Here is a 56855-nt window from a genome sequence, read left to right as displayed (position 1 = left end):
GGCATGGTGATGGCCAAGGGCGTGGAGGACACCGCCTTCTACCGGTACACGCGCCTCTCCTCCCTCAACGAGGTGGGCGGCGATCCGTCCGATGCGGTCTGGACCCTGGAGGACTTCCACGCCGCCCAGGCCGCGCGACTGGCCCAGCAGCCCCGCTCCATGACCACCCTGTCCACCCACGACACCAAGCGCAGCGAGGACGTGCGGGCCCGGATCGACGTCCTCTCGGAGATGGCCGAGGACTGGACCGCCACCCTGGACCGGCTGCGCGAGCTGGCCCCCCTGGGCGACGGTCCGTTCGAGAAGCTGCTGTGGGAGACCGTGATCGGCGCCTGGCCCACGGACGGCACCGCCCTGGAGACCGAACGGCTGGCCGACTACGCCCTCAAGGCCGCCCGCGAGGCCTCCACCCGCACCACCTGGACCGAGCCGGACGAGGAGTTCGAAGGACGCATCACCGCTCTGGCCGAACAGGCCACCGGGACCGGGGAGCTGCGCGATCTGGTGCAGGCCACGGCCGACCGGATCGCCGTGGCCGGTGTGGTCAACCAGGTCTCCATGAAGCTGATCCAGCTGACCATGCCCGGTGTCCCGGACGTCTACCAGGGCACCGAGGTCCCGTTCCCCACCCTGGTGGATCCGGACAACCGGCGCCCCGTGGACTTCCGCGAACGCCAGATGCTGCTCGAGCGTCTGGACGCCGGCGCCGAACCGGTGTTCCCCACCCGGACAGCGGCCGATGCCGAGGATGACTCCGCCGGGACCGTGGACCCCACCGAGCTGACCGAGTACGCCGCCGGCCTGAAGATGCTCGTCACCTCCCGCGCCCTGCGCAGCCGCCGGGACCACCCTGAGCGCTACACCCGCTACCAGGAGCTGGACGTCTTCGGAGAAGCCGCCGACCACCTGGTCGCCTTCTCCCGGGGCGGGAGCATCACCCTGGCCACCCGGCACCCGCTGGGACTGGACGCCCGTGGCGGATGGGGAGAGACCGTCGTCGTGCTGCCCCGCCAGCCCATGGTGGACCTGATCACCGGGCGCCGCTTCGGCGGGGCCTTCACCGACGGCACCACCCGGATCGCTGACCTGTTCGAGAGACACCCCGTGGCACTGCTGGTGCCGGAGGAAGGACCGACCCGCCTGTGAACCCTGTGGACCGACCGGATGTGAACACCGCCGACCACCGCACCAACCCGGCTCCCACCGTGCCGTACGCGGTGTGGGCGCCGAACGCGCAGGACGTGGACCTGCTGCTGCTCAACGAGACCCCCGGTGCCCGTCACGGCGGGCAGGACCGCTGGGCGGGAGCCACGCCGCACGCCATGGAGCCGGCCGGCGGCGGCTGGTGGGTGCCCTCACAGGCGCTGCTGGACCTCTACGCTCCAGGCGGGCCGCAGGAGGGGCAGAACCCGGGCTACGGCTACTGCCTGGACGGAGAGGGGCCGTACCCGGATCCGCGCTCGCGGTGGCAGCCGGACACCGTGCACGGGCCCTCGCGCCGGGTGGACCTGGACGCCATCGAACGCTCCGAACGGGCTCGTCAGCCGTGGGGCGGACGGCCGCTGCAGGGCGCCGTGGTCTACGAGCTGCACCTGGGGACCTTCACCGAGGCCGGGACCCTGGACGCGGCTGTTGAACGGCTCCCGCATCTGGTGGAGCTGGGGATCACCCACGTGGAGCTGCTGCCGGTCAACACCTTCGGCGGGGACCACAACTGGGGCTATGACGGCGTGGGCTGGTTCGCGGTGGACGCCTCCTACGGAGGGCCGGAGGCCTACCTGCGGTTCGTGGACGCCTGCCATGCCGCCGGGTTGGCCGTGCTGCAGGACGTGGTCTACAACCACCTGGGGCCGAGCGGGAACTACCTGCCGCAGTTCGGCCCCTACCAGTACGCCGGCGGCACGGACTGGGGTGATGCCCTGAACCTGGACGGGCCCGGCTCGGACGAGGTGCGCCGGTACATCCTGGACAACGTGCGCATGTGGCTGGAGGACTACGGCGTGGACGGGCTGCGGCTGGACGCGGTCCATGCGCTCGCGGACACCCGGGCCGTGCACCTCCTCGAGGAGATCGCCGCGTTGGCCGATCAGCTCTCCGCCGAGCAGGGCCGCCCGCTGACCGTGGTGGCCGAGTCGGACCTGAACGACCCGATCATGTTCACGCCGCGCCCGGAGGGTGGCCGTGGTGCCGCGGGCGGCTATGGGCTGAGCGGGCAGTGGTCGGATGACCTCCACCATGCCCTGCACGTGGCGCTGACGGGTGAGACAGACGGCTACTACGCGGACTTCGAGCCACTGTCCGCCCTGGCCAAGGTCCTGAACCAGGGCTTCTTCCACGACGGCACGTACTCCTCGTTCCGCAACCGCCATCACGGGCGTCCGCTGGCCGATGACACCCCGGCGCATGCACTGGTGGTCTTCGCCCAGAACCACGACCAGATCGGCAACCGCGCCGCCGGCGACCGGCTGAGCCAGTCCCTGTCCGAGGGGCGTCTGGCCGCGGCCGCCGCACTGCTGTTCGCCGGCCCGTTCACCCCCATGCTGTTCATGGGGGAGGAGTGGGCGGCGAGCACCCCCTGGGCGTTCTTCACCGCGCACCGTGAGCCGGAGCTGGGCGTGGCCGTCACCGAGGGGCGCCGCCGCGAGTTCTCCCGCATGGGCTGGGACCTCGAGGCCGTCCCGGACCCCCAGGACCACGCCACATTCGAGGCCGCCACGCTGGACTGGAACGAGGTGGGAGAGGGCAGGCACGCCCGGATCCTCCAGCTGCACCGGGACCTGGCTCGTCTCCGCGCAGAGTTCCCCGAGCTGACCGACCCCGACCTGCGCACCACCTTCGCCACCGTGGACGAGTCCGCCCGGCACGTGCGCCTGGACCGCGGACTGCCCGCGCGCAGCGGCCTGGACGCCGAGGCGGCACCGGGACAGTCCGGAACCGTGGTGCTGCTGGTGGCACTCGGGGATCAGCCCCTGCAGATCCCTGAGGAGCTGAGCGGATACCGCCTCCTGGCCGGCCACCACGACGACGGCCCCGTCACCTCGCACGGCGAGGGCGGTTCAGCGCCCCGTCAGGTCCCTGCCCCGGGCTTCGTGCTCCTGGCCCGGTAGAGGCCCCTCGCCCCTATCCCCGTTGAGCCAGAAGCAGTGGTGGGCATGGTCTCCCATGCCCACCACTGCTTCTGGATCAACGTCAGGGCAGGCGGGCGTGGGGATGAGGCCCCCACGCTCCGCCCACATCAGACGTTCAGGCGCTCACCGGTCTCAGCGTGGAAGAGGTGCACGCGCGACTGCTCGGGGGTCACGTGCACCAGGGAGCCCTTCTCCGGGGCGGTGTAGCCCGCGGTGCGCAGGGTGATCAGCTTCTCCTCGCCGCCGATCTCCGCGTGGCCGTACACGTAGGCGTCCGCGCCGAGCTCCTCCACGGTGTCCACCTCCACGGGGAGCCCGCCGTCCTGGGAGATCACCAGGTTCTCCGGGCGCACGCCCAGGTCCAGCTCGGAGCCGGCGCCGGAGAGCACCTCCCGCTCCACCGGGATCACCGCGGAGCCCCACTGCACGCCGGACTCGGTGACCGGCATCCGGAAGATGTTCATGGCGGGGGAGCCGATGAACCCGGCCACGAAGGAGTTCTTGGGCTTCTCGTACAGGTTGCGCGGGGTGTCCACCTGCTGCAGGTAGCCGTCCTTGAGCACGGCCACGCGGTCGCCCATGGTCATCGCCTCGGTCTGATCGTGGGTGACGTAGACGGTGGTGGTGCCCAGGCGGCGGGTCAGCTGGGCGATCTGCGCGCGGGTCTGCACGCGCAGCTTCGCGTCCAGGTTGGACAGCGGCTCGTCCATCAGGAACACCTGCGGGTCACGCACGATCGCCCGGCCCATGGCCACACGCTGACGCTGACCGCCGGAGAGCGCCTTGGGCTTGCGGTCCAGGTAGGCCTCCAGGTCCAGCAGCTTGGCGGCCTCCTCGACCCGACGGCGGCGCTCATCGGCAGGGATGCCGGCGATCTTCAGGGCGAAGCCCATGTTGTCCGCCACGGTCATGTGCGGGTAGAGCGCGTAGTTCTGGAACACCATGGCGATGTCCCGGTCCTTGGGGTCCACGTCGGTGACGTCGCGGTCCCCGATGAAGATCCGCCCGGCGGAGAGCTCCTCGAGTCCGGCGAGCATGCGCAGCGAGGTGGACTTGCCGCAGCCGGAGGGGCCCACGAGCACCAGGAACTCGCCGTCGGCGATCTCCAGGTTCAGCCCGTCCACGGCGGGCTTGGGCGCGTTGGGGTACTGGCGGGTGGCGTTGTTGAAGGTGACGGTGGCCATGATGGCGGTCCTTTCACGGGCAGGTACGTGCCCGACGATCCGTAGTGAAAGCTGACAGATGGAACAGATGGAACAGATGAAACGGGTGGGACAGCTGGTACAGATGCGCCCGGCCTAGGGCGGTCCGGTGCTCTCTCGCTGGCGGAGGGCCAGATGGTGAGAGATCCGTTGAGGTGCCCGGCCGCCGTCGAGGGCCTCCAGCACCAGCCGGGCCGCGCGGCGGCCCTGGTCCACGGGGGACTGGTCCACCGTGGACAACCCCAGCCGGGCGGTGTCCGGGTGGCCGTCCACACCCATGATGGAGAGATCGCCCGGGACGCTCAGGCCCAGGGAGAGGGCGGCCATGTACGCGCCGATCGCCATCTCATCGGAGATGCACAGCACAGCGGTGGGGCGGTGCTGCGGGTCGGAGAGCAGCTCACGGACCTGGTGGTAGGCGCCTCCGGTGGTGAAGTCGGCGTTGATCATCCAAGGTGCGGGGACCTGCAGGCCTGCCCGGGCCATGGACTGCAGGAACCCGCGCGTGCGCTCGGTGCTGACCTGGAACTCGATGTCCTCGTCCACCCGCCCCAGGTAGGCGATCTCCCGGTGTCCCAGGTCCAGCAGATGCTGCGTGGCCATCCGGGCCAGGCCCGCGTGGTCCACCTGCAGGGCGGTGAACCACTCCGGGAGCGACTCCTGAGTGCTGATCCGCCCGCCCACGGCCACCAGCGGGCGGCCCAGGCGTTCCATCCCGGCCAGTTCGGAGGCGCTGAGCTTGAAGGAGACCGTGATCAGTCCGTCCAGGCGCCGGCGGTGCAGCAGGTCAGAGAAGATCGTGGTGCGGTGGTCCGGTGACTGGCCGGCGTCGTAGAGGGTGAGGTCATAGCCGCGGTCCACCAGTTCGTGCGCCGCCCCCTCGAGCACGGCGGCGAAGAACCAGCGGTGCACGGTGGGGGTCACCAGGCCGACGTTCCGGGTGCGCCCGGAGGCCAGGGAGGCGGCGTCGGAGTCGGCCACATAGCCCAGGGCCTGGGCGGCCTCGAGGACGCGCTGGCGGGTGGCCGGAGCCACAGATCCACTGCCGGTCAGGGCGCGCGACGCCGTGGCAGTGGAGACCCCTGCCATGCGTGCGACGTCTTTGATCCCGGCCATCTCGGTGCGGTGGGCCCTTCCTCATGCAGCTGGTGCGCCCGTGGGTGGGGGCGCGCCCCTGCGCAGGCAGGGGACTCCGCACAGTGTAGGCCCAACCCGCGTCAGAATGGAAGCGTTTCCATCAGGCGCCGGACCGCCCAGTTGCACGCTGGAGCGGCGATGAGAAGCAGGGTTGGTGAGGTCTGGACGGACACTGTGGAAGCGTTTACACTCACAGGAGTCGAACTGACTGTTCCAGGCCGCAACGGTGCGGCGACTGCCTCTGGCACCGCCCGCCGAGCGGCTGCACGGTGTGCCACAGCCTGTGACACACCCCGTGCAACAGCACCGTGAAAGGTAGACCATGAAGGCGAAGACACTCGGCGGAGCCCCCCGCCGCACCCTGACCCTGGCCGCCACGGCGGCCTTCTCCGCGCTGGCCCTGACCGCCTGCGGCGGCGGCACCGGCGGCGGAGCCTCCTCCTCGGCCCCGGCCGGCTCCCCGAGCTCCTCTCCCTCGGCGTCCCAGGACCTGACCGAGGGCGGCTCCTCCACCATCACCATGTGGGTGGACCAGAACCGTCAGAAGCCGCTGGAGCCCATCGTCAAGAAGTTCCAGGAGGACACCGGCATCACCGTCAACCTGACGGTCAAGGACAACTCCAAGATGCGTGATGACTTCATCACCCAGGCTCCCACCGGCAAGGGCCCGGACGTGATCGTCGGCGCCCACGACTGGATCGGCGCGCTGGTGCAGAACGGTGCCATCGAGCCCGTCGAGCTGGGTGACAAGGCCTCGGAGTTCTCCGAGACCTCTGTGCAGGCCGTGACCTACGAGGGTCAGACCTGGGGCGTGCCCTACTCGGTGGAGAACCTGGCGATCCTGCGCAACACCGAGCTGGTCGACTCCACCCCGGAGACCTTCGACGAGATGCTCGCCGAGGGCCAGAAGGCCGTGGACGCCGGCGAGGCCAAGTACCCGTTCGTGGTGGGCCTGGACCCGGTCAACGGCGACCCGTACCACCTGTACCCGTTCCAGACCTCGATGGGTGCCCCCGTGTTCGAGCAGGCTGAGGACGGCTCCTACGACGTCTCCCAGCTGGCCATGGGTGGGGAGGCCGGCACGGCCTTCGCCGAGAAGCTCGCTGAGTACGGCACCGAGGGTGAGGGTGTGCTGAACCCGAACATGACCGCGGACATCGCCAAGGAGCAGTTCAACAAGGGCGATGCCGCCTACTTCATCTCCGGTCCGTGGAACGTGGACGGCGCTGAGGAGGCCGGCATCGACTTCGCCGTCGATCCGATCCCGAGCATGGGCGAGGAGGACGCACAGTCCTTCGTGGGCGTGAACGCCTTCTTCGTCTCCGCTGAGTCCCAGAACAAGCTGGCCGCCAACGAGTTCGTGGTCAACTACCTCTCCAGCGAACAGGCCCAGGACGCGCTGTACGAGGAGGGCAAGCGCCCGCCGGCACTGACCGCCTCCTTCGACAAGGCCTCCTCTGACGAGGTCATCAAGGCCTTCGGCGAGATCGGCGAGAACGGCGTGCCCATGCCGACCGCACCGGAGATGGGAGCCGTCTGGGAGTTCTGGGGCGGCGCCCAGATGAAGATCATCAAGGGCGAGGGCGATCCGGCCCAGACCTGGGAGAAGATGGTCTCCGACATCGAGGGCAACCTCGAGAAGTGACACTCTGAGTCAGCACGGCCCGGTGTCCTGTCCACGGCAGGGCGCCGGGCCGAGCGGCTCACCACGGAACGCACCACACCGAGCGCAGGCCCACCGGGCCGGATGAGGGACCATGAGTTCGCTGTCATCGACGCCGAGCACCGCCGGCGCGCACACCCCTGACACCGCCACCGGCGAGTCGGGCACCCAGCCCGGGGGCCGTCGTCGTGGTCTGGGAGGCGCCTCAAAGCGCGGACCGGACGGCATGGGCGGCACGCTGTCCAAGATCATCCTGCTGGGACTGGTGGACGCCTTCGCGGTGTTCGTGATGTTCCAGCTGGTGGCCAACGAGGACTGGCTGGTCTTCGGTGTCTGGCTGGCCGTGACCCTGGTGATCAACTGGATCTACCTGCGCAGGGGAGGGCTGCCCGCCAAGTACCTGGCCCCCGGCCTCTTCTTCCTGGCTCTGTTCCAGGTGTTCGTGGTCCTGTACTCCTCCTACATCGCCTTCACCAACTACGGTGACGGGCACAACTCGGACAAGTCCGCGGCGATCGAGGCCATCCAGCGCTCGGCCACCGTGCGCGTGCCGGACTCGCCGACCTATGACGCCACCCTGCTGGAGCAGGGAGGGGACCTGTTCCTGCTCACCACCCAGGACGGGCAGGCCATGATCGGCGGCGCGGACATGCCACTGGAGCCGGTCGAGGCCCAGATGGAGGGGGATCAGCCCACCGGTGTGGAGGGCTTTAGCACCCTGAACTTCTCCGACCTGCTCTCCCGGCAGCAGCAGGTGGGGGAGCTGCAGGTGCCGCTGAGCGATGATCCCGCGGACGGCACCCTGCGTACTCAGGACGGCTCCCGGGCCTACGTCTACTCCCCGCGGCTGGCCTACGACGAGGCCGCTGACACCTTCACCGACTCCGAGGACGGCACCGTCTACCGGGACAACGGGGAGGGCCAGTTCGCCGCCGAGGACGGACGCACCCTGCAGACCGGCTGGCAGGTGTTCGTGGGCACCGAGAACTTCGAACGGGCCATCACCGACCCCGAGCTGCGCGACCCGCTGATCCGGGTGTTCTTCTGGACCTTCGCCTTCGCCATCCTCAGTGTGGCCACCACCTTCGTGCTGGGCCTGCTGCTGGCGATCACCTTCAACCGGGCCACCTTGAAGGGCAAGGCGGTCTACCGGGTGCTGATGATCCTGCCCTACGCGTTCCCGGCGTTCCTCTCCGGCCTGGTCTGGTCCGGACTGCTCAACCCCGAGTTCGGCTACATCAACAACACCTTCTTCGGCGGGGCGGAGATCCCGTGGCTGACCGACCCGTGGCTGGCCAAGGTCTCGGTGCTGATCGTGAACCTGTGGCTGGGCTTCCCCTACATGTTCCTGGTGACCACCGGCGCCCTGCAGTCCCTGCCGGAGGACGTGGACGAGGCCGCCAAGATGGACGGCGCCGGGGCCTGGCGGATCTTCCGCTCGATCAAGCTGCCGCTGCTGCTGGTCTCGGTGGCACCGCTGCTGATCTCCTCGTTCGCGTTCAACTTCAACAACTTCAACATCATCTACATGCTGACCGGCGGTGGCCCCCGGTTCGACGACACCACCTTGAACATCGGCGCCACCGACATCCTGATCACCGTGGTCTACAAGACCGCGTTCTCCGGAGTGGGCCGTGACTACGGCCTGGCCTCGGCGCTGTCGATCGTGATCTTCCTGATCGTGGCGACCATCTCGGCCATCAGCTTCAACCGCACCAAGGCGCTGGAGGAGATCGACTCGTGAGCACCCCCATGAACCCCTCAGAGCGTCCCGACGACGGCTCCGTCACCGCCGGCGGCAAGGTCCCCTCCCCGGTGGCGGCCGGCGGCACCGAGCCTGCCGTGGCCCCGACTCCCACGGGCGGCGGGATCGCCGCGGCCCTGGCCCAGCAGGAGAAGGATCCCATCCGCTGGGACACGGACGGGCCCTCGGGCTCGCAGCGGACCTACGGCAAGTGGTTCCGGCAGGACGGCTGGCGGCACATCGTGGGCATCCTGGCCAGCGCGTTCTCGCTGTTCCCGCTGCTCTACGTGCTCTCAGCCTCCCTGGACCCCACCGGCACCATGGCCGGGTCCAACGACCTGTTCAGCTCCTTCAGCACCCAGAACTACGTGGACCTGTTCAATGACCCCTCCCGCCCCTATGCGCGCTGGTTCGTGAACACCCTGATCATCGGGCTGGTCACCGCGTTCCTGACCGTGTTCCTGGGCGCGCTGGCGGCCTATGCGTTCTCCCGCATGCGGTTCAAAGGCCGCCGCGTGGGACTGCTGACCCTGCTGCTGGTGCAGATGTTCCCGCAGCTGCTGGCCGTCGTCGCGATCTTCCTGCTGCTGTCCTACATCGGGGACATCGTCCCGGCACTGGGCATCGGCTCGCAGCTGGGCCTGATCCTGGTCTACCTGGGCGGGGCACTGGGCGTGAACACGTACCTGATGTACGGCTTCTTCAACACCGTGCCGCAGTCCCTGGATGAGGCCGCGAAGCTGGACGGGGCCTCGCACGTGCAGATCTTCTTCTCGATCATCCTGCGCCTGGTCACCCCCATCCTGGCCGTGGTGGGACTGCTGTCCTTCATCTTCACGGTCTCGGAGTTCGTGATCGCCTCCGTGGTGCTGACGGACCCGAGCACCCAGACCCTGGCCGTGGGCCTGTACGGCTACGTCTCGGAGACCCGCTCGGAGAACTGGGGCGTGTTCGCCGCCGGCGCGGTGCTGGCCGCCCTGCCGGTGATGGCCCTGTTCCTGTTCCTGCAGAAGTACATCGTCTCCGGGCTGACCGCTGGCGGCGTGAAGGGCTGACCCAGGCCAGCTCCACGAGGACGGACTCAGGCGCTCCATGGACGGCATGGGGCGCCTGATCCGCGTTCTGGCCGCGGTGACCGGGTGATTCTCAGTGCACCGGCCGTGGCGACGAATCCCTGATGCACGTGTCGTCGCACCGGCCAGATGGGGTGCACGATGTGGTGCTGTGCGGCGTCTTTCTGGACGAGAAGTGCAGCACAGAACTGCCGCTCGACGAGGACTGCACCAGAGTTCCCCGGGGCAGGGGCCAGCAGCCACTGGACGGCGGACAGCACGCAGCTCGGGCGCTCAGTCGTCCCGGCTCGGATTCGGCTCCTGGTCTGAGGAAACGGCCCGGAGCATCGTGGTGGTGGGGTGCAGGATCACGGCGTCCTCGTCCCGGCGGTTGCGCAGCACCTGGTCCACATAGGTGCTCAGCGCCTCCTGCAGGGGCACCTCGCGGGACTGCTCTTCGGAGAGGTACCAGCGGTGCTCCAGCAGCTGGTGCATCACCTCGGCGGGCTCGAGCTTGAGGGAGAGCTCCCGGGGGATCGCCCGGACCACCGGTTCGAACACCTCGGAGGTCCACAGGTGGGCGGACTCGTGCTCGTCCATCTCCGGGTGGTGGACCATCCGGAACTCGTCGATGTCCCGCAGCAGCCGCCGCGCCTGGTTCTCCTGCACGTCCAGCCCGGTCAGCCCCATCAGTCGCCGGTGATGGTGCCCGGGGTCCACCACCTTGGGCTGCAGGACCAGCTCGCTGCCGTCTGCGGTGGAGCGGATGGCGAACTCCTCCACATCGAATCCGAGGTCGTTCAGGCGCCGGATCCGCTCCTCCACGCGCCACCGTTCGTCCGCGGAGAAGGAGAGGTCCCCGGTGAGCTCATCCCACAGCCGCCGGTAGGCGTCCAGGATCCGTTCGGAGGTGGCCAGCGGGTCCACCTCCGGTTCGATGAATCCGCCGTTCATCAGGTCCATCAGCTCCCCGGCGATGTTCACCCGGGCGATCTCCAGGTCGTGCTCGCGCTGTCCACGAGAGAGGGAGGGGTGCAGCTCGCCGGTCTCGGCGTCCACCAGGTAGGCGGCGAAGTCCCCGGCGTCTCGGCGGAACAGGGTGTTGGAGAGGGAGACGTCCCCCCAGTAGAACCCCTCCAGGTGCAGCTGGACCAGCAGCAGGGCCAGGGCGTCCACCAGGCGGGTGAGGGTGTCCTGACGCAGCTTCTGGGAGAACACGGCGCGGTAGGGCAGGGAGAAGCGCAGGTGGCGAGTGACCAGCATGGTCGGCAGCGGCTCCCCGGAGGCGTCCACGCGGCCGCTGACCACCGCCAGCGGTTCGACGCAGGGCACGTCCAGGCGCTCCAGGCGGCGCAGCAGGTTGTACTCCCGGCGCGCGTTGGCCTCGGTGGTCTCCTTGACCGCGACGACGGCCCCCGCCAGATGTGCGAACCGCACCACATGCCGGGAGATGCCTCGGGGCAGGGCGGCCAAGTACTGCTCGGGCCAGTCCTCCAGGGCCACGTCCCAGGGCAGCGTGAGCAGCTCGGCCGAGCCCGCGGCGGTGCCCAGGTCCGCGGCCGAGGTGATGTCCAGTCCGCGCAGCGTGCTCATGGACGGTCCTCTCTGTGGTCGTTCGTCCCAGGATGCAGGCGTCCGTGGTCCAGGGTCCAGAGCGTGTCTGCCGCCGCCCGCACCGGGGCGGGGTCCGTGCAGGCCATCAGCGTGGTCACATCCAGGTGGCGGGCCAGGGTGCCGATCAGCTCGGCGGTGGCGTCCACCAGCTCGGGGGAGAGGGCCACGAGCGGATCGTCCATCAGCAGCACGGTGGGACGGCGGACCATGGCCCGGGCCAGGGCCACCTGCTGACGCTGGGGTCCAGTGATCTGGTCCGGGTGCAGGTCCAGCGCCTCGGTCAGCCCCAGCACCTCGGCGGCATAGCGGACCCGCTCCTGCAGCTCGGTCTCGGCCACACCGGCCACGCGCAGGGCGAAGGCCATGTTCTCCTGCACGCTCAGGTGCGGATACAGGGCGTAGTGCTGCATCACCAGCACGGCGCCGCGGTCCTGGGCCGAACGGGCGGTGACATCCTCCCCGCCGATCCAGACGCTCCCGGAGCTGGCCTCCTCCTGGCCGCCGGCCACGCGCAGCAGCGTGGACTTGCCGCTGCGTTCGGGCCCGCAGACCACGGTGAAGTGACCGTGCGGCACCTCCAGGTCCACCTCGTCCAGCGCGGGCTCGGACGCGGTGGGGAACCGGACGGTCACCTGGCGCAGGCTCAGGCTCGCCACTGGGCCACCGCCTGAAGCACCCCCGCCAGAGCCTGCGGCCCAGCGATCCGGAACGGAGCCGCCGTCGGGCCCTGCCCCACCTTGATGCCCACGTCCACACCGGGACGCAACCGTGCGAAGCCGGCCTCATCGGTGACATCGTCCCCGGCGAAGAGCACCGCGTCCGCGCCGGTGGTCTGCCGCAGCAGCTCCAGCCCCTGCCCCTTGTCGGCGCGGACCACGGAGGTCTCCAGCACGGCCTTGCCGTGGCCCACCGTGATCTCTGGATGCTCGCCCGCCAGCGTGGTCAGGGCCGTCTCGGCCGTCCCGACGACGTCACGCGCCTGGGCAGGATCGCTCACCTGGCGCACGTGCAGGACGCGGCCCGCCGGCTTGTGCTCCACCCAGCTGCCCGGGACGGTGGCGGAGAGGGACTCGAGGGTACGCTCGGCGGCTGCGAGGGCTGCCTGCTGGGTGTCCGTGAGGATCAGCGGCGGGGCATCCGGGCCGAGGCGACGCTCAGCGCCGTGCGAGCCGATCAGTAGCGTCGCGGCCGGGGGAGCGGCCACGGCGGTGAGGGACTCCAGGGCGCGGCCGGAGACCAGTGCGGTGTGCACCCCGGCCAGACCGGTCAGGGACGCCAGGGCGTGGGCGTTCTCCGGCAGCGGGCAGGCGTCCTCGGCACGGTCCACCAGCGGGGCCATCACGCCGTCGAAGTCCAGGGCCACCAGGACGGTGCGGTGATCCGCGAAGGACCGCAGGGCCGATCCCAGCTCCGGTTCCAGGGCGGGCTGCACGCCGTTGCCGGTCATGCGGTCCCCGTGCCCAGGCGCTCCAGGAACTCCTTGGACCACCGGTTCACATCATGCGTGGCGATCTGACGGCTCATGGTGCGCATCCGGCGGGTGGCCTCCTTGGTGTCCATCTCCACGGCCTGCATGATGGTGTCCTTCAGACCGTCGATGTCATGGGGGTTGACCAGCAGGGCCTGCTTGAGCTGGTCGGCCGCACCGGCGAACTCGGAGAGGACCAGCACGCCGCTGTGAGCGGCACCGGCGCCGCGGACCGCCACGTACTCCTTGGCGACCAGGTTCATCCCGTCCCTCAGTGCGGTGACGAGCATGACGTCCGCGGCCAGGTACAGGGCCACCATCTCCTCGATCGGATAGGCGTGGTGCAGATAGCGGATGGCGGTGTGGCCCATGGTGTCGTAGGTGCCGTTGAGCCGGCCCACGGCCAGCTCGATGTCCTCGCGCAGCTGGCGGTAGGAGTCCACGCGCTCGCGGGAGGGGCTGGCCACCTGCACCAGGCAGGCACGGTCCACGGTGAGCCGCCCGTCGTCCAACAGCTCGCCGAAGGCCTTGATCCGGTGCCGGATGCCCTTGGTGTAGTCCAGCCGGTCCACCCCGAGCAGGATGGTCTGCGGGTTGCCCAGGTCCTGACGGATCTGCCGGGCCCGTTCCTGGACCTGGGGGTCGGCGGCCAGCTGGCGCAGGGGGGTGGTGTCGATCGAGATGGGGAAGGCCTCGGCCCGCACGGTGCGCGAGGTCTGGTCCTGCTCCACCTCGACCTGGCCGCTGCGGAAGGCGTATCCGCCGTACCGTTTGGCCACGCGGTGGAAGTTCGCCGCGTCCGATGTCCGCTGGAAGCCCAGCAGGTCCGCCCCCATCAGCCCCTCCACGACCTCCCGCCGCCACGGCAGCTGGGCGAAGATCTCCAGGGGTGGGAACGGGATGTGGTTGAAGAATCCGATCCGCAGATCCGGCCGCAGCGTGCGCAGCAGGGCCGGCACGAGCTGGAGCTGGTAGTCCTGCACCCAGACGGTGGCGCCCTCGGCGGCGGTGGCCGCAGCGGCCTCGGCGAAGCGCACGTTCACCCGGCGGTAGGCGTCCCACCACTGGCGGTGGAACTCCGGCGGGGCGATGACATCGTGGTAGAGCGGCCACAGAGTGGCATTGGAGAAGCCCTCGTAGTAGTCCTGGACCTCGTCCGCGCTCAAGGCGACCGGGACCAGGTGCATCTGATCGTGGTCGAAGGGCTCGAGCTCCTCATCGGGGGCGCCGTTCCAGCCCACCCAGGCGCCGTCCATCCGCGCCATGATCGGTGCCAGCGCCGTGACGAGGCCACCGGGGGAGCGGCGCCAACTGGCCGTGCCGTCGTCGTGGGTGACGCGGTCCACCGCCAGGCGATTGGCCACCACCACCAGGTCGTAGCCCTGGTCGGGCGGATCCTGGCGGTGGAGCCGGCCGAGCCGCGGCAGGGTGCCGGTGGCCGGGGCGGAGGGGCTGGTCTGGGCGGTCTGATGTGTCTGGTCTGATTCGTGTCCGGGGGTGTTCACGCGGGACCTCCTCTGTTCCCTCGAGCCTAGTCGCCGGGACCGGGCGGCGTGTGGCTCGGCGCACACGTGTGACCCCGTGAGGACCGGCTCAGTGAACCTCCAGGCTGGGCCGGTATTCTGGCACGCAGTCTGAAGCATGTGTGATCGTCCTTGATCGATCCCGGGCGACCGCTCACGTGGCTTCGGAATCCCCCGACCACCGGATCGTGACAGGCAGGACTATGGCTTCAAGCAGCAAGCAGACCAAGGCGGAACGCCAGGCAAGCGCGCGGGAGAAGGCGCGGCAGATGCAGGAGCAGCAGCGCCGGCAGGAGAAGCGCCGCTCCATGATGATCCGCTGGGGCGTGGTGATCGGTGTGGTCGCCGTGATCGCCGTGGTGGTGGCCCTGATCACCGTCAACTCCTCCCGGTCCATTCCGGACGCCGGCCCGGCACCCAGTGTGGGCAACGTCCACGGCGGAGTCACCGCGGTCTCGGCCACCGAGCTGGCCCCGGGCGACGTCCCGGACGGGCAGGTCGACGCCGCTGCCGTGGCCGAGCCCTCCGGCGCCGCCGAGCAGATCACCACGGTGCCTGGTGCCGAGCAGAAGCCTGCCGGTGAGCCCGCGCAGATCATCATCTACGCCGACGCCAACTGCGTGCACTGCGCCGGGTTCGAGGAGACCAACGGCGCCAAGCTGCAGGAGTGGCTGGACGCCGGCCAGGCCACCGTGGAGTACCGACTGGTGGGCTACCTGGACAGCTCGGCCACTTCGAACTACTCCTCTCGTGCCGCCAACGCCGCCCTCTGCGTGGCCGAGGAGTCCCCGGAGCAGTACATCCCCTTCGTGGCCCAGATGTTCGCCGCCTACACCGGCCAGGGCGTCAGCGACGACGAGCTCACGACCATGGCCTCCGGCCTGGGCGCGGACATCAACTCCTGCGTGGACGGCAACACCTACCGTCCGTTCGTGAAGTACACCACCGCCAAGGCCCAGGAGGCCCAGATCCCGGGTACCCCGAGCGTGTGGGTGCAGGGACAGCGCTGGGACGGCAACGCCGATCCGGACTTCCAGGTCTGGGCCCAGGGCCTGATCGACGGCGGCACGGAGGACTCCACCGAGGGTGCCGAGGGCTGATCGGCCCCGGCTGACACCTCAGCAGGACAGCGGCTCGGCCCGCACCGATCTCCCCTGCGGAGACGGTGCGGGCCGAGCGGTCCTGTTTCCGGTACCCTGGACGGGCCGGTCCGCCGTCGAGGTGACCGGCTGCGCCTCCTTAGCTCAGCTGGCCAGAGCAACTGTCTTGTAAACAGTAGGTCGCCGGTTCGAATCCGGCAGGGGGCTCCACCTGCGCGGATGCGCGCTGTACCTGAGGGACAATGAGGGCCATGCTGCTCTGTGCCCTGGACATGATGACGCCCACGCACCAGACCACCGGGATCTGGCGCCACCCTCAGGCCGACCCGGAGCAGTACCGGGACATCGACTTCTGGATCCGGCACGCCCGGCTGCTCGAGGACGCCGGGTTCGACGCGCTCTTCTTCGCCGATGTGGCCGGGGTCTACGACGTGTTCGACGGCTCGGGCCGCACCGCGATCCGCGCCGGTATGCAGTACCCCATGCTCGATCCGCTCCTGGCCGTCAGTGCGCTCGCGGCCGCCACCTCCACCCTCGGCTTCGGGGTCACCGCCTCGGTCAGCTATGAACAGCCCTACCTGCTGGCCCGCAAGTTCGCCACGCTGGACCACCTGACGCGCGGGCGCATCGCCTGGAACATCGTGACCAGCTACCAGCGCTCGGCCATGCAGAACCTGGGCGCCGCCGACGTGCTGCCCCACGATCAGCGCTACGACCGTGCCGATGAGTTCATGGAGGTCGTGTACCGGCTCTGGGAGGGCTCGATCGAAGCCGACGCCCTGGTGGCCGACGTCGGGAAGAACCTGTACCTGGACCCGGAGAAGGTCCACGGGGCCGAGCACAGCGGCACCCACTTCACCGTCCCGGGACCAGCGCTGACCCTCCCGGGGCCACAGGGCACCCCGTTCCTGTTCCAGGCCGGATCCTCTCCGCGCGGGCTGGACTTCGCCGCCACCCACGCCGAGGCGCTGTTCTTCTCCGGCACCTCACCGCAGAACGTCCGCCAGCTGACGGACGGGGTCCGAGCGCGACTGCAGGAGAACGGCCGGCCGCAGGACTCGGTGCGGATGATCACCTCGGTCACCGTGATCGCGGCAGAGGACGACGCCGCCGCCCGGGCCCGGTACGAGGACTACGCCCGGTATGTGGATGAGAGTGCGGCGCTGGCCCTGTTCGCCGGTTGGACTGGTCTTGACCTGGCCCAGCTCTCTCCGGACGACGTGCTCCAGGACCTGGAGATCCAGGGCAACCGCTCTGCACTGCAGTCCTTCACCACGCTGGACCCGGACCGGGACTGGACGGTGCGGGACCTGGCGGCGTACCTGGCGATCGGTGCGCGCGGACCGGTGATCGTGGGGTCGGGCCAGACCGTGGTCGATGAGCTGGAACGGTGGCAGGTTGAGGCCGGGGTGGACGGGTTCAACGTGGACTACGGCATCCGTGGCCTGGACCTGCCGGCGTTCGCCCAGCACGTCAGCCCGGTGCTGCGCGAGCGGGGACTGGTCCCGCAGCTGCCCCGCGTGGGCAGTCAGGGCACCACCCTGCGTGCCCGGATCCTGGGGCAGGACCGTCTGGCGGACACCCACCCGGGAGCACGCCGCCGGCGGTAGACCCGCGGGGCCGGATCAGGCGGATCCGTCGGACAGGTTCGCCTGCTCCAGCACCCAGTCGATCACGTCGCCGTCGGACTCCGGGTCGTACACCGTGCCGTCCACCACCATGGTGGGCACGCCCCGGACGCCGTCCTCGGACATGCCGGTCAGCGCCGCCTCGATCTGATCGCTCCCGCCGTCCGCGGCCACGCAGTCGGCGATGTCCACCTCCAGCAGCCCGGCACGGTCCACGAGCTGCTGGTCGGACAGTCCAGCCGGAGCGGCGGCGAAGAGCTGGGTCTGGTAGTCGTGCTGGAGCTGCGTGTCCTCCGTGGTGTCGCGGAAGCAGTAGAACGCGTTCGCCGCCCGCGTGGACCACGACTCGTCGTCGCCCTGGCCCATGAAGTCCACGATCCGGTAGTCGATCTCGGCCTCCCCGCCCTGGGCCACCGAGGCCAGGAACCCGCCGACCCCGTTGTGGAAGTCCTTGCAGTGCGGGCAGGCGAAGTCCTCATAGACCGCCACGGTGCTCGGCTCCTGATCGGCGCTGGCCGACGGCGAAGGGCTGGGCGTGGGGGCTGCGGACCCGGTGCCCTCGCTGGCCGGAGACGTGGAGGCGGTCCCGACGGCGGCGGGAGACTCGGTCTGGTCCGCGTCACCAGCACAGGCGGTCAGGCCCAGGGCGAGGGCACCCACGGCGGACAGGGACAGCAGGCGGTGCGCGGCGGAGGCAGTCATGGTCGACATCCTAGTCAGCCGGTGGTCGGCACCATTGGACACGCGGTTCTGACGGATGGTCTCGCTCCATAGGGACCTTTGGACAGACTTTTGAGAGAAGTGTTTCACATCACACGCCGTGACCTTAGCGTGATCTCACATCGCGGTCGGGACTCGGGTCCCTCTCGGGTCCCTCTCGGGTCCCGACCGTGAACCACCCACCCGCCCGGTGGGTTGCAGACCCTCAAGGAGGTCGATCATGACACCATCGGATCACTCGCACCGGCCCCGCCGGTCCGGGCTGTCGTTGCGCCGCGGAGCCGTGCTGGCCGCGGCCGCCTCGCTGTGCCTGGGCCCCCTGGCCGCCCTGCCCACCGCCGCCGCCCCGGCCGACCAGGACGCCGCGTCGAGCCAGGGCGTGACCCTGGACCGTGGTCAGCAGGTCGCCCCGGCCGCCTCGCCCGATCAGGGCGCGCAGGACCAGTTCATCGTCACCTACAAGCAGGGCGCCGCCAGTGCTGGCAAGAGCGATCGTGCCAAAGCCTGGGGCAAGGCGGCGAAGGAGGCCGGTGTCTCCGTCCAGGAGCTGCGTGCCACCGCCACCGGCTCCTACGTGGTGAAGGCGAACAAGAAGCTCTCCGCGGCCGAGTCTGAGGCCTTCATGGCCGATCTGCGGGCCTCCGGCACTGTGGACACTGTAGAGCCGGACACCCTGCAGACCATCGCCCTGACGCCGAACGATGCCCGCTACTCCGAGCTCTGGGGCATGCACGGGACGAACGGCATGCGCGTTCCCGGTGCCTGGAACATCAGCACGGGCTCCGGCTCCGTGGTGGCTGTCCTGGACACCGGCATCGTCTCCCACCCTGACCTGAACAGCAATGTCGTGGCCGGCTATGACTTCGTCTCCGATGCCGCGGCCGCACGTGACGGCAACGGTCGCGACTCCAATCCTCAGGATGAGGGTGACTGGTTCGTCGCCGGAGAGTGCGGTCAGTCCCGCGGCTCCAACTCCTCCTGGCACGGCACCCACGTGGCCGGCACCATCGGCGCCGTGGCCAACACCACCGGCGTGGTCGGCGTGGCCCCGAACACCAAGATCCAGCCCGTCCGGGTGCTGGCCAAGTGCGGTGGCCGCCTCTCGGACATCGCCGACGCCATCGTCTGGGCCTCCGGCGGCTCCGTCCCCGGCACTCCGGTCAACTCCACACCGGCCGACGTGATCAACATGTCCCTGGGCGGAGGCGGCACCTGCAGCTCCACGTACCAGAACGCCATCAACACCGCCGTGAACCGTGGCACCACCGTGGTCGTGGCCGCAGGCAACGAGGGGCAGGACGCCTCTCGCGTCTCCCCGGCCAGCTGCAACAACGTGGTGACCGTGGCCGCCTCCAACAAGAGCGGCGGACTGTCCTACTACTCCAACTACGGCACCAAGATCGACGTGACCGCCCCCGGCGGTGACACCCGCACCGCAGGCGGCGGCATCCTGTCCACCATCGACACCGGCACCACCACCCCGCGCGGTGGCGGATACGCCGAGTACCAGGGCACCTCCATGGCCACGCCGCATGTGGCCGGTCTGGCAGCCCTGATGACCTCGGCCAAGAGCTCGCTCACCCCGGCCCAGGTGGAGTCCGCCCTGAAGGCCGGCACCCGTGCCATGCCGGGCGGCTGCACCGCGGGCTGCGGCACCGGTCTGGTGGACGCCACCAAGGTGATGAACGCCCTGGGCGGGGGCACCACCCCCACCCCGGACCCCGAGGATCCCACGGAGCCGGCTCCCACCGGGCAGCTGCTGAAGAACAACGGCTTCGAGTCCGGCGCCACCGGGTGGACCACCAGCCACGCGGACGCCATCGAGAGCACCACCAATGCCCGTTCCGGCTCCTGGCACGCCACCCTGAACGGTCTGGGCCGTTCCAACACCTACACCGTGGACCAGCGCGTCACCATCCCGGCCGACAGCACCGTCACCCTCGGCTATCACCTGCACGTGGGCACCGATGAGGGCACCAGCTACGCCTATGACAAGCTCTCCGTCCAGGTGGTCGACGGGTCCTACGCCTACACGGTGAAGACCCACTCGAACCGCGAAAAGTCCACCAGCTACTCCGCCCACAGCGTCGATGTCTCCCGGTTCGCCGGGAAGACCGTCACCGTGCGGTTCCGTGGTGTGGAGGACAGCTCGCTGCCCACCATCTTCCGGATCGACGACACCTCCCTCACCGTGCGCTGACCCGCACCGTGTCCCCGGGACTGAGCTCACCTCAGGTTCCCGACGACGGACCGTCCCGTCTGTGCCCCACGCGCAGGCAGGGCGGTCCGTCGCCGTGAGACGTCTCACTGCTGGGCGCCCCGTGCACCGATGCGCTGACCATGACTAGGCTGGACAGTGGCCCCCAGGGCCACCTGGAGAACCACCTGAGGGTGGGAGAGACCCGCCCTCACCTGAGGAGAGGCGAATCATCCCCATGAAGGCATGGCAGTTCACGAACACCCACGAGCCCCTCGTCCTGACCGAGGTCGAGGAGCCCACCCCCGGGCCGGGACAGGTCCTGCTGGAGATGAAGGCCGCAGGCCTGTGCCACTCGGATGTGGGCCTGCTGGAGGACGAGGGCTGGCTCTCCATGCTGGCCAAGACCCCCATCACCATCGGCCATGAGAACGCCGGCGTCGTCGCCGAGCTCGGCGAGGGCGTGACCGAGTTCTCGGTCGGCGACCGTGTGGGCGTGTGCCCCACCACGCCGGCTGGCGCTCCCGGCTACTCCTTCGATGGCGGGTTCGCCCCGAAGATGGTGGTCGACGCCCAGGCACTGGTCCCGCTGCCGGAGAACGTCGACTTCGTCCAGGGCGCGGCCGCCACGGACGCCGGCATGACCTCCCACGCCGCTGTCATTACCCAGGGCGGTGTGAAGGCCGGAGACACCGTGGGCATCATCGGCCTGGGCGGACTGGGCCAGATCGGTGCCCGGGTGGCCGTGCTCGCCGGTGCCGACGTCTACGTTGCCGAGGTGAACGAGAAGGTCTGGCCGCTGGCTGAGGAGATCGGTGCCCAGGGCGTCAAGGCCTCCATCGCCGAGTTCGAGGACGTCACCTTCGACGTGATCGTGGACTTCGCCGGCTTCGGCACCACCACGGCGCAGGCCGTGGACGTCATCCGCCGCGACGGCACCGTGGTGCTGGTGGGCATGGGCAAGCTCGAGTCCACCATCAACACCAAGTCGCTGATCCTGAACCAGTGCAACCTCAAGGGCTCCAACGGCGGGTCCAAGGAGGATGTGGCCGGGATCTACGAGTACATGGCCACGGGCAAGCTGAACCCGACCATCACCACGATCGGCTTCGACGAGATCGCCGACGGGATCGAGAAGCTCAAGAACGGTGAAGTCGTCGGCCGACTGGTCGCCTCCTACGAGTGAGCGTCTGCTGACCTGACGGCGACTCCCTGCTGAGTCGTCACCACGGGCGGGCACCTTCCAGGGTGCCCGCCCGTGGCGTGCCCGGACCCGGACAGGCCGCAGGTCAGGGGAACCCCAGCAGCCGCAGGCCTGCCGCGGCAGCGGCCCCCACAAGCACCACCACCAGGAACGGTGCCCGCAGCAGCAGGGCGACAGCGGCAGCCACCAGTGCACCCAGGCGGGAGTCCAGGGCCAACCCTGCTCCGGATCCTGCCGCATTCATCACCACCAGGGCGGCCAGCAGTCCGATGGTGACGGCATTGGCCGTGCGAAGCAGCCGCTCGTCCTCGAGCCACCGGATCGGCAGCAGATAGCCCACCAGCTTGGTCATGAAGGCGATGGCGCTGGCCAGCAGGATCCAGGACCACCAGCTCATGCGGCGCCTGCCTCAGCATCGGTGGCCGCCGCCGGACGGAACCAGCCCCAGAGCCCGGCCACCAGGGCGGCCACCAGGATCGGGATGCCCGAGGGCAGCAGCGGCAGGGCCACCAGCGTGACCAGGGCGGCCGTCACCGCCAGCGCCCAGGCGTCCCCGCTGCGCAGGCGTGGCCACAGCAGCCCGAGCATGGCGGCGGTGGCAGCGCCGTCCAGGCCCCACGCGGTCGGATCGCCCAAGGCATTGCCGGCCAGTGCGCCCACCAGCGTCAAGGCCGACCACAGCACCCAGACACCCAGCCCGGCGGTCCAGAACCCCAGGCGACGCCCGTACGGCTCAGCCTGGCTGGCGGCGGTGGCCGCAGACTCATCGATCGTCACCTGCGCGGCCCAGGGCCTGAGCAGCGGTCCGGGGCGGAGCATGGCGTTCATCTGCATGCCGTACACCGCGTTGCGCACCCCCAGCAGCGAGGCCGCCCCGGTGGCCGCCCCGCCGCCACCGCCTCCGGCGACGACTCCGATGAAGGCGAACTGTGAGCCGCCCGTGAACATCAGCACGCTCAAAGCCATGGTCTGGAGCACGTCGAAGCCTGCCGCCACGGACAGGGCACCGAAGGAGATCCCGTAGAGGCCGGTGGCGACCGCCACGGACAGTCCCATCCGGACGGCCGGGTGGCGGGAGGCAGGGGTGGTCATGGCGGTCATCCTAGGGTTTCTCGGAAGCGCCGCTGATCTGCTACGCTCTTCTAGTCGTCAGGGTCGAGACGCACCTGGTGTGCGCCGCCGTTGACCGTCACGGATCTTTAGCTCAGTTGGTTAGAGCGTTCGCTTCACACGCGAGAGGTCGCTGGTTCGAGTCCAGTAAGATCCACCATCCTGAAGGGCCCCCACCGGGGTCCTTCAGTCGTCTACGGGACATTCACCAGCGGCACACATCACCACGGCACCGCCCCTGGTGCGGTTCGATTCGGGAGGCGGGCATGGCGGACGAGGAGTTCGGCGAGGTCCCCGGGATGCGGCACCCCACTGAGCCCTCCACAGACCTGTCGATGATCCCGATCATCCGGCCCGCTGCCCAAGTGGAGGCCGAGGAGGCCGGTGAATCCGCCCCGGCCACCGGCCCGGTGAGCGAGGAGCATCCGTCTCCCGCCGTCGTCGGGACCTCCGAGGAGAGCGCCGTCATCCGCTCTGCCGCCGATCTCGACGCCCCTGAGCCCATGCAGGACACCCCGCTGACCGAGCCTCCGGCCTCCGAGCCGGTGCCGCTGTCCGTGCTGGCGCCCTCGGAGACGGACACCCAGACCCAGCCTGCAGTGCCGGCGGCTCGACGCCGGGATCGGATGCGCTTCCCGGGCCGCACCGCGATCCGGAAGATCATGCACTCCGAGCCGCTGCCCACGCAGTCGATGCCCTGGGTGAACCGGATCGCCGGCAGCCCGTACAACAACCCGTACCTGCAGGCCCACCGCGAGGCCGATGAGGACGCCCGCCGCACCCTGGACTTCGCGCTGCGGCTGGGGGAGACCATGTTTCGGTTCGGGGCCGGTGCCTTGGAGGTGGAGACCTCGATCATCGTGGTGGCCCAGGCCTTCGGCATCCGCGAGACCGAGATCGACATCACCAACCAGTCGATGAACCTGAACTATGCGCCCGAGGGGCAGGTGCCCTACTCGGTCCAGCGCGTGGTGCGCTCCTGGACCCAGAACTATGCCGGGCTGGCTCTGCTGCACCGTCTGGTCTCGGACATCGCCACCGGCAAGGTGGGCCGGGGCGAGGCGATGGACCGCCTGGCCGAGATCCGCCACCGGCCCAAGCCCTTCCCACGCTGGATGGCCACCTTGGCCGCCGGCCTGTTCGCCGGCACCTTCGTGCTGTACATCGGCGGCGGACCCGTGGGAGCCAGCGTCGCGCTGCTGTCCACCCTGCTGGTGATGGCCGTGGTGGATCTGATGGGCCGAGCCCGCGTGCCGGAGTTCTTCTCCACCATGGCCGGTGGGTTCATGGCCACCGTGGTGGCCCTCGTCCTGTACGCCCTGCACGTGCCGCTGGCCCCCTCCATGGTGGTGGCCGGTGGCCTGATGATGCTGCTGCCCTCCGCCCGGTTCGTCTCCGCGGTGCAGGACGCCATCAACGGCTTCCCGGTCACGGCGGCCGGCCGCTTCGTCTCGGCGTTCCTGAGCTATGTGGCGATCATCTCCGGGATCGTGGCGGCCGTGGCGGTGGCCGAACTGCTCGGTGTGCGCAGCATCGACCTGGCCGAGGAGTCCAGCGCCAACTACCCGCTGCTGATGATGGCGATCCTGGTCTTCCTGGCCGCTCTGTTCGACGCCGTGGTGGAGCAGTCCGAATGGCGCCTGCTGCTGCCCACGGCGCTGGTGTCCGTGTGCGGGTACATGGTCTACGTGGGTGTGGGCGCACTGGGTGTCAGCCCGCGGGTGACCCCGGCGATCGCCGCCGTGGTGATCGGCGCCCTGGGGCGGTACGTGGCGCTGCGCATGGGCGCACCCCAGCTGGTGCTGGCCGTGCCGGGCATCCTGTTCCTGCTGCCGGGACTGATGATCTTCCGCTCCATGTACGAGATCGCCATGGACTCCGGGGCTGTGGTGGAGGGTGCGGTCGGCATGTTCAACGCCTCCATGGTGATCATGGCGATCGCCGCGGGCGTGGTCCTGGGAGACACCCTGGCTCGGCCCTTCACCCGCTCCTACCGGGCCAACGAACGTCGGCAGATCGGCCGGCGCTGACCGGTCCCTCCGGTGGGGGCCGAACCGGACTTCAGTCCCGTTCCACCCGCCAGTCCACGGGGTCGGCGCCCAGCTGCTCCAGCAGCTCATTGGTGCGGCTGAACGGACGGGACCCGAAGAACCCCCGATGCGCCGAGAGCGGGGAGGGGTGGGGCGACTCGATGATCGCGGTGGCACCGCCCTGCCGCAGCACCGGAGCCATCTTCCGGGCGTCGTTGCCCCACAGGATCGCCACCAGCGGGGTGCCCCGCGCGGCCAACGCCTCCACCGCCGTCTGGGTGATCTGCTCCCACCCGATCCCGCGGTGGCTGGCTGCGGCCCCCGCCCGCACGGTGAGCACGCGGTTCAGCATCAGCACGCCCTGTTCCGTCCACGCGGTGAGGTCTCCGTGCGAGGCCGGCGGGATGCCCAGGTCAGTGGAGAGCTCCTGGTAGATGTTCACCAACGACCGCGGCAGCGGCCGCACATCACGGTCCACGGCGAAGCTCAGGCCGATCGGATGCCCCGGGGTGGGGTAAGGGTCCTGTCCCAGCACCAGGACCTTGACCTGGTCGAAGGGCTGGCGGAAGGAGCGCAGGACATGCTCGGGAGCCGGCAGGATGTGCTCCCCGGCCGCGCGGCGGCGCACCAGGTCCTTCCCGACGACGTCCAGGGCCTCGGTCTGCGCGGCCAGGGCCGCGTCCCATCCGGGATCCAGCGGGCTGATCAGCTCCATGGCTCAGCCCTCCGTTCCGGGGGAGGCCAGGCGCCGGGCGATCACGACCCATTCCCGCCCCGGACGGTCTGGGGCGTCCCGCGCCTCGAGGAACTCGAACCCGGCCTCAGCCAGGGTCTGCTGGATCTGCTCCAACGGACGGAAGATCAGGGTGGAGGTGGAGGGGACCACGGTGCCGTCCGGCAGGTGGCTGTCCGATCTGAAGGTGACCCGCGGCAGGTCCACCTCGGTGACCTCGAATACCTCCCGCACGGTGCCCACCCCGGGCGCCTCCCACGTGGACTCGGCCTGGCGGGCCCAGTCCTCCCATGCGCGGCGCTCCGGGATGCGGGTCTCGAACACCAGGTGCCCACCCGGGGTCAGGTTCTCGTGGACAGCGCGCAGGGTGCCCAGCCAGTCCTCGTCGGTCAGGAACACCTGGGCCACGTTGGCGGTCATCACGGCCAGGTCGGCGGGCAGATGAGTCTGGGCGGCGTGCTCTGACAGATCCGCTGCCGTGCCGTGCACCCAGTGGACCTTCTCGGCGTGGGGCTTGTCCTGAGCGACCTCGAGCATCTCTCCTGCCGGTTCCACGGCCGTCACGGACAGGCCCTGAGCGGCCATCCGCACCGCGAACGTCCCGGTGCCGGCCCCGATGTCCAGGACCGAGCGGGCGCCGAGCGCCCGGGCGATCCCGACGTACTGGTCCAGGTCCTCCCGGGACCCCTCCACCTGGTCATAGGTCGCGGCGATGAACGGGTGATCGAACTCGTTGACTGCCATGGGCTCGATCCTAGGGGCAGTGCCGTCACTCCCTGCCCTGGAGGGGCGAGCGACGAATGACACGGTTGTCATTCGGTCGGTAGACTGCAGGCTGGAGCGCAGTCCGCACCGTGTCCGTTCACCCCGCCCCGCCGAAGGAGTCCCGATGTCCGCTGCATCCTCAGCCGACGAGCAGGCCGCTGTCTCGGTGGAGCACATCCTGCCCGAGCTGACCGAGCGCGAGCGGAAGATCCTGGACTTCGAGGATCAGTGGTGGAAGTACGGCGGGGCCAAGGACCAGGCCATCCGCGATCAGTTCTCGCTCTCGGCCACCACGTACTACCAGGTGCTCAGTGGACTGCTGGACCGCCAGGAGGCGCTGGCCTACCGGCCCATGCTGGTCAAGCGGTTGCGTAGACTACGGACCACACGCCACCGCGCACGCAGCGCGCGTCGGCAGCAGGCCTGAGGCCGATCCCGCTCTCAGGCGCACAGTGACCGGCGGCCACCCTGGGAGGGTGCCGCCTCGTGATGTGGTGAGGGCTGTCCATGACTGAGTATCCCCGCGACCGGTTCGACGACGTCCCGGAGTACACCGACCGCAAGGGCGGGCACCGGGCGCATTTCGATCCGCCCGTGGAGACCACCGGTCTGCGATGGATCGCGGTGACTGCGGCCTTCGCCCTGGCCGTGGGCGCGTTCTGCTTCTTCATCCTCCCCGGGCTGCTCAGTTCCGCACCGGCCACCTCCGGCGCCACCGCGGAGAGCGCTTCGTCCGCCTCGCAGCAGTCCGCCACGCCCCCCGCCGAGGCGAGCTCCACCGCTTCGACGTCGGCCACGCCCACCGCTCCGGCCGGTGCCTCGACCGTGGAGGTCTATGCCGTGGCGGACACCGGCGGGACCGCCGAGGCCACGGGCGGGCAGCTGCGCTCGGCCGGGTTCACCGTGGGTGGAGTCGGCGCCTGGCAGGGCTTCGCGGTGCCCCAGTCCGCTGTGTACTACTCGGCCGGTGAGGACACCGCCGAAGCGGTGGCCGCCCAGCTGGAGCTGCCCACCGTCTATGACGGCCGAGTCCCCGGTGTCGTGGTCGTCCTGACCGGGACCCCCTGATCCGATGAGCTCACGCCGCCCCCTCCGCGATCTGGCCGCGCGGACCAGAGCCCAGTTCTCGCGGGACCGGTCCCCGTGGCCGGACTTCCAGGTGCAGGGGACCACGGTCCTGGTCACCGGCGCCGCCTCCGGCATGGGTCTGCTCCACGCTCGCCGCGCAGCCCAGGACGGGGCCGGGACGGTCATCCTCTGGGATCGTTCCGAAGACAGGCTGGGTCGGGTCCGAGCCGAGCTGGAGGCCGCCCACCCCTCCGTGGCTTTCCGGGCCGACGTCGTGGATCTGTCCGACGCGCGCGCCCTGGCCGCGGCCGCCGGTGAGGTCAGTGCTCAGACCGGGGTGCCGGATCTGCTGATCAACAACGCCGGGATCGTGACCGGTGAGTACTTCTGGGACCACACCGAGGCGGCGGTCACGTCCACACTGGCGGTGAACACGCAGGCGCCGATGCTGCTGACCCTGGCGTTCCTGCCGTCGATGATCAAGCGCCGGACCCCGGCGCGGATCGTGAACGTCGCCTCAGCGTCCGGACTGCTGCCGGTGCCGCGGATGAGCGTGTATGCGGCGTCCAAATGGGCTGCCGTGGGGTGGTCGGACTCGCTGCGGCTGGAACTGGAGCAGGCCGGGCACCACCAGGTGCGGGTCCTGACTGTCTGCCCGTCCTACATCAGCACCGGGATGTTCGAGGGCGCGCGTGGGCCGATGCTGACCCCGATCATGGAGCCGGACTACGTGGTGGAGCGGATCTGGGACGAGCTGGCCGACCCTCGGCCGATCCTGATGCTGCCCTCGAGCGTCCGCTCCTCGGCCCTGCTCAAGGGCGTGCTGCCCCAGCGGGTGTTCGACTCCGTGGTGGGCCGGGGGATGGGCGTCTACCGGTCCATGCAGGACTTCACCGGGCGGACCGGCCGGGACCCTGATTCCACCCAGCGCTGAACCTGCCGCAGGAGAAGCGGGGAACTCGCACGAAGTGTTTGCACTCAGTGGGGGCGAGTGCTAAAACTGGGGTTAGCACTCCACCGCCCTGACTGCCAGGCATGCCCTCGCGTGCACGGCTGGACGGGCGGAGGAGGGACCTGACTGCGGTGAGGCCCCCATCCGGGCCGTCCGTCGCGGGCACTGCGCGGGTCAGAACCGACTGAACACTGCTCACGTCCACGAAAGGACCGTGCACCGATGGCAAAGACCATTGCATTCGACGAAGAGGCACGCCGCGGCCTGGAGAAGGGTCTGAACACCCTGGCCGACGCTGTCAAGGTGACCCTGGGCCCGCGCGGCCGCAACGTCGTGCTGGAGAAGAAGTGGGGCGCCCCCACCATCACCAACGACGGCGTCTCCATCGCCAAGGAGATCGAGCTCGAGGATCCCTACGAGAAGATCGGCGCTGAGCTCGTCAAGGAGGTCGCCAAGAAGACCGACGACGTCGCCGGCGACGGCACCACCACCGCCACCGTGCTGGCCCAGGCCCTGGTCAAGGAGGGCCTGCGCAACGTGGCCGCCGGTGCCGATCCGCTCTCGCTGAAGCGCGGCATCGAGAAGGCCGTCGAGGCTGTCACCGTCGAGCTGCTGGCCTCGGCCAAGGAGATCGAGACCAAGGAGCAGATCGCCGCCACCGCATCGATCTCCGCCGCTGACACCCAGATCGGCTCGCTCATCGCCGAGGCCCTGGACAAGGTCGGCAAGGAGGGCGTGATCACGGTCGAGGAGTCCAACACCTTCGGCCTGGAGCTGGAGCTCACCGAGGGCATGCGCTTCGACAAAGGCTACATCTCGGGCTACTTCGTCACCGACGCCGATCGCCAGGAGACCGTCCTGGAGGATCCGTACATCCTGATCGCCAACTCCAAGATCTCCAACGTCAAGGACATGGTCTCCCTGCTGGAGAAGGTCATGCAGTCCGGCAAGCCGCTGCTGATCATCGCCGAGGACGTCGAGGGCGAGGCCCTGGCCACCCTCGTGGTGAACAAGATCCGTGGCACCTTCAAGTCCGTGGCCGTGAAGGCACCGGGCTTCGGCGACCGCCGCAAGGCCATGCTGGCCGACATCGCCATCCTCACCGGTGGCCAGGTCATCTCCGAGGAGGTCGGCCTGAAGCTGGAGAACGCCACCGTCGACCTGCTGGGCACCGCCCGCAAGGTCGTGGTGACCAAGGATGAGACCACCATCGTCGAGGGTGCCGGAGACGCCGAGGAGATCGCCGGCCGTGTCTCCCAGATCCGCGCCGAGATGGAGAACACCGACTCCGACTACGACCGCGAGAAGCTGCAAGAGCGCCTGGCCAAGCTGGCCGGCGGTGTGGCCGTCATCAAGGCCGGTGCCGCCACCGAAGTGGAGCTCAAGGAGCGCAAGCACCGCATCGAGGACGCCGTGCGCAACGCCAAGGCAGCCGTGGAGGAGGGCATCGTCGCCGGCGGCGGCGTGGCCCTGATCCAGGCCGGTGCCAAGGCCTTCGACAAGCTCTCCCTGGAGGGCGACGAGGCCACCGGCGCCAACATCGTCAAGGTCGCCATCGAGGCTCCGCTGAAGCAGATCGCGATCAACGCAGGCCTGGAGGCCGGCGTCGTGGCGGACAAGGTCAAGGGCCTGCCGGAGGGCCACGGCCTGAACGCCGCCACCGGCGAGTACGAGGACCTGCTGGCCGCGGGCGTCAACGACCCGGTCAAGGTGACCCGCTCTGCTCTGCAGAACGCCGCCTCGATCGCCGGCCTGTTCCTGACCACCGAGGCTGTGGTGGCGGACAAGCCGGAGAAGGCCGCCCCGATGCCCGGTGGCGATGACATGGGTGGCATGGGAGGCATGGGCGGCTTCTGATCCGCTCGGGTCGCCTCAGGGAGAGAGATCCCCGACGACGGCCCCTCACCATCACCAGGAAGGCCCGGCCTGTCCGTCTCGAGACGGACAGGCCGGGCCTTCCGGCGTCTGCGGCACCGGATGCCAGGGTGAGTCAGGTTCAGGCCAGTTCGGCCGTCAGGTTCGCCCGGGCCTGGTCCTCCCAGCGTGCCCGTGCGGTGCCCGTGCGGTAGATGGGGTCCAGGGCCAGCAGCTGCTCCACCACCGCTCGGCGTCCCGTGGCGAACCGCTCATCCGGGACGTGGGCGTAGTCCTGCCGGACCGCGGTCAGGTACCGCTCGTACTCGGCGGGGGCGCGGCCGAGCACCTCCAGATCGGCGTCGCTGAAGAGCCGACCGGCAGTGTCACCGTCCTCGGGATCATGGGAGACGGTGAGCCGGACCAGGCGTGCGGTCTCCTCGATCTCTGCCGTGGGCAGACCCATCCGGTCCAGCACGGTCTCGGCCAGCACGGCCGAGTCCTCCTCGTCCTGACCCGCCGGGCGGTCTGGGTCGCCGAGGTACACGGCGTCATGGAACCAGGCCGCCAGACGCTGGGCCCGTGGCCAGCGGCCGGCGTCCTCCCCCTGACGCTCGAGCAGGTCGATCGCGTTCAGCACGGCCAACAGGTGGTGGGGATCATGGTAGTGACGGTGCGGTTCGGACCAGCGGTCCATCAGGTCCTGGAACACCGGGCCACGGTTCAGGTCATGGTGCCCGGGCAGCAGGCGGTCGAAGCGCCGCCTGAGCACCTTGTCGAGCTTGCCCGGGCGTCGAGCGGCCGGGATGCGCAGTCCGGAGGCGACCAACCGACGCACCAGTTCAGCGCCGGACACCGCCACGGCGCCCCGGGCCACCAGGTCCGCGTAGCGATGCAGCGGCACGTCGTAGTGATCCCGGTCGAACGCCCGCGGTGAGATCCCGGCCTCCTGGGCGAAGACATGCAGCTCCTCCAGGGAGGCATCCGAGACGAGGTGGGAGAACACCGTCCCATGGGCCGGCCACCGGGCGGGGTCGATCAGGATGGTCATGGACTCAGCCTAGGGCGAGCCCGCGACCGTCACGGTGCAGGGTGCGCGGCCCGGCCCAGGCCGTCCTGGAGCCGGGGCCGCACACCCCTGCGGAGAGAGTTCAGCCGCGGAACATGGCGGCGTTGGCGGTCTCCGCGTCCAGGTACTGCTGGGCGGCGTGGGTCATGGCGCCGCGGATGGACACCAGGGACTCCTCCACTCGGGCCTGAGTTCCTCGCCACTCGGTCAGCACGGCCTGGAAGTTGGATGCGGCCTGGCCGCGCCAGGTGTCCTGCAGCTGGCGAAGGTTGCCCTCCATGGCGTTGACCTCGGACTGCAGGCGGCCGATGGAGGCCTCCACGGCCTGGCTCTTGACCATCAGGTCTTCGGTGTCGATCTGGACGAGTGCCATCCGATGCTCCTGTGCTGTGGGTGAGACCAGCGAGACGATGTCTGATGTCCGCTGCCGCCGGTGGATCCGGCACCCCTGACGCTAGGAGCGTGGACGGCGCTGGGGTCCGCGGAACCGCCTCAGTGTGGATGCAGAGCGGACTCGGGGTGCCTGTGCAGGACGGGGCGGAGTCTTCCGCCGGCGCGGGGCAGAGGCCGTGGAGGCGGCGCCGCTCACGCTGTCCGATCGTGTGGATCCCCCTGGTTCCGAAGCCTGGACCGGGGAGGACTCGGCCACGTCCGTGGCGCTGGACTGCTCGGGAGCATCGTCGTCTGCGTCCTCGTCGGACGGGGAGACCGCTGTGGCGTCCCAGGGGAGTCGGACGGAGAGGGTGGCACCGCCGCCGGGTGTCTCCCGGAGCCGGACTGTGCCGTCATGCTGGGCCACGATGGCCGCCACGATCGCCAGCCCCAGACCGGTGCCACCGGTCTCACGCTGCCGGGAGGAGTCCGCGCGGTAGAACCGTTCGAAGACCCGGACCGCGTCCTCCTCGGAGATGCCCGGACCGTGGTCGCGCACCTCGATCACCGAGTCGCGGGCCCGGCCTCGATGCTCACCGCTGTGGTCCACGGATCCCTCCAGCACATCCACCGTGCCGACCGCGATCTCCAGCGGGGTGCCGTCCGGGGTGTACCGCAGAGCATTGGTGACCAGATTGGCCAGGACCTGACGCAGCCGTCCCTCATCGCCCAGTGTGGGCGCCGAGGTGGGCTTGCCGTCGTCGAGGCCCACCAGGGTGACGACGCGGTCCTGGGCGTTGACCCGGGCGTCCATCACCGTGTCATGGGCCAGCATGAGCAGGTCCACACGCTCATGCTCCAGCGGCCGCTGCTCGTCCAGCCGGGCCAGAGTCAGCAGGTCCTCCACCAGCTGGCCCATGCGCTTGGCCTCGGACTCGATCCGCCCCATGGCGGTGCCGACGTCCTCGGGCTCGGTGATGCCGCCGTGGCGGTAGAGCTCAGAGAACCCGCGAATGGTCACCAGGGGCGTGCGCAGCTCGTGGGAGGCATCCTGGATGAACCGACGCATCCGCTCCTCGGACTGCTCCTTGGACCTGAACGCGGACTCGATGTGGGCCAGCATGGCGTTCAGGGACCGAGAGAGCCGGCCGACCTCCGTGTCCGGCGGTCCGTTCTCCACGCGCCGGGAGAGGTCTCCGGCGGCGATCTGCGCGGCCGTTCGCTCCACCCGCAGCAGTGGGCGGAAGGCGCGTGTGGCCACCGCGTAGGAGATCACCGAGGCGCCCAGTGTGGCCAGCAGGCCGATGGTGGCCACCAGCGATGTCACCCGATCGACGGAGGAATGGACCGGTTCCAGAGGCAGGGCGATGGCCAGGGAACCGTCCCCGGACTCGAGCCGGTACATCTGCACGCGCCACCCGCGGGAGTCCTCCGCCGTGCCGGGCACCTCGAACGCCACGTTGCCGCGCGCGGCCACCTGATCGGCGGCCAGGCCAGGCAGGTCAGGGGCGTCGCCGCTGGGTCCGGAGGTGTTGGCCACGGTCTGGCCCTCGTTGTCCTGCAGCTCACCGTAGAAGCGCAGGATGGAGGGAGGGGAGAAGTAGGGCGTGCTGTTGTCCAGAGAGTCCAGCAGGTAGTACGAGACGTCGTTGCGGTTGGCGAAGAGGTCCTCGTCGATCTGCCGGACCAGCTCCTGACGGAACAGGGAGGCCGTCAGGGCGGCCGTGACGATGACGGTGAGCAGCATCAGCCCGGAGGTCATCACCACGAGCTGGGTCCGCAGGGAGGAGGTCTTCCACAGGCGCGCCAATTCGGCGAAGGGATGGAAGCCGCGACCCTGTCTCACCCGTCCAGTATGCCGTGCCACCGCACCCGGTCGGCGGGTCGAGCCAGGCGGCACCCTCAGCGCTTGTCGGCCGACCGCAGCAGATAGCCCACGCCGCGCTTGGTCTGGATCATGTTGGGCAGCTCAGGCTTGTCGATCTTCCGGCGCAGATAGGAGATGTAGGACTCCACGATCGAGGCGTCGCCGTTGAAGTCGTACTCCCATACGTGGTCCAGGATCTGGGACTTGGAGAGCACCCGGTTGGGATTCATCATCAGGTAGCGCAACAGCTTGAACTCGGTGGGGGAGAGGTCGATCACTTCGCCGGCGCGGCGCACCTCATGGGCGTCGTCGTCCAGCTCCAGATCGTCCACGCGCAGCACGGCGCCGTCGTCCTCGGCGGGGGCGGTCCGGCGCAGCACCGCACGGATGCGGGCGACCACCTCGTCCAGCGAGAAGGGCTTGGTCACGTAGTCGTCCCCGCCCACGGTCAGTCCGGTGACCTTGTCCTCGGTGTCATCACGGGCGGTGAGGAACAGCACCGGGAAGTGCCGTCCGGCGGCACGCAGGCGCCGAGTGACGGTGAAGCCGTCCATGTCCGGCAGCATCACGTCCATCACGGCGAGGTCGGGCTGGTCTGCCTCCACGGCGGCCAGGGCATCTCTGCCGTTGGCGGCGGCGACCACGTCGAATCCGGCGAACCTCAGCGAGGTCGAGAGCAGCTCGCGGATGTTCGGCTCGTCGTCCACCACCAGCAGCTTGGCTTCAGGGTTGTTGGACTTCATGGCGCCATCATCCCGCAGATCACTGGATGTTTGCTGAACGTCCGCTGTATGAGAAGAGGAGGATCAGAGGTCCTCGGCGTCCAGGATGGAGTAGGCGTAGCCCTGCTCGGCCAGGAACCGCTGCCGCTTCTGCGCGTACTCCTGATCCACCGTCTCCCGAGCCACCACCGTGTAGAAGTGCGCGGTCCGACCGTCCTGCTTGGGCCGCAGCAGCCGGCCCAGCCGCTGGGCCTCCTCCTGGCGGGAGCCGAAGGACCCGGAGACCTGGATGGCCACCGAGGCCTCGGGCAGGTCGATGGAGAAGTTGGCCACCTTGGACACCACCAGCACCGGCAGGTCCCCGGCGCGGAACTCGTCGAACAGCCGCTGCCGCTGGCGCACGGGGGTCTTCCCGGTCAGGACCGGCGCCCCCAGCAGCTCGCCGATCTCCTCGAGCTGGTCCAGGTACTGACCGATCACCAGGACCTGTTCACCCGGGTGGCGGTCCACGATCCGCCGGATCACCGGAAGCTTCACATCCGAGCCGGCGCTGTACCGGTAGCGGTCCGAGTCCTCGGCCATGGCATAGGCGACCCGGTCGTCGCGCGGCAGCTCCACGCGGACCTCCACGCACTCCGCCGGAGCGATGTACCCCTGGGCCTCGATCTCCCGCCACGGGGCGTCATAGCGTTTGGGTCCGATCAGGGAGAACACCTCGGACTCCCGGCCATCCTCCCGGACCAGGGTCGCGGTCAAGCCCAGCCTCCTCCGGGCCTGCAGATCAGCGGTCATTCGGAAGATCGGGGCCGGCAGCAGATGCACCTCGTCATAGACGATCAGGCCCCAGTCATGCTCGTTGACCAGCTCCAGGTGCGGGTAGATGCCGCCCCGCCGCGAGGTGAGGACCTGGTAGGTGGCGATGGTGACGGGGCGGACCTCCTTCACCGTGCCGGAGTACTCACCGATCTCGGCCTCTGTCAGTGAGGTGCGGCGCAGCAGCTCGTCCTTCCACTGCCGCGCCGAGACGGTGTTGGTCACCAGGATCAGTGTGGTGGTGCTGGAGGTGGCCATGGCGGCGGCGCCCACCAGGGTCTTGCCGGCACCACAGGGCAGCACGACGACGCCGGAGCCGCCGGCCCAGAAGTTCTCCACCGCCATCTGCTGATAGGGGCGCAGCTGCCAGTCGTCCTCGGTGAGCGCGATCGGATGCGGGGTGCCGTCCACATAGCCGGCCAGGTCCTCGGCGGGCCAGCCCAGCTTCAGCAGCGCCTGCTTGAGCCGGCCCCGCTCCGAACCGGGGACCACCACGGTCTCTCCGTCCAGACGAGGACCGAAGATCTCGCGGATCGTCTGGGCATGCAGGACCTCCTCCATCACCGGGTGGTCGTCGGTGCGCATGACCAGGCCGTGCACCGGGTCGTTCTCCAGGCGCAGGCGCCCGTACCGGCTCATGATGTCGGCGATGTCCACCAGCAGGGTGTGCGGCACCGGGTAGCGCGAGTGGGTCAGCAGCACATCCAGGACCCGCTCGGCGTCCACCCCGGCGGCCCGGGCGTTCCAGAGGCCCAGGTCGGTGATCCGATAGGTGTGGATGTGCTCGGGAGCCCTCTCGAGCTCGGCGAAGGAGGCCAGGGCATGACGTGCCTCGGAGGACTGCGGGTGGTCCACCTCCAGCAGCACGGTGCGGTCGGACTGCACGATCAGCGGCCCGTCAGACATGGTTGGCTGCTCCTTCAGGTGGTGGGCGGGGACCTGCTGGAGTCTAGTCAGCGAGCCCGGTGGGGATGGTGCTCGTCACCGGCTCCGCCCCGACCACGCGGTGCAGCGGCAGCACGCTCTCCCTGCCGACCGGAGCCGAGCTGCCGTCCGGCAGGTCCTGACACCGCAGCCGTCCGCCGGCCACCGCCAACGGCACGACGAGTCGTTCGCGGCGTTCCCCCTGGGCGGTGACCAGGTGCAGACGCACCGGCTGCCGGGTGCGGGCCGCCTGGCGCAGGACCGCCACCGCCTGCTCAGGGCCGGTCTCCGCATCCATGGGCACCGGTGCTCGACGCAGCCGTTCGAGCACCTCGTCGATCTCCTGGTCAGACGGCACGCGTCGAGTTGAGGCGAGGGGTGCCGGAAAGGGCGAGTGTGCCATGGTCGAGGCCAGGCTCTCCCGCTCCGGTGAGCGGTCTGCGGAAGGCTCCTGGCCGTCGTCGGGACGGGACGCGGCGGAGGCCGCAGGGACGGCCGGGCGCACGGCGGCCAGGGCGGCACGATGGCCAGCAGTCGCCAGGAGGCGCTGCAGCTCGCGTGGACCCACCCCGGCCACCAGGACGGTGGGGGCGAGTCGTTCGAGCCGTGCCTGGACGAGGGAGGGATCGGCCAGCACGGCATCGAGCAGGTCCGGATCCTCCGCGCGCAGCCAGGCGGCGGCCGCACCGGTGACCAGCGCCCCGTGCCGACGGGCGACGTCCCGGACCAGGTACTCCACCGACTGCGGCACACGGTCCTCGGAGTGCTCGGTGAGGAACTGCAGGATCTGCTCGGCGGTCCACCCGGCATCCAGGGCCCGGTGCAGCGACGTGTCGGAGAAGCGGAACTGCTCGGCAGGGCCGTCCCCTTCCGGCGCGGCCATCAACGTCAGCGGCTCGGCCAGTCGGGGATCCAGGTAGCCCGGCGCCACTGCCGTGAGATCGCCCTGGAGTCGGAACCGGGCGACGGGGGCCGGCAGCAGCTCCTCGACCCGCTCCCGAGCGGCAGGCAGATCTCCCTGAGCCACCAGTGCGCCGAGCTCGGTCAGCGCACCGGCCCCGGTCAGGCCCAGCAGCCCCGCCTCACGCAGCAGGGCCGGGACCAAGGCGGCTGTCCGGTGATGCTGACGGGGGTGCTGCCAGCGCAGCCGGTGCGGCACGGCGGCATCCAGCCCGATGCCCGGCTGCTGTTCGGAGGCGAGTGTGGCAGTGCCCAGGACGGTGGCCCGCAGCTGGGGCGCGTCCGGGCGGGTACGGTCCGGTGCCAGCAGGCGTCCCGTCTCGGCAGCCGTACTGGGGGCCGTGCTCACCGGTGGACCCCACAGTGGGGCCCGCGCGCAGGAGAGCCACCCAGACGCCAGCACCTCCCACTGCCGAGCACGCGATGCACGCCGCCAGTGGGGTACGGCCGAGCTGTGCTGCCACTCCGAGGTGTCCGGATCCAGCTCCACCAGTCCGGCCGCCACCAGCAGCTCCACGAGCCAGGCGGCATGGACCGCTTCCGTCCCCGTGCGCACCGCCAGCCGGCGCACCTCACGCACCCCCACCCCGCCGGACCGGAGGGTCGGCAGTCCGTCCTCGAGCGCGGCGAGGACGGCGAGGCACTCCCGCAGCAGGTCGGTGACCGCCGCCAGGGCCGCATTGCGGGCGATCGGTCCCAGGACGGTCTGCCCGGGAGCATCCGGGGCGGAGAGGCTCAGCGTCACACCGGCGGTGCCCTGGCGCCAGGCCAGAGCCGCCTCCAGTGGGTGCTCTGCCAGCTCCGTGCCGTCCGGGGCGGCTCCGGCGCGCACCACCAGTCCGGTGTCCAACAGCACCTGCAGGACCGGACCGGGAGGATCGGACACGCGCGCCACCGGCTGGGTCTGGAGGGTCTGCACTGCGTCCAGGACAGCGGCCAGCAGGCCCGGATCCCGCTGGACGAGCTCGTGGTCCTGGATCCGCTGGATCAGCTCGTCCCGGGCGGTGGGCAGTCCGGCCGGGTCCGCGCCCAGCCCTGCGGCCGGACGGCCCAGATGCAGGCCCAGATTCCCGACGGCGGCCGTCACCTGCACGGGAGCACTCCAGGCCCCCTGGGGGCCGGATGGAACGACCAAGGCGAGATCCTGCAGATGCTGCAGGACGTCGTCGGGAATCTCCGGGTGGTCCGGAACGCCCAGGAAGGCCGCGATCTCCTCGGTGGTGGACGGTCCCACCGCGGCCAGGCACTCCAGCACCTGCAGGTGGGGCAGGTCCACGCTGTCCAGTGCTCGCACCAGGGAGGTGCGGGCCAGGGCACGAGCGGCCAAGGACCCGAGATCGGATGGGGGAGGAACGCACAGGTCAGGTCGACTGCGCAGCAGGGCGGCGAGGCGACCTGGGCGGCCCGGCCTGGCATCCTCCAGCCAGGAGGTGAACAGCCCGGTCAGTGAGGGGACGGACATGGGCGGTCGTCCGGACCGGACCTCAGGAGCGGCGTCGGGCGATGGCCGCGGCCACCACGTAGCCGAGCATCAGGGCGAAGCCCAGGGGCAGGCCGAAGAGGCCCAGCCAGTAGAACACCGGCCACGGCTCCAGGGAGATGAAGTAGGAGACCAGCAGCAGGGCCAGGCCCAGCCCGGACAGCACTGTGATGGCCACACCGGAGTACAGCAGAGCGCGCAGGGCGGGCGACTGCTCCTGGGCGGAACGCTGCGTCTGCTGGAGCGGAGAGCGATCGGATGCGGGCGTGCTCAGAGCAGCCGAGCCGGGTCCGTTCGAGTCGGCTGCGGAGACGGTGGGACTCGTGGACATGCTCAGCAGTCTACGCGCCGGTAGCGAAAGCCGGCCGGGAACAGCACTGTGACGGAGGCGAACGGCTATCCTGAGACGGCTGAGACTTTCCCTGCCGTCCGCGCGGGCAGGACCGGCCAGGACGGACCGTCCTGGACCAGGACCGCCCCGCAGATCCCGACGGTCCGCCGCATGGGCGCTCATGACGAGACGCCATGCCAGGAGCAGGACCCCCGCGGCAGGGACCACCGAAGAGACAGACAGAAGGACTGAAGAGAATATGCCCACCGGCAAAGTGAAGTTCTACGACTCCAAGAAGGGGTTCGGTTTCCTGCACACCGATGACGGTCAGGAGGTGCACCTGCCCTCCTCCGCACTGCCCAGCGGTGTCACCGAGGTGCGCGCCGGGACGCGCATGGAGTTCGGCGTGGCTGAAGGGCGCCGAGGGCTGCAGGCGCTGAGCGCGCGGATCATCGACTCCGGCCCCTCCGTGGTGCGCGCCACCCGGCGCAAGCCCGAGGACATGGCCGTGGTCATGGAGGACCTGATCAAGTGGCTCGACTCGGCCTCCAACGGTCTGCGCAAGGGCAAGTACCCGCCGCGCGCCCAGGCGGAGAAGATCGCCTTGGCGCTGCGGAAGGTTGCTGACGACCTTGACGCCTGAGCCGACCGACACCCCCCTGAACACCGATCCGGAGCAGAGTGAGGCCGCTCCGGAGGCTGAGACGAGCCCGGTTGATGCCGCGCAGTCCGAGGTGACGCAGGTGAAGGCCCCTCGGCGTCGAGCGCCCAAGCTCGATGCCCTCTTGGCTGAGGCCACCGAGGCGGCGCGCGAGGCGCTGGCCGAGCTGGCCGAGGACGGACAGATCGGCGAGCACCGTGGGACCACGGCGGACGACGACCGTCTGGTCACCCATCGCTTCGCGGCCGAGCTGGCCGGATACCGCGGCTGGGAATGGTTCGCCACCCTGGCCCGGGCTCCTCGCAGCCGTCAGATCACCGTGTGTGAGATCGGTCTGCTGCCCGGTGCGGAAGCGATCGTGGCCCCGGACTGGGTGCCCTGGTCCGACCGGGTCAGCGCCGAGGAGAAGGCCCGTCTGGACGCGATCGCCGCCGGGGAGGATCCGGAGAAGGCGCTGCAGCAGCTGCAGGCCGCAGAGGAACCGGAGGACCAGTCTGAGGAGCCGGGTACGCCCGCCGAGGACGAGGCCGCAGCCGAGGATGATGACTCTCAGGGGCCGACGGCACAGGAGCCCAGCGACCAGAGCTCATCTGCCTCACAGGACTGACCTGACCTGACCTGACCGACGAATGACGGCCTGTCACCCGCAGAGGTGACAGGCCGTCGTCGTGCCATGCCGTGGTGATCCAGCGGTGCTGGGTCAGACCAGGCGCTCCACCACATGGTCGATGCAGGCCAGCAGAGCCGAGACGTCGTTCGGATCGATCGCAGCGAAGGTGGCGATGCGCAGCTGGTTGCGGCCCAGCTTGCGGTACGGCTCCACGTCCACCACACCGTTCGCGCGCAGAATCTTCGCCACCTGGGCGGCGTCCACGGAGTCCTCGAAGTCCACCGTGGTGATCACGGCGGAGCGGTCCTCCGGCCGGGTCACGAACGGGGTGGCGAAGCTGGACGCCTCGGCCCAGTCGTACACCCGGTTCGAGGAGTCTGCCGTGCGGGCGGTGGTGAACGCCAGACCACCCTGTTCGTTCATCCACCGCACCTGGTCCTCCAGCATGACCAGGGTGCTGAGGGCAGGGGTGTTGTAGGTCTGGTTCTTCAGCGAGTTGTCCACGGCGGTCTTCAGGTCCAGGAAGTCCGGGATCCACCGGCCCGAGCCCTTGATCTGCTCGACCCGCTCCAGGGCCGCGGGAGAGAACATTGCCAGCCAGAGGCCACCGTCGGAGGCGAAGTTCTTCTGCGGCGCGAAGTAGTAGGCATCGGTCTGGGACAGGTCCACCGGCAGCCCGCCGGCGGCTGAGGTGGCGTCGATCAGCACGAGCGCGTCCTGATCGGCGCCGTCCACGCGACGGACCGGCGCTGCCACACCGGTGGAGGTCTCGTTCTGCGGCCAGGCGTAGACGTCCACTCCGGCCTCGGCCTGCGGTTGGGGACGGGTGCCGGGCTCGGCCGTGAGGATGGTGGAGTCCTGCAGGAACGGGGCGTTCTGGGTGGCCTTGGCGAACTTGGAGCCGAACTCGCCGAACGAGAGGTGCTGGGCGCGCTCACGGACCAGCCCAAAGGAGGCCGCATCCCAGAAGGCGGTGGACCCGCCGACGCCCAGGATGACCTCATACCCCTCGGGGGCGTTGAACAGGTCGGTCAGGCCGGATCGCACACGGCCCACCAGGTCCTTCACCGGGGCCTGACGGTGCGAGGTGCCCAACAGGCTGCGTCCGGCGGCGGTCAGGGCCTGGACCTGCTCCGGGCGGACCTTGGACGGGCCAGCGCCGAACCGACCGTCCTGGGGAAGCAGATCCTGGGGGATGGACACCTCGGGTGCGCTCATGGGGACTCCTGTGCTCCGGGCCGCTCCTGCGACGGCGGCCGCCTCGCTGTCCATTCTGACGCACCGGACAGGTCGGGCCCGTTGCGTGTCAGAGACGTCCCGTGGACGGGGCCCCCCTGCGGCTGAGGGGATGACTAGGATGACTCGAGGCCTGCCGTCCGGACGAGCCGCCAGAGAGGATGCGCCCCCGTGACAGATCTGATCGACACCACTGAGATGTACCTGCGCACCATCCTCGAGCTCGAGGAGGAGGGCATCATTCCGCTGCGCGCCCGGATCGTGGAGCGTCTGGACCACTCCGGCCCCACCGTCTCCCAGACCGTGGCCCGGATGGAACGTGACGGACTGCTGACCGTGGGGGAGGACCGGCACCTGGAGCTGACCGAGGGCGGCCGCGCCCAGGCCGTCAGCGTGATGCGCAAGCATCGGCTGGCTGAGCGCCTCCTGGCAGACGTGATCGGACTGGACTGGGCCTACATCCACGAAGAGGCCTGCCGGTGGGAGCACGTGATGAGTGAGCAGGTGGAGCGCCGGCTGCTGGAGTTGCTGGAGAACCCGGTGGACTCACCCTATGGCAATCCGATCCCCGGGCTGGAGGCCTTGGGCCAGGTCAGTGTGGACCCGCACGCCGATCCGGGTGAGTTGCTCACGGTGGCCCTGGAACGCCCAGGTGCCTACCGTGTCCTGCGCCTGACCGAGGCGGTGCAGACCGATCCGGAGCTGCTGCGTGATCTGGCGGGCGCCGGGGTGCTGCCCGGCGCGGTGATCCAGGCAGGTCCGGTGGACGGATACGTCTCCGTGAAGGCCGCGCCGGGACAGGGCGCGCAGGACCAGGGTTCTGGCACCGGCGGTTTGGAGCTGTCCGCCGAGACAGCCGCGCACATCCGCGTGGTCCCTGCCGGCTGAGCGTCCCGTGAAGATCACGGTCTGTGATGAATCCGTCACTGTTACGTGACCGACCAGATCCGCGTGATTCCGCGGTTTTTCACGAGGTGCACCGCAGTTCTCCCCAGAGACCGTGACCTGAACGTGACATTTGTAAACGTTTGATATACGTTAGATCCGGCGCCACGTCCGCAGGACCACGGCGCTGGCCGAAGGTCTGCTCCATCCCCCGCGACCTCCGGTGACCACTTCGCAGTCATTCGATCATGGCGGGGGACGGGCACGCCCTGAAGCACGTGAGAGAGGTTCACTCACATGAGCAAGCGCACCACCGCCGCCCGTCACCGGGCCACCCCGGTCCGCTCCAACCCGCTGGAGACCGTCTCCCAGGCTGTCGCCTCCAACGCAGGCACCGTTGGCCGTCAGGCCGCCGTCGTCGCCGCTGCGTCCGGCCTGGTCCTGAGCATCGGCCTTCCCGCCCAGGGCTCCGCCCCTGCCGTGCGTGAGACCACCTCCATCCCGGCCGCTGGCCTGGAGATCGAGCGCACCTCCTTCACCGCCGTGAACGTGACCGCCGCCAAGGACGTCAAGGTCAAGCTGGACCGTCCCGAGGTCACCTCCCGCCCGGCTCCCGAGCCCGAGCCCGCCCCGGCTCCGGTGGTCCGCGAGACCCCCGTTGCAGCTCCGGCCGAGCAGGCCCCTGCCCGTACCGCCACTCAGACCCAGGCAGCTCCTGTCGCCCCGGCGCAGCAGGCCCCCGCTGCCCAGCAGCGCACTCAGGCCGATGCGGCTGAGCGCGCCCAGGCTCGCGCCGCCGAACGTGCTCAGGCCCGCGCCGCCGAGCGTGCCCAGGCCGAGCGTGCTCAGGCCCGCGCCGCCGAGCGTGCCCAGGCCGAGCGTGCCCAGGCTCGCGCCGCCGAGCGTGCCCAGGCCGAGCGTGCCCAGGCTCGCGCCGCCGAGCAGCAGCGCCAGCAGCGCGCCCAGGCTCAGCAGACTCGTGCTGCCGCCGCACCCCAGCAGCAGGCCCCGGCTCCTCGCGCCACCGGCAACATGGCGGGCGTCGTCTCGGCCGCCTACTCCGGCATCGGCGTGCCCTACGTCTACGGCGGCAAGACCCGCGCCGGCTGGGACTGCTCCGGCTTCACCTCGTGGGCCTACCGCCAGGCCGGGATCTCCATCCCGTCCTCCACCTCCGCCATCCGCGGATCCGGTCAGTTCGTGCGCACCTCCTCCCCGAAGCCGGGCGACCTGGTGTTCCAGAACGGTGGCGGCCACGTGGGCATCTACGTCGGCAACGGCATGATGATCGGCGCCCAGAACCCGTCCACGGGCACCTTCCTGCACTCGGTGTCCCGCAACCCGCTGATGGGCTACTACACCTACGTCGGCTGATCACCGACGCAGGTCGCGGCCCAGGGCCGCACTGCATGACTGCGAACAGGGGTTCGTCCTTCGGGACGGACCCCTGTGGTCGTTCTGGGGACGCGCCGATCCACGGCGCGGAGGCGCACGTGTGAAAAGTCGGTGAACTCCCGGCAGGACACGCCCCACCGCGGGGGTCGCCGGACCGTTCGGCTCCGTGATGGCCGTACTCTGGTGGTGATCGTCACCCCGAGACTCACCGCAGACGCCGGCGACCCGGGTGCTGACCCGGTGGACGATCCGGCGCCCGCGGCGCGAACAGGCCGCGAGGTACGCCCATGCGCACACTGGTCCTCAATGCCGGCTACGAGCCGCTGTCCGTCATCACCTGCCGCCGAGCCCTGCTGCTGGTGGCCGCCGGGAAGGCGAGCCTGCTCGCCCATGGCGGGGAGCCCGTCGTCGGGCCCTCCTGTGTTCTGCGCCGACCCACCGTCATCCTGCTGCACCGATACGTGCGGGTGCCCCACGCCGAGCAGATCCCCGTCTCGCGCCGAGGCGTGCTGCGCCGAGACGCCCACCAGTGCGCCTACTGCGGGGCCAACGCCACCACCGTGGACCACATCCATCCTCGTTCGCGTGGGGGCCAGGACTCCTGGGAGAACCTGGTGGCCTGCTGCCTGAGCTGCAACAACGTCAAGGGTGACCGGTCGCTGTCCCAGCTGGGATGGACACTGCGCGTGAAGCCAGCACCTCCCCGTGGTGTCCAGTGGCGGATCCGTGAGCTGGAGCGCCCGATCGAAGAATGGACTCCCTTCCTGGGGCACGCGGCCTGACGCTGGGGCGAGGCGGGACGCAGTCGGCCAGACCTAGACTGGCTCGGTGACAGATCCGACGCCCGACGCGCCTGCTCGCGCCCGCCCTGACGAGACGACCCCGCCCGCCTGGACCACGCGCCTGCTGGAGCTGATGGAGATGGGCCAGGCCCGGCCGGACCTGGCCGGAGTGGCTGCCCTGGCGGGGCAGGCTCGGGCTGCCCACCCCCAGGATTCCGACGCCGGCACCTCCACGGCGTTCGTCGCCGGGTACGCGGCGGGACTGGCTGAGGGGACGGGGCAGGCTGACTTCGCACGGGCCCACCGGGCCTCACTGCGGGCGCTGGAACGGCTGATCGCCCAGGGCCGGGCCGAGCAGCAAGAGGATCCGGCATGAGCATGGAACGCGCGGCGATGATGTCCATGCACCGGATGAGCAGGGGTGAGGAGACCGCCCGGCAGGAGCTGACCCCGGGCACAGTCCGCCGGACGCTGCAGTTCGCCGCCCGGTACCGCGGCAAGCTGATCGTCTTCCTGATCCTCTCCGTGCTGGGCGCCGTGCTCGGAGTGGCCTCTCCGATCCTGGCCGGCGATGTGGTCAACGCGATCGTGGGCGGTCAGAATGCACCGCTGATCGTCCGGCTGGCCCTGCTGATCGCCGCGGTGGCGGTGGCCGATGCCGCCCTCTCCGTGGTCACTCGGTGGCTCTCCTCCGAACTGGGCGAACGGATCATCTATGATCTGCGCACCGCCGTGTTCGACCACGTGCAGCGGATGCCGGTCGCCTTCTTCATGCGCACTCGCACCGGGGCCCTGGTCTCGCGGCTGAACAATGACGTGATCGGTGCCCAGAGCGCGATCTCCCGGACGCTGTCCGGTGTGGTGATGAACGTGGTCTCCCTGGTGCTGACCCTGGCGGTGATGGTCTCCACCTCCTGGCAGGTCACCCTGATCTCGCTGGTGCTGCTGCCGGTGTTCCTGATCCCTGCGCGGCTGCTGGGCCGGCGCCTGGCCGAGCTGACCCGCACCCGGGCCAACCACAACGCGGCCATGGGCGACCAGATGACCGAGCGGTTCTCGGCTCCGGGAGCCACCCTGGTCAAGCTCTTCGGCGACCCGCACCGGGAGTCCCGCGAGTTCGCCGTGCGGGCGGACCGGGTGCGGTCTGCCGGGGTGAGCATCTCGGTCCGGCAGTCGGTGTTCACCACCCTGTTGACTCTGGTCTCCGCCTTGGCTCTGGCCGCCGTCTACGGGGTGGGCGGCCTGCAGGCGATCGCCGGAACCCTCAACCCCGGTGATGTGGTCACCCTGGCGCTGCTGCTGACCCGGCTCTACGCTCCGCTGACCGGTCTGGCCAACGCGCGCGTGGAGATCATGAGCGCCCTGGTCTCCTTCGACCGCGTCTTCGAGGTGCTGGACCTGGAGCCGCTGATCCAGGACGCCCCGGATGCCCGGCCGATCCCCGCCGGCCCGGTCACCCTGGAGGTGGAGGACGTGCACTTCTCCTACCCCAGCGCGGACCAGGTGTCGCTGGCCTCACTCGAGGAGGTGGCGGTGCTGGACCGGCGCGGTGGGCAGGAGGTGCTGCACGGCATCTCCTTCACGGTGCGGCCCGGGCAGACCTATGCCCTGGTGGGCACCTCCGGGGCGGGCAAGTCCACCATCGCGTCCCTGCTGGCCCGCCTGTACGACGTCGGCTCCGGCGCCATCCGCTACAACGGCACGGACATCCGTGACGTCACCTCCGAGTCCCTGCACGCCACCGTGGGGATGGTGACCCAGGATGGACACCTGTTCCACGACACGATTCGCGGGAACCTGACCCTGGCCGCTCCGGACGCCACGGACGAGCAGATCTGGGACGCGATCGACCGCTCCCGGCTGCGCCGCGTGGTGGAGGGACTGCCGGACGGACTGGACACCGTGGTGGGCGAGCGGGGCTATCGTCTCTCCGGAGGCGAACGCCAACGGATGACCATCGCCCGGCTGTTGCTGGCCTCCCCGCGCGTGGTGCTGCTGGACGAGGCCACGGCCGCCCTGGACTCCACCTCGGAACGTGCGGTCCAGGAGGCCCTGGCCGAGGCACTGACCGGACGGACCGCCGTCGTGATCGCCCACCGCCTCTCCACCATCCGCTCGGCCGACCGGATCCTGGTGGTGGAGGACGGACGCGTACTGGAGGAGGGACCGCATGCCGAGCTGCTGGCCGCCGGAGGCCGGTACGCCGAGCTGTACCGCACCCAGTTCGACGAGGGAGCGCCCACGTGACGTTGATCTGTTCAAGCAGATTGCCTGTTCAGGTATTTTGAACGTGTGAAGAACTTGAACAGCGGGACATCGGATCTCTTCGGAGCTGCCTGGTCAGCACTGCAATCATTTGGAGTTGATGGTGCTGTGGAGACCACGGCCGACGGCTTCACGTCCATGCTTCGAGTCAGCAAGGTCGATTCGGATGATGAATGGGTGTGGACTGCACTGGAAGTCCGCTCGAGCGATTTCCGTCAGAGAGAGCCGACGGGGCGATTCTGGAGCGCGGGCACCGATGACGAGTTGAGTGACCGGCAGTCGGTTCTGCTCTTCGACGCCGTGCCTGCTGCGCTTGGGGGAGATCTTCGCGACAAGGGCATCCAGTACCTCGACAGGTCTGGCAACTGCTACCTGAAGGCCCCAGGCCTTTTAGTTGCCATCGAGGGAAGGAGAGCCACACGCGCAATCCGCCGAACGGATTCCTTTTCACGAACCGGAGGAATGTTGTCTCCGGCTGGAATCGCTGTGGTGTTCTGCCTGCTCATGGACTCGAATCTCGTACGGCGACCACTTCGTGACATCGCGGATACGGCCGCAGTTTCTCTGGGAAGCGTTCAGCGCGTTGTCCAGGAGCTGGTCGACAACGACTACATCGGTGGATCCGGCAGGCACAGGGGAGATCTGCGGCGTGTGCCGGAACTTACTCAGGAGTGGGCCATAGCGTATGGGGACCGGCTGGTGCCCCGGTTGGGGGTGGCGCGAGCGGAGCCGCTCCACGGCACCGATCTGCGCCACCTCGGTGATGTCCTCAGACGGAGCGAGACATGCACCGTGAGCGGGGAGATCGAGGCTGCGGATATCAGATCTCCCCAGACACTCATTGCGTACACCGACGACGACGGAAGGTCGGCTTCGCGTGCCGCGCGCCTCCGAAAGGATCCTAGAGGCCCGGTTCTCCTCCGCGATCGCTTCTGGAATGAGAACCTATTGAGCCTCGGCAGTTCAGCGCCGCCTCTCCTGGTCGCTGCTGATCTGCTTTCGATGACGGATCCGAGGCTGAAGAACGTTGGGCGAACCATGATTCAACGGATCATGAGGGCCTCGTGATGGATGTCCGGGAAGTTCTTCCGACTCTCGAGGTCTTGCGTGCGATCCATCAGGAGTTCGGCGAATTCATGCTGATCGGTTCATATGCCCGGGACTATGTTTGCGTTTTCGAAGCGGGCCGCAGTCCGGCTCGCGCGACGCAGGACGTCGATGTGGCAGTCGCCGTAGTGGATGTGGAAACCTACGTCAAGCGCACGGAGCATCTTGAACGCGATCGAGCGGGTATCGGATCCAGAGTCATTCTCAGAGATGCTCCTCAGGCACAGGTGGACGTCATTCCGGCCATTGCAGATAAAAGTGTCATTGAGCTGAAGGAGGGGGTTCTGACTGACATCACAGGCATGCACGAGGCCTATAGATCAGCGACCCTGGAGGATGTGGAAGGAGTAACCTTCAGAGTCCCGACGCTTCCGGCCATGATCCTTCTGAAGATGGTGGCTTGGAGCATGCGTCACGAACATCGTGATGCGCAGGATCTGCTGGAACTCTTTGAAGCAGCTTCTGCCTGGCGAATCGACGACGATGATGTCTACTGTTCAGCCCAGTTCGAGCAGTATGCAGACTTCGAACAGGCATGTGCGCACATGGTCGGCCAAACATGTGTGGCGGACCTGCCCGTCGCTTCTCCGACGGCCCGCACCATACTGAAGAGCGAAGGTCATGTCCTGCTAGCAGAAGTGCTCCGGGATACACCAAGTCATCGCTGTGAAAAATGATCCGGGAACGATGGGAAGCCTTCAGCCAGGGGCTGAATGAGGCGTGAGAGCAAAGTGGTGCCCCTGGCCGGAATCGAACCGACGGCCTGCCCTTTAGGAGAGGGCCGCTCTATCCTACTGAGCTACAGGGGCCGGGCGGCGGGGCCGCATGACGGCCAGCCGCACCGGAACAGTCTACCCAGACCGATGAGCGTCTAGGCAGTGACCGGACGGTCCTGCCGTTCACGCACGGATCGCCGCCAGCGGCCGACGAGCATCAGGGTCATCCACACGGTCAGCACGATCAGCAGGATCCACCGCACCACCGTCAGGGTGGCGGCCAGACCTGCACCCTCGCCCCCAGCGGCCAGTGCCGCCTCGATCGCGACGTTCTCCCCGATGTCCACCACCGCGAACAGCAGCCCGGCAACGATGGTCAGCGTTCGTCCGGTTCCGCGCGGCAAGGACCACAGGGCCACCACGAGCACCGAGAGCCCGAACATCAGCGGGAAGATGATCCCGGCCGTCTTGTGCACCCAGTTCAGCTGACCCAGGGCATCGGCATCCATGGCGCCAGCCAGCTGGACGATGTACCCGGAGTCGTATCCGAACATCATCGAGTCCGGCATGGCCAGTCCGCCGGAGAGCTGGGTCATCTGCTGCAGCACGAGCAGGTGCAGATAGGCGAACATGAACGCGGTGCTCACCAGCAGGGCGATCACCAGCATGGTGGGGTTGCCCTCCTGCTGCCCGGCCGCGGCCAGGTCCGCCTTGGCCCTCGAGACCGATACCCCGGGATGCTTCACGGGGGCAGGGGACGACGACGGCGCCCCACCCTGGGCGGTTTCCAGCGCCTGGCGCTGGGTGCGGGCGGCAGACGAGCTGCCCGACCGCTTCTTCTTGTTCTTCGACACAGTGACCTCCAGCTCTCCATTCTCCCAGGCCCAGCACCACGGCGGTGACGAGCCCCCGCCGCAGTCTCTACTGTGGCCAGTATGTTCTTCATCTTCGGTGTGAGCCCCGGCCAGCGTTCCCTCGGTCCCGGCCAGACCCGGACCTGTCCGCGCTGCGGCAAAACCACCACCTGGGAGCGGCTCGAGACCCATCAGCGTTTCTCCCTCTTCTTCATCCCGATCCTGCGCTGGGGCAAGCGCCGGAGCGAGGTCTGCCGCATCTGCGGGGAGACTGCGCCCCTCTGATGACGATGCTGTGATCCCGATCCGGTGACGGCGCCCACCCGCATATCTCGTCCGGCCCCTCGGTAGAGTGGACGCCACCATGTCCCAGCATCTCCAGTCCTCCCTGCCCGGCCTGTTCCCGCCTCGTTCTCAGCCACCCGTGACGGCCGATCCCGAGGCGAGGGGCCCTCGCTTCGGCGGCCCGGCGGTGCTGGAGTCCCGTTCGGCCGAGGATCTGCTTCAGGGGCTGAATGAACAGCAGCGTGCCGCCGTGGAGCACACCGGCGGGCCGCTGCTCATCGTCGCCGGTGCCGGGTCGGGCAAGACCCGTGTGCTGACCCACCGGATCGCCTGGCTGCTGGCCACCGGCCAGGCCCGCCCCCATGAGATCCTGGCCATCACCTTCACCAACAAGGCCGCCGCGGAGATGCGTGAGCGCATCACCGCCTTGGTCGGCCCGGCCGCCCAGAAGATGTGGATCTCCACCTTCCACTCCTCCTGCGTGAGGATCCTGCGGAACGAGGCGGCCGCCGTCGGGCTCAAGTCCAACTTCTCCATCTACGATTCTGCAGACTCCCTGCGGCTGGTGACCTCGATCGCCAAGGCCCGGGACTTGGACCCCAAGCGCTTCGCCCCCAAGGCCCTGCTGAACCGGATCAGCTCGCTGAAGAACGAGCTCGTGGACGCCGAGGACCACTCGGCCACCGTCTCCGGTTCAGACCCGTTCGCCCAGGCTGTGGCCGAGGTCTACGCCGAGTACACGCAGCGACTGCGTCAGGCCAACGCCATGGACTTCGACGACCTGATCGGGATGGTCGTGCACATGTTCGAGGCGTTCCCCGCCGTGCTGGACAACTACCGCCGCCGTTTCCGGCATGTGCTCGTGGACGAGTACCAGGACACCAACCACGCCCAGTACCGCCTGGTGCGCCTGCTCACCGGGCCCGAGGGGGAGCCGGAGGGCGTGGCCACGGCGGGCGGCGCGTTGACCGTGGTGGGCGACTCGGACCAGTCCATCTACGCCTTCCGCGGTGCGGACATCCGCAACATCGTGGAGTTCGAGCAGGACTACCTCGAGGCCACCACCGTCAAGCTGGAGCAGAACTACCGCTCCACCCAGAACATCCTGGACGCGGCCAACGCGGTGATCGCCAAGAACCCCCAACGCCGGCCCAAGAACCTGTGGACCGCCGAGGGCGCGGGGGAGCGGATCATCGGCTATGCCGCCGAGAACGAGTCAGCCGAGGCCGAATGGATCGCCTCGACCATCGACCGGCTGCAGGACGAGGACGGGATCCGGCCGGCCGACGTCGCGGTGTTCTACCGCACCAACGCCCAGTCCCGGTCCCTCGAGGAGCGGCTGGTCACCAAGGGCATCCCCTACCGGGTGGTCGGCGGCACGCGGTTCTACGACCGCAAGGAGATCAAGGACGCACTAGCGTACCTGCGTGTGCTGGACAACCCCGACGACGACATCAACCTGCGCCGGATCCTGAACGAGCCCAAACGGGGGATCGGGGACCGGGCCGAGGGTGCTGTGGCCGCCCTGCAGGATCGGAATCGGTCCACGTTCTTCGAGGCGCTGCGCCAGGCCGACCAGGCTCCGGCCATGGCCACGCGTTCGGCCAAGTCGGTGGCACAGTTCGTGCAGATGATGGACGACCTCGCCCAGATCGCCGAGACCTCCGGGCCGGCCACCGTCCTGGAGGCGGTGCTGGAGCAGACCGGGATGCTGCAGGCCCTGCGCAGCTCCGAGGACCTGCAGGACGAATCCCGCGCCGACAACCTGGGCGAGCTGGTGGCCGTGGTGCGCGAGTTCGAGAAGACTCACCCGGACGGGACGCTGGGGGACTTCCTGGAGCAGGTGGCCCTGGTGGCCGACGCCGACCAGCTGCCCACCGCCCCGGATGTGGAGGGCGCTGAGCTGGCCGACGCCCTGGGCCAGGTCACCCTGATGACCCTCCACACCGCCAAGGGCCTGGAGTTCCCGGTCGTCTTCCTCACCGGCATGGAGCACGGGGTCTTCCCCCATGCCCGGTCCATGACCGATGAGAAGGAACTGGCCGAAGAGCGGCGGTTGGCCTATGTGGGCCTGACCCGTGCCCGGAAGCGGCTGTTCCTCTCCCGCTCGGAGGCGCGCTCGCTGTGGGGCCAGCACCAGTTCAACCCGCCGAGCCAGTTCCTGGGGGAGATCCCCGAGGAGCTGGTGGAGTGGGAACGCGAGGGCAGCACACGGCCGGCAGGCTTCGGCTCCGGGTGGGGCGGCGGGTCGATCGGCGGCCACGGCGGATCCGGTTCTCGCTATGACAAGCGGTTCTCCGGATCATCCTGGGGTGCGGGGGCCTCCAGCCAGCGCCGGTGGAGCTATGACCGGGAGGACTCCGCTCCCGCCCGGCCGGCCCGCCCGTCCGGAAGCTACGCCGAGGATGCCGAACTGACGGTGCCCGGCAGATCTGGGGCGCGCACCCGGGTGCAGCCGCAGAAGGAGATCGTGGCACTCAGTCCGGGTGACGCCGTCGAGCACTCCAGCTTCGGGCGGGGAACGGTGCTCTCGCTGGAGGGGAGCGGGGACAAGACCGTGGCCAAGGTCACCTTCGACGGCACCGAGAAGCGGCTGCTGCTCCGGTACGCGCCGCTGACCAAGGTCGACTAAGGTAGGGACTGGACGGAACGGGCTGTGTCCCGGACCTCCGGCCGGCCTCCGCCGCGCCGGACACCCACGCATTCTCGAGCCAGACTCCTGGACGTGTGGCGTGCCCATGTCGTCGCCTGCGGAAACCGGTCGTCCCTGACTTCAACGTAGAAGGACTCCAACCCGTGGACCTGTATGAGTACCAGGCGCGCGATCTGTTCGAGGCACACGGCGTTCCCGTGCTGGCCGGCATCGTGGCGCAGACCCCGGAAGAGGCCAAGGCGGCCGCTGAGAAGATCGGCGGCGTGACCGTCGTCAAGGCACAGGTGAAGGTCGGTGGCCGCGGCAAGGCCGGCGGCGTCAAGGTCGCCAAGACCGCTGACGAGGCCTACGAGCACGCCAAGGCCATCCTGGGCATGGACATCAAGGGCCACACCGTGCACCAGGTGATGATCGCCCAGGGTGCCGACATCGCCGAGGAGTACTACTTCTCCGTGCTGCTGGACCGCGCCAACCGCACCTACCTGGCCATGTGCTCGGTCGAGGGCGGCATGGAGATCGAGCAGCTGGCCGTGGAGCGCCCCGAGGCACTGGCCAAGGTCCCCGTCTCCGCACTGACCGGCATCGACCAGGCCACTGCCGAGAAGATCGTGGCCGAGGCCAACTTCCCCGAGGAGCTGCGCAGCCAGGTCGCCGAGGTCCTGGTCAAGCTCTGGGGTGTCTTCGAGAAGGAGGACGCCACCCTCGTCGAGGTCAACCCGCTGGTGAAGACCGGCGACGGCAAGATCCTCGCCCTGGACGGCAAGGTCACCCTGGACGACAACGCCGAGTTCCGCCAGGAGGGCCACGCCGCCCTGGTCGACAAGCGCACCGAGGATCCCCTGGAGGCCAAGGCCAAGGAGAACGACCTCAACTACGTCAAGCTCGACGGCCAGGTCGGCATCATCGGCAACGGCGCCGGACTCGTCATGTCCACCCTGGATGTGGTGGCCTACGCCGGCGAGAAGCACGGCAACGTCAAGCCCGCCAACTTCCTGGACATCGGCGGTGGCGCCTCGGCTGAGGTCATGGCCAACGGCCTGGACGTCATCCTGAACGACGAGCAGGTCAAGAGCGTGTTCGTGAACGTCTTCGGCGGCATCACCTCCTGCGACGCCGTGGCCAACGGCATCGTCAAGGCCCTGGAGATCCTGGGCGACAAGGCCACCAAGCCGCTGGTCGTCCGCCTGGACGGCAACAACGTCGAGGAGGGTCGCCGCATCCTGGATGAGGCCAACCACCCGCTGGTCACCCTGGCCACCACCATGGACGAAGGCGCCGACAAGGCCGCCGAGCTGGCCAACAAGTAAGCACGAAGGACGGACCACACAGATATGTCGATCTACCTGAACAAGGATTCCAAGGTCATCGTCCAGGGCATCACCGGCGGTGAGGGAACCAAGCACACCGCCCTGATGCTCAAGGCCGGGACCAACATCGTCGGCGGCGTCAACGCCCGCAAGGCCGGCACCACCGTCTCCCACACGGACAAGGACGGCAACGCCGTCGAGCTGCCCGTGTTCGGTTCCGTGGCCGAGGCCATGGAGAAGACCGGAGCCGACGTCTCCGTCGCCTTCGTGCCGCCGAAGTTCGCCAAGGACGCAGCCGTGGAGGCCATCGAGGCCAAGATGCCGCTGCTCGTGGTGATCACCGAGGGCATCCCGGTGCAGGACACCGCCGAGTTCTACGCTCTGGCCGAGTCCACCACCGGTGAAGACGGCAAGCCGACCACCCGCATCATCGGCCCCAACTGCCCCGGCGTCATCACTCCGGGCGAGGCCCTGGCCGGCATCACCCCGGCCAACATCACCGACCGCGGCCCCATCGGCCTGGTCTCCAAGTCGGGCACCCTGACCTACCAGATGATGTACGAGCTGCGTGACCTGGGCTTCTCCACCGCCATCGGCATCGGCGGCGACCCGGTCATCGGCACCACGCACATCGATGCCCTGGAGGCCTTCGAGGCTGACCCGGAGACCAAGGCGATCGTGATGATCGGCGAGATCGGCGGCGACGCCGAGGAGCGTGCCGCCGAGTTCATCAAGGCCAACGTCACCAAGCCCGTGGTGGGTTACGTGGCCGGCTTCACCGCACCGGAGGGCAAGACCATGGGCCACGCAGGCGCCATCGTCTCCGGCTCCTCCGGTACGGCTCAGGCCAAGAAGGAGGCCCTGGAGGCCGCCGGCGTGAAGGTGGGCAAGACCCCCTCGGAGACCGCGCAGCTGATGCGCGAGATCCTCGAGGGCTGACCCTCACCTGCATCACGAACAGACAGACGGCCGTCCTCCCCTCAGGGAGGGCGGCCGTCTCTGACGGAGCGGAGACCACCTGATGTTCACCACGCAGATCACCCCGCGGATGAGCGAGACCAATAGGGCCGGGCACATCAGCAACACGGTGCTGCCCGTCTGGTTCGAGGCTGGCCGGGCGGAGATCTACGCGATGTTCCGCCACTCCGATCACGTCCAGTCCTCCCCGTTGGTCATCAAGACCTTCACCGTGACGTTCCACCGTGAGCTGGAGCTCTCGGGAGAGGTCACCATCGAATGCGCGGTGACCCGCGTGGGGCGGACCTCCTTCGCGCTCGCCGAGCGCGCCCTGCAGCATGGCCAGGTCTGCGCAACCGGAGAGGTTGTGTACGTCGTCGTCGGACCTGACGGCTCCGAGGCCGTCCCTGACGCGATCCGAGACCAGTTGAACGCGCATCAGATCTCCGAATCCGCACCTGAACACTGACTCGGCACGCGGCGGCCGGTGATGGTGGTCACAGGGTCATCGATCTGAAAGACTTGCTGGACTATGGCACTCTCCGTGTTGGACCTCTTCTCCGTGGGCATCGGCCCATCCTCCTCTCACACCGTCGGTCCCATGCGGGCCGGACGGCGCTTCGCCCTGGGGCTGGTGGAGTGTGGGCTGGTGGAGGCCACTGAGAGGATCCACGTCCAGCTCTTCGGCTCACTGGGCGCCACCGGGCATGGTCACGGCTCTGATCGGGCCGTGCTGCTGGGACTGGAGGGCGAGGACCCGGAGACGGTGGACACCGAGCGGGCCAATTCCCGTGTGGAGTCGATGAAGGCCGAACGGCGCCTGTCCTTGGCTGGCGGGCCCGAGCAGGGCGGCAAGGACCTGGCCTTCGATCCGGAGGCCGATCTGGTGATGCACCGGCGCAAGTCCCTGCCGTACCACCCCAATGGGATGTCCTTCACCGTCTATGACGCGGACGGCGAGGTGGTGGTGGAGCGGGTCTACTACTCCGTCGGCGGCGGGTTCGTGGTCGATGACGAGGCGGCCGGTGCAGACCGCGTGGTCGAGGACACCACGCGGCTGCCGCTGCCGTTCAGCTCCGGCAAGGAGCTGCTGGCCCACTGCGAACGGGAGGGCATCTCCATCCCCGAGCTGATGCGGCGCAATGAGGAGGCCTTCCGCCCCTGGGAGCAGACCCGCGCGGCGCTGCTGAACGTCTGGCAGGTCATGCAGGACTGTGTGGAGGCCGGGTGTGAGTCCACCGGCACCCTCCCCGGAGGGCTCAAGGTCCCCCGGCGTGCAGCCCTGCTCAAGGAGCAGCTCGAGCTCAGCGCACCTCGCGACGGCAGTGCCCCCAAGGACGGCAGTGCCCCCGATGCCCTGGGAGCCATGGAGTGGGTCAACCTCTACGCGCTGGCCGTCAACGAGCAGAATGCCTCTGGTGGGCGGATCGTGACCGCTCCCACCAACGGCGCAGCGGGGATCATCCCGGCGGTCCTGCACTACTGGCGAGACTTCCTGACTCGAGAGATGACTCCGGAACAGGTGGAGGACGGCGTGGTGGAGTTCCTGCTGACCGCGGCGGCCATCGGGATCCTGATCAAGGAGAACGCCTCCATCTCCGGCGCTGAGATGGGTTGTCAGGGGGAGGTCGGATCGGCGTGCTCCATGGCTGCGGCAGGCCTGTGCCAGCTGCTGGGCGGGACTCCACGTCAGGTGGAGAACGCCGCCGAGGTGGGGATCGAGCACAACCTGGGCCTGACCTGTGACCCGGTGGGCGGACTGGTGCAGATTCCCTGCATCGAGCGCAATGCCATCGCGTCGGTCAAGGCCATCAATGCCGCCCGGCTCTGCCGCCGCGGCGACGGCCGCCACACGGTGTCCCTGGACCAGGTCATCAAGACGATGCGCGAGACCGGCCAGGACATGAAGATCAAGTACAAGGAGACCTCGCGCGGCGGACTGGCCGTCAACGTGATCGAGTGCTGAGCGTGCTCAGACGCTGCCCGCACGGCGGGGGATGAGGAGAGGCCACCGGAGCCCGTTCCGATCCGATGGCCTCTGCGGATGAGGTGACCCCCTTCCGCGGATCGCCAGCCCGTTCCTGCCCCCATGCATCCCCCGATGCGCCTCCGGCAGGACCGGCTCAACAGTCCCTCCTGTGCGAAGCCGATGCAGGGCTGGCGCCCGCTGTGAGCCTAGACCGATCGTGACGGGCTCGCGATGGGGAGAACTGCCCATCCGCCGATCCTTCGGCTGGGGCAGTTCAGTGGTATCAGGCGACCGAGGTGCCGAAGGCCAGGCCCAGCAGGTAGGTGACCGCTGCGGCGCCGAAGCCGATCAGCAGCTGGCGCACACCACGCTTGAGCGGAGAGGCCCCGGAGAGCAGTCCGACCACGCCGCCGGTGAACAGCAGGGCCAGGCCCACCAGCAGGGCGGCCACCGCCACCGCAGTCAGGCCGGTCAGGCCGAAGATGTAGGGCAGCACCGGGATGATCGCCCCGGAGGAGAAGAAGCCGAAGCTGGACAGGGCCGCTCCCCAGGCATTGCCGATCTCCCGGTGCTCGGCCGAGCGGTCCACCGGCCCCTGAGACCCGTCCGGGCGGGCCGAGAACGCCGGGTTGCAGTCACAGGAGAAGTACCCCAAGCGCTCCTGGGCGCGGTGGCGTGCATCCTCACGGTCCATCCCCCGGGCCAGGTACACCAGCTCGAGCTCGTTCTGGTCCAGGTCCAGG

The 56855-nt window shown here is 69.2% G+C and carries 50 protein-coding genes and 3 tRNA genes (2 of these 53 cut by a window edge); 31 read left to right on the top strand and 22 right to left on the bottom strand.

Translation table 11 applies throughout. The annotated features are described in order from the left end of the window. Positions 1-1146, top strand: partial view of a malto-oligosyltrehalose synthase gene (locus BM355_RS08960; protein ID WP_091697449.1) — the 3' end only. 1515 nt of this gene lie to the left of the window's left edge; only the last 1146 of its 2661 coding nucleotides appear in the window; the start codon falls outside the window, past its left edge; its stop codon occupies positions 1144-1146. Between the two features lie 5 nt (positions 1147-1151). Next, entirely contained in the window at positions 1152-3107 is a 1956-nt protein-coding gene (gene treZ / locus BM355_RS08955) for a malto-oligosyltrehalose trehalohydrolase (protein WP_245760704.1), read from the top strand. A gap of 128 nt (positions 3108-3235) precedes the next feature. On the opposite strand, the gene BM355_RS08950 is transcribed toward treZ, so the two are convergent. Further along, positions 3236-4312 carry an ABC transporter ATP-binding protein gene (locus tag BM355_RS08950; protein WP_091697444.1) on the bottom strand — a complete coding sequence of 359 codons (1077 nt, stop codon included), beginning with the start codon at positions 4310-4312 and terminating at the stop codon, positions 3236-3238. A gap of 114 nt (positions 4313-4426) precedes the next feature. After that, positions 4427-5446, bottom strand: coding sequence for a LacI family DNA-binding transcriptional regulator (locus BM355_RS08945; protein ID WP_091697441.1), 1020 nt, complete (start codon positions 5444-5446; stop codon positions 4427-4429). Between the two features lie 343 nt (positions 5447-5789). Here BM355_RS08945 and BM355_RS08940 point away from each other — a divergent pair, with 343 nt between their 5' ends. The 3 genes from BM355_RS08940 to BM355_RS08930 all read left to right on the top strand — a co-directional run bounded on the left by BM355_RS08940 (position 5790) and on the right by BM355_RS08930 (position 9929). After that, on the top strand, positions 5790-7112 hold the full coding sequence (locus tag BM355_RS08940) for a sugar ABC transporter substrate-binding protein (RefSeq protein WP_091697438.1): 1323 nt from the start codon (positions 5790-5792) through the stop codon (positions 7110-7112). Between the two features lie 112 nt (positions 7113-7224). Next, complete coding sequence (locus tag BM355_RS08935) at positions 7225-8874, top strand: ABC transporter permease subunit (protein ID WP_091697435.1); 1650 nt, start codon at positions 7225-7227, stop codon at positions 8872-8874. Then, a complete protein-coding gene (locus tag BM355_RS08930) occupies positions 8871-9929 on the top strand; it encodes a sugar ABC transporter permease (RefSeq protein WP_245760693.1) in 1059 nt (352 codons plus the stop codon). Before BM355_RS08935 ends, BM355_RS08930 begins: the two co-directional genes overlap by 4 nt. A 291-nt stretch (positions 9930-10220) precedes the next feature. Here the strand turns inward: BM355_RS08930 and BM355_RS08925 are convergent, their stop codons facing one another. The 4 genes from BM355_RS08925 to BM355_RS08910 are packed head-to-tail and all read right to left on the bottom strand — an operon-like array spanning position 10221 to position 14435. Then, positions 10221-11519, bottom strand: coding sequence for a DUF4032 domain-containing protein (locus BM355_RS08925; protein ID WP_091697432.1), 1299 nt, complete (start codon positions 11517-11519; stop codon positions 10221-10223). Then, complete coding sequence (locus tag BM355_RS08920) at positions 11516-12196, bottom strand: ATP-binding cassette domain-containing protein (protein ID WP_091697429.1); 681 nt, start codon at positions 12194-12196, stop codon at positions 11516-11518. The genes BM355_RS08925 and BM355_RS08920 overlap by 4 nt, the downstream gene beginning before the upstream one ends. After that, on the bottom strand, positions 12184-12987 hold the full coding sequence (otsB, locus tag BM355_RS08915; protein WP_091697426.1) for a trehalose-phosphatase: 804 nt from the start codon (positions 12985-12987) through the stop codon (positions 12184-12186). The genes BM355_RS08920 and otsB overlap by 13 nt, the downstream gene beginning before the upstream one ends. Further along, a complete protein-coding gene (locus tag BM355_RS08910) occupies positions 12984-14435 on the bottom strand; it encodes an alpha,alpha-trehalose-phosphate synthase (UDP-forming) (RefSeq protein WP_245760703.1) in 1452 nt (483 codons plus the stop codon). The genes otsB and BM355_RS08910 overlap by 4 nt, the downstream gene beginning before the upstream one ends. Positions 14436-14734: 299 nt before the next feature. Here BM355_RS08910 and BM355_RS08905 point away from each other — a divergent pair, with 299 nt between their 5' ends. The 3 genes from BM355_RS08905 to BM355_RS08895 all read left to right on the top strand — a co-directional run bounded on the left by BM355_RS08905 (position 14735) and on the right by BM355_RS08895 (position 17241). Further along, complete coding sequence (locus tag BM355_RS08905) at positions 14735-15631, top strand: DsbA family protein (protein ID WP_091697422.1); 897 nt, start codon at positions 14735-14737, stop codon at positions 15629-15631. 133 nt (positions 15632-15764) lie between these two features. After that, positions 15765-15841, top strand: a tRNA-Thr gene (locus BM355_RS08900). Positions 15842-15882: 41 nt separating this feature from the next. Then, positions 15883-17241: an NtaA/DmoA family FMN-dependent monooxygenase gene (locus BM355_RS08895; RefSeq protein WP_245760692.1), complete on the top strand. Its 1359-nt coding sequence runs from the start codon at positions 15883-15885 to the stop codon at positions 17239-17241. 15 nt (positions 17242-17256) lie between these two features. On the opposite strand, the gene BM355_RS08890 is transcribed toward BM355_RS08895, so the two are convergent. Then, positions 17257-17961, bottom strand: a complete 705-nt coding sequence (locus BM355_RS08890; protein ID WP_177227902.1) for a DsbA family protein — start codon at positions 17959-17961, stop codon at positions 17257-17259. Between the two features lie 238 nt (positions 17962-18199). Here BM355_RS08890 and BM355_RS08885 point away from each other — a divergent pair, with 238 nt between their 5' ends. After that, positions 18200-20179 (top strand): S8 family peptidase, encoded by a 1980-nt coding sequence (locus tag BM355_RS08885; RefSeq protein WP_091697416.1) that lies wholly within the window; start codon positions 18200-18202, stop codon positions 20177-20179. A 235-nt stretch (positions 20180-20414) separates the two neighbouring features. Continuing rightward, positions 20415-21362, top strand: a complete 948-nt coding sequence (locus BM355_RS08880) for a zinc-binding dehydrogenase (protein ID WP_091697414.1) — start codon at positions 20415-20417, stop codon at positions 21360-21362. A 103-nt stretch (positions 21363-21465) separates the two neighbouring features. Here the strand turns inward: BM355_RS08880 and BM355_RS08875 are convergent, their stop codons facing one another. Both BM355_RS08875 and BM355_RS08870 read right to left on the bottom strand, forming a co-directional pair. Beyond that, complete coding sequence (locus tag BM355_RS08875; RefSeq protein ID WP_091697412.1) at positions 21466-21777, bottom strand: AzlD domain-containing protein; 312 nt, start codon at positions 21775-21777, stop codon at positions 21466-21468. After that, on the bottom strand, positions 21774-22481 hold the full coding sequence (locus BM355_RS08870) for an AzlC family ABC transporter permease (RefSeq protein ID WP_091697409.1): 708 nt from the start codon (positions 22479-22481) through the stop codon (positions 21774-21776). Before BM355_RS08870 ends, BM355_RS08875 begins: the two co-directional genes overlap by 4 nt. Before the next feature lie 92 nt (positions 22482-22573). Between BM355_RS08870 and BM355_RS08865 the strand changes: the two genes are divergently transcribed. Both BM355_RS08865 and BM355_RS08860 read left to right on the top strand, forming a co-directional pair. Beyond that, positions 22574-22650: transfer RNA gene (locus BM355_RS08865), tRNA-Val, on the top strand. 106 nt (positions 22651-22756) lie between these two features. Beyond that, the gene (locus tag BM355_RS08860) at positions 22757-24520 is read left to right on the top strand and encodes a threonine/serine exporter family protein (RefSeq protein ID WP_091697406.1); all 1764 of its coding nucleotides are present in this window, start codon (positions 22757-22759) and stop codon (positions 24518-24520) included. A gap of 31 nt (positions 24521-24551) precedes the next feature. Here the strand turns inward: BM355_RS08860 and BM355_RS08855 are convergent, their stop codons facing one another. Together BM355_RS08855 and BM355_RS08850 are read right to left on the bottom strand one after the other, a co-directional pair. Next, entirely contained in the window at positions 24552-25235 is a 684-nt protein-coding gene (locus BM355_RS08855; RefSeq protein ID WP_091697403.1) for a uracil-DNA glycosylase, read from the bottom strand. A gap of 3 nt (positions 25236-25238) precedes the next feature. Then, a complete protein-coding gene (locus BM355_RS08850) occupies positions 25239-25997 on the bottom strand; it encodes a class I SAM-dependent methyltransferase (RefSeq protein WP_091697400.1) in 759 nt (252 codons plus the stop codon). Between the two features lie 145 nt (positions 25998-26142). Here BM355_RS08850 and BM355_RS08845 point away from each other — a divergent pair, with 145 nt between their 5' ends. The 4 genes from BM355_RS08845 to groL all read left to right on the top strand — a co-directional run bounded on the left by BM355_RS08845 (position 26143) and on the right by groL (position 29895). After that, the gene (locus tag BM355_RS08845) at positions 26143-26445 is read left to right on the top strand and encodes a DUF3263 domain-containing protein (RefSeq protein WP_091697397.1); all 303 of its coding nucleotides are present in this window, start codon (positions 26143-26145) and stop codon (positions 26443-26445) included. 80 nt (positions 26446-26525) lie between these two features. Further along, the gene (locus BM355_RS08840; RefSeq protein ID WP_091697394.1) at positions 26526-27086 is read left to right on the top strand and encodes a LytR C-terminal domain-containing protein; all 561 of its coding nucleotides are present in this window, start codon (positions 26526-26528) and stop codon (positions 27084-27086) included. 4 nt (positions 27087-27090) lie between these two features. Next, positions 27091-28020 (top strand): SDR family NAD(P)-dependent oxidoreductase, encoded by a 930-nt coding sequence (locus BM355_RS08835; protein ID WP_091697392.1) that lies wholly within the window; start codon positions 27091-27093, stop codon positions 28018-28020. Positions 28021-28260: 240 nt separating this feature from the next. After that, positions 28261-29895, top strand: a complete 1635-nt coding sequence (groL, locus tag BM355_RS08830) for a chaperonin GroEL (RefSeq protein ID WP_091697390.1) — start codon at positions 28261-28263, stop codon at positions 29893-29895. Positions 29896-30034: 139 nt separating this feature from the next. On the opposite strand, the gene BM355_RS08825 is transcribed toward groL, so the two are convergent. The 7 genes from BM355_RS08825 to BM355_RS08795 form a co-directional block, all read right to left on the bottom strand. Next, positions 30035-30943, bottom strand: coding sequence for a DUF4031 domain-containing protein (locus BM355_RS08825; RefSeq protein ID WP_091697387.1), 909 nt, complete (start codon positions 30941-30943; stop codon positions 30035-30037). A gap of 100 nt (positions 30944-31043) precedes the next feature. Continuing rightward, positions 31044-31334, bottom strand: a complete 291-nt coding sequence (locus BM355_RS08820; RefSeq protein ID WP_091697385.1) for a WXG100 family type VII secretion target — start codon at positions 31332-31334, stop codon at positions 31044-31046. 81 nt (positions 31335-31415) lie between these two features. Next, entirely contained in the window at positions 31416-33095 is a 1680-nt protein-coding gene (locus BM355_RS08815; protein ID WP_091697535.1) for a sensor histidine kinase, read from the bottom strand. Between the two features lie 140 nt (positions 33096-33235). After that, the gene (locus BM355_RS08810) at positions 33236-33943 is read right to left on the bottom strand and encodes a response regulator transcription factor (protein WP_091697382.1); all 708 of its coding nucleotides are present in this window, start codon (positions 33941-33943) and stop codon (positions 33236-33238) included. A gap of 63 nt (positions 33944-34006) precedes the next feature. Beyond that, positions 34007-35641 carry a DNA repair helicase XPB gene (locus tag BM355_RS08805; protein ID WP_091697380.1) on the bottom strand — a complete coding sequence of 545 codons (1635 nt, stop codon included), beginning with the start codon at positions 35639-35641 and terminating at the stop codon, positions 34007-34009. A gap of 43 nt (positions 35642-35684) precedes the next feature. Then, positions 35685-38081, bottom strand: coding sequence for a helicase-associated domain-containing protein (locus BM355_RS08800; protein WP_091697377.1), 2397 nt, complete (start codon positions 38079-38081; stop codon positions 35685-35687). Between the two features lie 22 nt (positions 38082-38103). Beyond that, the gene (locus tag BM355_RS08795) at positions 38104-38430 is read right to left on the bottom strand and encodes a hypothetical protein (RefSeq protein ID WP_091697374.1); all 327 of its coding nucleotides are present in this window, start codon (positions 38428-38430) and stop codon (positions 38104-38106) included. 259 nt (positions 38431-38689) lie between these two features. On the opposite strand from BM355_RS08795, the gene BM355_RS08790 reads away from it, so the two are divergent. After that, the gene (locus BM355_RS08790) at positions 38690-39073 is read left to right on the top strand and encodes a cold-shock protein (protein ID WP_091697371.1); all 384 of its coding nucleotides are present in this window, start codon (positions 38690-38692) and stop codon (positions 39071-39073) included. Continuing rightward, on the top strand, positions 39063-39698 hold the full coding sequence (locus BM355_RS08785) for a DUF3027 domain-containing protein (protein WP_245760690.1): 636 nt from the start codon (positions 39063-39065) through the stop codon (positions 39696-39698). Before BM355_RS08790 ends, BM355_RS08785 begins: the two co-directional genes overlap by 11 nt. A 93-nt stretch (positions 39699-39791) precedes the next feature. On the opposite strand, the gene serC is transcribed toward BM355_RS08785, so the two are convergent. After that, positions 39792-40919, bottom strand: coding sequence for a phosphoserine transaminase (serC, locus tag BM355_RS08780; RefSeq protein ID WP_091697369.1), 1128 nt, complete (start codon positions 40917-40919; stop codon positions 39792-39794). Between the two features lie 189 nt (positions 40920-41108). On the opposite strand from serC, the gene BM355_RS08775 reads away from it, so the two are divergent. The 7 genes from BM355_RS08775 (at position 41109) to BM355_RS08740 (ending at position 48048) form a co-directional block, all read left to right on the top strand. After that, on the top strand, positions 41109-41825 hold the full coding sequence (locus tag BM355_RS08775; RefSeq protein WP_091697367.1) for an iron-dependent transcriptional repressor DtxR: 717 nt from the start codon (positions 41109-41111) through the stop codon (positions 41823-41825). Positions 41826-42119: 294 nt separating this feature from the next. Beyond that, positions 42120-43196 carry a C40 family peptidase gene (locus BM355_RS14630; RefSeq protein WP_245760689.1) on the top strand — a complete coding sequence of 359 codons (1077 nt, stop codon included), beginning with the start codon at positions 42120-42122 and terminating at the stop codon, positions 43194-43196. A 308-nt stretch (positions 43197-43504) separates the two neighbouring features. Continuing rightward, on the top strand, positions 43505-43999 hold the full coding sequence (locus BM355_RS08760; RefSeq protein ID WP_091697365.1) for an HNH endonuclease: 495 nt from the start codon (positions 43505-43507) through the stop codon (positions 43997-43999). 46 nt (positions 44000-44045) lie between these two features. Beyond that, positions 44046-44375 (top strand): DUF6457 domain-containing protein, encoded by a 330-nt coding sequence (locus tag BM355_RS08755; protein WP_143109461.1) that lies wholly within the window; start codon positions 44046-44048, stop codon positions 44373-44375. Beyond that, a complete protein-coding gene (locus tag BM355_RS08750) occupies positions 44372-46246 on the top strand; it encodes an ABC transporter ATP-binding protein (RefSeq protein WP_091697360.1) in 1875 nt (624 codons plus the stop codon). The genes BM355_RS08755 and BM355_RS08750 overlap by 4 nt, the downstream gene beginning before the upstream one ends. 45 nt (positions 46247-46291) lie before the next feature. Further along, on the top strand, positions 46292-47332 hold the full coding sequence (locus BM355_RS08745) for a type IV toxin-antitoxin system AbiEi family antitoxin (RefSeq protein WP_143109460.1): 1041 nt from the start codon (positions 46292-46294) through the stop codon (positions 47330-47332). Further along, positions 47332-48048: a hypothetical protein gene (locus tag BM355_RS08740; protein WP_143109459.1), complete on the top strand. Its 717-nt coding sequence runs from the start codon at positions 47332-47334 to the stop codon at positions 48046-48048. Before BM355_RS08745 ends, BM355_RS08740 begins: the two co-directional genes overlap by 1 nt. Before the next feature lie 55 nt (positions 48049-48103). Here BM355_RS08740 and BM355_RS08735 read toward each other — a convergent pair. Both BM355_RS08735 and BM355_RS08730 read right to left on the bottom strand, forming a co-directional pair. After that, positions 48104-48180, bottom strand: a tRNA-Arg gene (locus tag BM355_RS08735). Between the two features lie 62 nt (positions 48181-48242). Beyond that, entirely contained in the window at positions 48243-48941 is a 699-nt protein-coding gene (locus BM355_RS08730; protein WP_091697353.1) for a hypothetical protein, read from the bottom strand. An 81-nt stretch (positions 48942-49022) separates the two neighbouring features. Here BM355_RS08730 and BM355_RS08725 point away from each other — a divergent pair, with 81 nt between their 5' ends. From BM355_RS08725 to BM355_RS08700, 6 genes are all read left to right on the top strand, one after another. Beyond that, positions 49023-49226, top strand: coding sequence for a zinc-ribbon domain-containing protein (locus tag BM355_RS08725; protein WP_091697350.1), 204 nt, complete (start codon positions 49023-49025; stop codon positions 49224-49226). 79 nt (positions 49227-49305) lie between these two features. Then, a complete protein-coding gene (gene pcrA, locus BM355_RS08720; protein ID WP_091697348.1) occupies positions 49306-51858 on the top strand; it encodes a DNA helicase PcrA in 2553 nt (850 codons plus the stop codon). Positions 51859-52022: 164 nt separating this feature from the next. Beyond that, a complete protein-coding gene (gene sucC, locus BM355_RS08715; protein WP_091697345.1) occupies positions 52023-53186 on the top strand; it encodes an ADP-forming succinate--CoA ligase subunit beta in 1164 nt (387 codons plus the stop codon). A 24-nt stretch (positions 53187-53210) separates the two neighbouring features. Further along, positions 53211-54125, top strand: a complete 915-nt coding sequence (gene sucD, locus BM355_RS08710; protein ID WP_091697342.1) for a succinate--CoA ligase subunit alpha — start codon at positions 53211-53213, stop codon at positions 54123-54125. 82 nt (positions 54126-54207) lie between these two features. Beyond that, positions 54208-54612 (top strand): acyl-CoA thioesterase, encoded by a 405-nt coding sequence (locus tag BM355_RS08705; protein ID WP_091697340.1) that lies wholly within the window; start codon positions 54208-54210, stop codon positions 54610-54612. Between the two features lie 63 nt (positions 54613-54675). After that, complete coding sequence (locus BM355_RS08700; protein ID WP_091697339.1) at positions 54676-56109, top strand: L-serine ammonia-lyase; 1434 nt, start codon at positions 54676-54678, stop codon at positions 56107-56109. Between the two features lie 286 nt (positions 56110-56395). On the opposite strand, the gene BM355_RS08695 is transcribed toward BM355_RS08700, so the two are convergent. Next, positions 56396-56855, bottom strand: partial view of a VIT1/CCC1 transporter family protein gene (locus tag BM355_RS08695; RefSeq protein ID WP_091697337.1) — the end only. 674 nt of this gene lie beyond the right edge of the window; only the last 460 of its 1134 coding nucleotides appear in the window; its start codon lies beyond the right edge, outside the window; the stop codon is at positions 56396-56398.

Source organism: Micrococcus terreus, assembly GCF_900116905.1.
Taxonomy (GTDB): domain Bacteria; phylum Actinomycetota; class Actinomycetes; order Actinomycetales; family Micrococcaceae; genus Citricoccus; species Citricoccus terreus.
Note: the sequence above shows the minus strand (reverse complement) of the source record. Positions and strands in the feature narration are given on the sequence as shown.

Bases quoted from the DNA above. Each gene is read 5' to 3' on its own strand.
- BM355_RS08885 (WP_091697416.1), top strand. From the start codon at position 18,200: ATGACACCATCGGATCACTCGCACCGGCCCCGCCGGTCCGGGCTGTCG.
- BM355_RS08825 (WP_091697387.1), bottom strand. From the start codon at position 30,943: ATGACCATCCTGATCGACCCCGCCCGGTGGCCGGCCCATGGGACGGTG.
- otsB (WP_091697426.1), bottom strand. From the start codon at position 12,987: ATGACCGGCAACGGCGTGCAGCCCGCCCTGGAACCGGAGCTGGGATCG.
- serC (WP_091697369.1), bottom strand. From the start codon at position 40,919: ATGAGCGCACCCGAGGTGTCCATCCCCCAGGATCTGCTTCCCCAGGAC.
- BM355_RS08705 (WP_091697340.1), top strand. From the start codon at position 54,208: ATGTTCACCACGCAGATCACCCCGCGGATGAGCGAGACCAATAGGGCC.
- BM355_RS08875 (WP_091697412.1), bottom strand. From the start codon at position 21,777: ATGAGCTGGTGGTCCTGGATCCTGCTGGCCAGCGCCATCGCCTTCATG.
- BM355_RS08810 (WP_091697382.1), bottom strand. From the start codon at position 33,943: ATGAAGTCCAACAACCCTGAAGCCAAGCTGCTGGTGGTGGACGACGAG.
- BM355_RS08860 (WP_091697406.1), top strand. From the start codon at position 22,757: ATGGCGGACGAGGAGTTCGGCGAGGTCCCCGGGATGCGGCACCCCACT.
- BM355_RS08925 (WP_091697432.1), bottom strand. From the start codon at position 11,519: ATGAGCACGCTGCGCGGACTGGACATCACCTCGGCCGCGGACCTGGGC.
- BM355_RS08800 (WP_091697377.1), bottom strand. From the start codon at position 38,081: ATGTCCGTCCCCTCACTGACCGGGCTGTTCACCTCCTGGCTGGAGGAT.
- BM355_RS08935 (WP_091697435.1), top strand. From the start codon at position 7,225: ATGAGTTCGCTGTCATCGACGCCGAGCACCGCCGGCGCGCACACCCCT.
- BM355_RS08750 (WP_091697360.1), top strand. From the start codon at position 44,372: ATGAGCATGGAACGCGCGGCGATGATGTCCATGCACCGGATGAGCAGG.
- groL (WP_091697390.1), top strand. From the start codon at position 28,261: ATGGCAAAGACCATTGCATTCGACGAAGAGGCACGCCGCGGCCTGGAG.
- BM355_RS08880 (WP_091697414.1), top strand. From the start codon at position 20,415: ATGAAGGCATGGCAGTTCACGAACACCCACGAGCCCCTCGTCCTGACC.
- pcrA (WP_091697348.1), top strand. From the start codon at position 49,306: ATGTCCCAGCATCTCCAGTCCTCCCTGCCCGGCCTGTTCCCGCCTCGT.
- BM355_RS08855 (WP_091697403.1), bottom strand. From the start codon at position 25,235: ATGGAGCTGATCAGCCCGCTGGATCCCGGATGGGACGCGGCCCTGGCC.
- BM355_RS08835 (WP_091697392.1), top strand. From the start codon at position 27,091: ATGAGCTCACGCCGCCCCCTCCGCGATCTGGCCGCGCGGACCAGAGCC.
- BM355_RS08940 (WP_091697438.1), top strand. From the start codon at position 5,790: ATGAAGGCGAAGACACTCGGCGGAGCCCCCCGCCGCACCCTGACCCTG.
- BM355_RS08700 (WP_091697339.1), top strand. From the start codon at position 54,676: ATGGCACTCTCCGTGTTGGACCTCTTCTCCGTGGGCATCGGCCCATCC.
- BM355_RS08805 (WP_091697380.1), bottom strand. From the start codon at position 35,641: ATGTCTGACGGGCCGCTGATCGTGCAGTCCGACCGCACCGTGCTGCTG.
- BM355_RS08870 (WP_091697409.1), bottom strand. From the start codon at position 22,481: ATGACCGCCATGACCACCCCTGCCTCCCGCCACCCGGCCGTCCGGATG.
- BM355_RS08895 (WP_245760692.1), top strand. From the start codon at position 15,883: ATGCTGCTCTGTGCCCTGGACATGATGACGCCCACGCACCAGACCACC.
- BM355_RS08815 (WP_091697535.1), bottom strand. From the start codon at position 33,095: ATGACCTCCGGGCTGATGCTGCTCACCGTCATCGTCACGGCCGCCCTG.
- BM355_RS08905 (WP_091697422.1), top strand. From the start codon at position 14,735: ATGGCTTCAAGCAGCAAGCAGACCAAGGCGGAACGCCAGGCAAGCGCG.
- BM355_RS08820 (WP_091697385.1), bottom strand. From the start codon at position 31,334: ATGGCACTCGTCCAGATCGACACCGAAGACCTGATGGTCAAGAGCCAG.
- BM355_RS08850 (WP_091697400.1), bottom strand. From the start codon at position 25,997: ATGGCAGTCAACGAGTTCGATCACCCGTTCATCGCCGCGACCTATGAC.
- BM355_RS08725 (WP_091697350.1), top strand. From the start codon at position 49,023: ATGTTCTTCATCTTCGGTGTGAGCCCCGGCCAGCGTTCCCTCGGTCCC.
- BM355_RS08760 (WP_091697365.1), top strand. From the start codon at position 43,505: ATGCGCACACTGGTCCTCAATGCCGGCTACGAGCCGCTGTCCGTCATC.
- BM355_RS14630 (WP_245760689.1), top strand. From the start codon at position 42,120: ATGAGCAAGCGCACCACCGCCGCCCGTCACCGGGCCACCCCGGTCCGC.
- BM355_RS08845 (WP_091697397.1), top strand. From the start codon at position 26,143: ATGTCCGCTGCATCCTCAGCCGACGAGCAGGCCGCTGTCTCGGTGGAG.
- BM355_RS08790 (WP_091697371.1), top strand. From the start codon at position 38,690: ATGCCCACCGGCAAAGTGAAGTTCTACGACTCCAAGAAGGGGTTCGGT.
- BM355_RS08950 (WP_091697444.1), bottom strand. From the start codon at position 4,312: ATGGCCACCGTCACCTTCAACAACGCCACCCGCCAGTACCCCAACGCG.
- BM355_RS08795 (WP_091697374.1), bottom strand. From the start codon at position 38,430: ATGTCCACGAGTCCCACCGTCTCCGCAGCCGACTCGAACGGACCCGGC.
- sucD (WP_091697342.1), top strand. From the start codon at position 53,211: ATGTCGATCTACCTGAACAAGGATTCCAAGGTCATCGTCCAGGGCATC.
- BM355_RS08890 (WP_177227902.1), bottom strand. From the start codon at position 17,961: ATGACTGCCTCCGCCGCGCACCGCCTGCTGTCCCTGTCCGCCGTGGGT.
- BM355_RS08840 (WP_091697394.1), top strand. From the start codon at position 26,526: ATGACTGAGTATCCCCGCGACCGGTTCGACGACGTCCCGGAGTACACC.
- BM355_RS08945 (WP_091697441.1), bottom strand. From the start codon at position 5,446: ATGGCCGGGATCAAAGACGTCGCACGCATGGCAGGGGTCTCCACTGCC.
- BM355_RS08740 (WP_143109459.1), top strand. From the start codon at position 47,332: ATGGATGTCCGGGAAGTTCTTCCGACTCTCGAGGTCTTGCGTGCGATC.